General features: G+C 69.5%; 58 protein-coding genes, 1 tRNA gene and 1 other RNA gene (2 of these 60 cut by a window edge). 30 read left to right on the forward strand and 30 right to left on the reverse strand.

Annotated features, from left to right (window positions below; genetic code table 11):
• The 10 genes in view from ACR3IO_RS14520 to ACR3IO_RS14565 are tightly spaced (at most 50 nt apart) and all read right to left on the reverse strand, a layout consistent with a single transcriptional unit that may run on beyond the window.
• Window positions 1-599: the 5' portion of an EamA family transporter gene (locus ACR3IO_RS14520; protein WP_434071921.1), read on the reverse strand. The gene continues 298 nt to the left of window position 1, outside the view; only the first 599 of its 897 coding nucleotides appear in the window; it begins with the start codon at window positions 597-599; the stop codon falls past the left edge of the window.
• Window positions 596-1,315, reverse strand: coding sequence for a B3/B4 domain-containing protein (locus ACR3IO_RS14525; RefSeq protein WP_434071922.1), 720 nt, complete (start codon window positions 1,313-1,315; stop codon window positions 596-598). Before ACR3IO_RS14525 ends, ACR3IO_RS14520 begins: the two co-directional genes overlap by 4 nt.
• A complete protein-coding gene (locus tag ACR3IO_RS14530; protein ID WP_434071923.1) occupies window positions 1,308-1,913 on the reverse strand; it encodes a helix-turn-helix domain-containing protein in 606 nt (201 codons plus the stop codon). Before ACR3IO_RS14530 ends, ACR3IO_RS14525 begins: the two co-directional genes overlap by 8 nt.
• Before the next feature lie 50 nt (window positions 1,914-1,963).
• Window positions 1,964-3,067, reverse strand: a complete 1,104-nt coding sequence (locus ACR3IO_RS14535) for a HoxN/HupN/NixA family nickel/cobalt transporter (protein WP_434071924.1) — start codon at window positions 3,065-3,067, stop codon at window positions 1,964-1,966.
• Window positions 3,064-3,849, reverse strand: coding sequence for an urease accessory protein UreD (locus ACR3IO_RS14540; RefSeq protein WP_434071925.1), 786 nt, complete (start codon window positions 3,847-3,849; stop codon window positions 3,064-3,066). The genes ACR3IO_RS14535 and ACR3IO_RS14540 overlap by 4 nt, the downstream gene beginning before the upstream one ends.
• Window positions 3,846-4,640 carry an urease accessory protein UreG gene (gene ureG, locus ACR3IO_RS14545; RefSeq protein ID WP_434071926.1) on the reverse strand — a complete coding sequence of 265 codons (795 nt, stop codon included), beginning with the start codon at window positions 4,638-4,640 and terminating at the stop codon, window positions 3,846-3,848. Before ureG ends, ACR3IO_RS14540 begins: the two co-directional genes overlap by 4 nt.
• Window positions 4,633-5,298: an urease accessory protein UreF gene (locus ACR3IO_RS14550; RefSeq protein WP_434071927.1), complete on the reverse strand. Its 666-nt coding sequence runs from the start codon at window positions 5,296-5,298 to the stop codon at window positions 4,633-4,635. Before ACR3IO_RS14550 ends, ureG begins: the two co-directional genes overlap by 8 nt.
• Entirely contained in the window at window positions 5,298-6,995 is a 1,698-nt protein-coding gene (locus ACR3IO_RS14555) for an urease subunit alpha (protein WP_434071928.1), read from the reverse strand. Before ACR3IO_RS14555 ends, ACR3IO_RS14550 begins: the two co-directional genes overlap by 1 nt.
• Entirely contained in the window at window positions 6,982-7,332 is a 351-nt protein-coding gene (gene ureB / locus ACR3IO_RS14560; RefSeq protein ID WP_434071929.1) for an urease subunit beta, read from the reverse strand. The genes ACR3IO_RS14555 and ureB overlap by 14 nt, the downstream gene beginning before the upstream one ends.
• Before the next feature lie 9 nt (window positions 7,333-7,341).
• Complete coding sequence (locus tag ACR3IO_RS14565) at window positions 7,342-7,644, reverse strand: urease subunit gamma (protein WP_434071930.1); 303 nt, start codon at window positions 7,642-7,644, stop codon at window positions 7,342-7,344.
• A 518-nt stretch (window positions 7,645-8,162) separates the two neighbouring features.
• Here ACR3IO_RS14565 and urtA point away from each other — a divergent pair.
• The 8 genes from urtA (at window position 8,163) to ACR3IO_RS14605 (ending at window position 15,986) form a co-directional block, all read left to right on the forward strand.
• Window positions 8,163-9,434: an urea ABC transporter substrate-binding protein gene (gene urtA / locus ACR3IO_RS14570; protein ID WP_434071931.1), complete on the forward strand. Its 1,272-nt coding sequence runs from the start codon at window positions 8,163-8,165 to the stop codon at window positions 9,432-9,434.
• Window positions 9,435-9,527: 93 nt separating this feature from the next.
• Entirely contained in the window at window positions 9,528-10,412 is an 885-nt protein-coding gene (gene urtB / locus ACR3IO_RS14575; RefSeq protein ID WP_434071932.1) for an urea ABC transporter permease subunit UrtB, read from the forward strand.
• A gap of 23 nt (window positions 10,413-10,435) precedes the next feature.
• Entirely contained in the window at window positions 10,436-11,524 is a 1,089-nt protein-coding gene (gene urtC / locus ACR3IO_RS14580; RefSeq protein ID WP_434071933.1) for an urea ABC transporter permease subunit UrtC, read from the forward strand.
• Entirely contained in the window at window positions 11,521-12,336 is an 816-nt protein-coding gene (urtD, locus tag ACR3IO_RS14585; protein ID WP_434071934.1) for an urea ABC transporter ATP-binding protein UrtD, read from the forward strand. The genes urtC and urtD overlap by 4 nt, the downstream gene beginning before the upstream one ends.
• Before the next feature lies 1 nt (window position 12,337).
• Window positions 12,338-13,021 (forward strand): ATP-binding cassette domain-containing protein, encoded by a 684-nt coding sequence (locus tag ACR3IO_RS14590; protein WP_434071935.1) that lies wholly within the window; start codon window positions 12,338-12,340, stop codon window positions 13,019-13,021.
• On the forward strand, window positions 13,002-14,801 hold the full coding sequence (locus ACR3IO_RS14595; RefSeq protein ID WP_434071936.1) for a purine-cytosine permease family protein: 1,800 nt from the start codon (window positions 13,002-13,004) through the stop codon (window positions 14,799-14,801). Before ACR3IO_RS14590 ends, ACR3IO_RS14595 begins: the two co-directional genes overlap by 20 nt.
• Window positions 14,801-15,367 carry a TetR/AcrR family transcriptional regulator gene (locus ACR3IO_RS14600; RefSeq protein WP_434071937.1) on the forward strand — a complete coding sequence of 189 codons (567 nt, stop codon included), beginning with the start codon at window positions 14,801-14,803 and terminating at the stop codon, window positions 15,365-15,367. The genes ACR3IO_RS14595 and ACR3IO_RS14600 overlap by 1 nt, the downstream gene beginning before the upstream one ends.
• Window positions 15,368-15,392: 25 nt before the next feature.
• Complete coding sequence (locus ACR3IO_RS14605; protein WP_434071938.1) at window positions 15,393-15,986, forward strand: TetR/AcrR family transcriptional regulator; 594 nt, start codon at window positions 15,393-15,395, stop codon at window positions 15,984-15,986.
• 266 nt (window positions 15,987-16,252) lie between these two features.
• Here the strand turns inward: ACR3IO_RS14605 and ACR3IO_RS14610 are convergent, their stop codons facing one another.
• Both ACR3IO_RS14610 and ACR3IO_RS14615 read right to left on the reverse strand, forming a co-directional pair.
• Entirely contained in the window at window positions 16,253-16,507 is a 255-nt protein-coding gene (locus tag ACR3IO_RS14610) for a hypothetical protein (RefSeq protein ID WP_434071939.1), read from the reverse strand.
• 11 nt (window positions 16,508-16,518) lie between these two features.
• Window positions 16,519-17,394, reverse strand: a complete 876-nt coding sequence (locus ACR3IO_RS14615; RefSeq protein WP_434071940.1) for an ion transporter — start codon at window positions 17,392-17,394, stop codon at window positions 16,519-16,521.
• A gap of 189 nt (window positions 17,395-17,583) precedes the next feature.
• Between ACR3IO_RS14615 and ACR3IO_RS14620 the strand changes: the two genes are divergently transcribed.
• Window positions 17,584-18,081, forward strand: a complete 498-nt coding sequence (locus tag ACR3IO_RS14620; RefSeq protein ID WP_434071941.1) for a hypothetical protein — start codon at window positions 17,584-17,586, stop codon at window positions 18,079-18,081.
• Window positions 18,082-18,226: 145 nt separating this feature from the next.
• Entirely contained in the window at window positions 18,227-18,523 is a 297-nt protein-coding gene (locus ACR3IO_RS14625) for a DUF2277 domain-containing protein (RefSeq protein ID WP_434071942.1), read from the forward strand.
• Between the two features lie 29 nt (window positions 18,524-18,552).
• Here ACR3IO_RS14625 and ACR3IO_RS14630 read toward each other — a convergent pair whose 3' ends face one another.
• Together ACR3IO_RS14630 and ACR3IO_RS14635 are read right to left on the reverse strand one after the other, a co-directional pair.
• Entirely contained in the window at window positions 18,553-18,744 is a 192-nt protein-coding gene (locus tag ACR3IO_RS14630; RefSeq protein WP_434071943.1) for a hypothetical protein, read from the reverse strand.
• 108 nt (window positions 18,745-18,852) lie between these two features.
• Complete coding sequence (locus ACR3IO_RS14635) at window positions 18,853-19,785, reverse strand: alpha/beta fold hydrolase (protein ID WP_434071944.1); 933 nt, start codon at window positions 19,783-19,785, stop codon at window positions 18,853-18,855.
• Window positions 19,786-20,009: 224 nt separating this feature from the next.
• On the opposite strand from ACR3IO_RS14635, the gene ACR3IO_RS14640 reads away from it, so the two are divergent.
• Window positions 20,010-20,960: an alpha/beta hydrolase gene (locus tag ACR3IO_RS14640; RefSeq protein WP_434071945.1), complete on the forward strand. Its 951-nt coding sequence runs from the start codon at window positions 20,010-20,012 to the stop codon at window positions 20,958-20,960.
• A gap of 315 nt (window positions 20,961-21,275) precedes the next feature.
• Here the strand turns inward: ACR3IO_RS14640 and ACR3IO_RS14645 are convergent, their stop codons facing one another.
• Complete coding sequence (locus tag ACR3IO_RS14645; RefSeq protein ID WP_434071946.1) at window positions 21,276-21,728, reverse strand: GNAT family N-acetyltransferase; 453 nt, start codon at window positions 21,726-21,728, stop codon at window positions 21,276-21,278.
• A gap of 317 nt (window positions 21,729-22,045) precedes the next feature.
• Between ACR3IO_RS14645 and ACR3IO_RS14650 the strand changes: the two genes are divergently transcribed.
• The 6 genes from ACR3IO_RS14650 to ACR3IO_RS14675 all read left to right on the forward strand — a co-directional run bounded on the left by ACR3IO_RS14650 (window position 22,046) and on the right by ACR3IO_RS14675 (window position 26,639).
• A complete protein-coding gene (locus ACR3IO_RS14650) occupies window positions 22,046-22,783 on the forward strand; it encodes an alpha/beta fold hydrolase (protein ID WP_434071947.1) in 738 nt (245 codons plus the stop codon).
• A gap of 182 nt (window positions 22,784-22,965) precedes the next feature.
• Entirely contained in the window at window positions 22,966-23,847 is an 882-nt protein-coding gene (locus tag ACR3IO_RS14655) for an RNA polymerase sigma-70 factor (RefSeq protein WP_434071948.1), read from the forward strand.
• Window positions 23,834-24,199 carry a hypothetical protein gene (locus tag ACR3IO_RS14660; RefSeq protein ID WP_434071949.1) on the forward strand — a complete coding sequence of 122 codons (366 nt, stop codon included), beginning with the start codon at window positions 23,834-23,836 and terminating at the stop codon, window positions 24,197-24,199. Before ACR3IO_RS14655 ends, ACR3IO_RS14660 begins: the two co-directional genes overlap by 14 nt.
• A gap of 100 nt (window positions 24,200-24,299) precedes the next feature.
• Window positions 24,300-25,061: an SDR family oxidoreductase gene (locus ACR3IO_RS14665; RefSeq protein WP_434071950.1), complete on the forward strand. Its 762-nt coding sequence runs from the start codon at window positions 24,300-24,302 to the stop codon at window positions 25,059-25,061.
• 6 nt (window positions 25,062-25,067) lie between these two features.
• A complete protein-coding gene (locus ACR3IO_RS14670) occupies window positions 25,068-25,853 on the forward strand; it encodes an SDR family oxidoreductase (RefSeq protein ID WP_434071951.1) in 786 nt (261 codons plus the stop codon).
• A gap of 24 nt (window positions 25,854-25,877) precedes the next feature.
• A complete protein-coding gene (locus ACR3IO_RS14675; RefSeq protein ID WP_434071952.1) occupies window positions 25,878-26,639 on the forward strand; it encodes an SDR family oxidoreductase in 762 nt (253 codons plus the stop codon).
• Between the two features lie 16 nt (window positions 26,640-26,655).
• Here ACR3IO_RS14675 and ACR3IO_RS14680 read toward each other — a convergent pair whose 3' ends face one another.
• A complete protein-coding gene (locus ACR3IO_RS14680; protein WP_434071953.1) occupies window positions 26,656-27,591 on the reverse strand; it encodes a helix-turn-helix transcriptional regulator in 936 nt (311 codons plus the stop codon).
• A gap of 290 nt (window positions 27,592-27,881) precedes the next feature.
• On the opposite strand from ACR3IO_RS14680, the gene ACR3IO_RS14685 reads away from it, so the two are divergent.
• A complete protein-coding gene (locus ACR3IO_RS14685) occupies window positions 27,882-28,244 on the forward strand; it encodes an ATP-dependent DNA ligase (RefSeq protein WP_434071954.1) in 363 nt (120 codons plus the stop codon).
• 50 nt (window positions 28,245-28,294) lie between these two features.
• On the opposite strand, the gene ACR3IO_RS14690 is transcribed toward ACR3IO_RS14685, so the two are convergent.
• On the reverse strand, window positions 28,295-29,236 hold the full coding sequence (locus tag ACR3IO_RS14690; protein WP_434071955.1) for a helix-turn-helix transcriptional regulator: 942 nt from the start codon (window positions 29,234-29,236) through the stop codon (window positions 28,295-28,297).
• Between the two features lie 164 nt (window positions 29,237-29,400).
• Between ACR3IO_RS14690 and ACR3IO_RS14695 the strand changes: the two genes are divergently transcribed.
• The 3 genes from ACR3IO_RS14695 (at window position 29,401) to ACR3IO_RS14705 (ending at window position 34,207) form a co-directional block, all read left to right on the forward strand.
• Entirely contained in the window at window positions 29,401-30,546 is a 1,146-nt protein-coding gene (locus tag ACR3IO_RS14695) for an enoyl-CoA hydratase/isomerase family protein (RefSeq protein WP_434071956.1), read from the forward strand.
• A gap of 146 nt (window positions 30,547-30,692) precedes the next feature.
• Complete coding sequence (locus ACR3IO_RS14700) at window positions 30,693-31,094, forward strand: DUF1801 domain-containing protein (RefSeq protein WP_434071957.1); 402 nt, start codon at window positions 30,693-30,695, stop codon at window positions 31,092-31,094.
• A 152-nt stretch (window positions 31,095-31,246) separates the two neighbouring features.
• Window positions 31,247-34,207 (forward strand): DUF5979 domain-containing protein, encoded by a 2,961-nt coding sequence (locus tag ACR3IO_RS14705; RefSeq protein WP_434071958.1) that lies wholly within the window; start codon window positions 31,247-31,249, stop codon window positions 34,205-34,207.
• A gap of 195 nt (window positions 34,208-34,402) precedes the next feature.
• Here the strand turns inward: ACR3IO_RS14705 and ACR3IO_RS14710 are convergent, their stop codons facing one another.
• The 3 genes from ACR3IO_RS14710 to ACR3IO_RS14720 all read right to left on the reverse strand — a co-directional run bounded on the left by ACR3IO_RS14710 (window position 34,403) and on the right by ACR3IO_RS14720 (window position 37,286).
• Complete coding sequence (locus ACR3IO_RS14710; protein WP_434071959.1) at window positions 34,403-35,860, reverse strand: flotillin family protein; 1,458 nt, start codon at window positions 35,858-35,860, stop codon at window positions 34,403-34,405.
• Between the two features lie 81 nt (window positions 35,861-35,941).
• Window positions 35,942-36,430, reverse strand: coding sequence for an NfeD family protein (locus ACR3IO_RS14715; protein WP_434071960.1), 489 nt, complete (start codon window positions 36,428-36,430; stop codon window positions 35,942-35,944).
• A gap of 94 nt (window positions 36,431-36,524) precedes the next feature.
• Entirely contained in the window at window positions 36,525-37,286 is a 762-nt protein-coding gene (locus tag ACR3IO_RS14720; protein ID WP_434071961.1) for a hypothetical protein, read from the reverse strand.
• Window positions 37,287-37,370: 84 nt separating this feature from the next.
• Here ACR3IO_RS14720 and ACR3IO_RS14725 point away from each other — a divergent pair, with 84 nt between their 5' ends.
• Window positions 37,371-39,173: a bifunctional 3'-5' exonuclease/DNA polymerase gene (locus ACR3IO_RS14725; RefSeq protein WP_434071962.1), complete on the forward strand. Its 1,803-nt coding sequence runs from the start codon at window positions 37,371-37,373 to the stop codon at window positions 39,171-39,173.
• Here ACR3IO_RS14725 and ACR3IO_RS14730 read toward each other — a convergent pair.
• The gene (locus ACR3IO_RS14730; protein WP_434071963.1) at window positions 39,152-39,775 is read right to left on the reverse strand and encodes a PadR family transcriptional regulator; all 624 of its coding nucleotides are present in this window, start codon (window positions 39,773-39,775) and stop codon (window positions 39,152-39,154) included. The two genes, ACR3IO_RS14725 and ACR3IO_RS14730, sit on opposite strands and share 22 nt — an antisense overlap.
• A gap of 215 nt (window positions 39,776-39,990) precedes the next feature.
• Between ACR3IO_RS14730 and ACR3IO_RS14735 the strand changes: the two genes are divergently transcribed.
• Window positions 39,991-40,512, forward strand: a complete 522-nt coding sequence (locus tag ACR3IO_RS14735) for a DUF3145 domain-containing protein (RefSeq protein WP_434071964.1) — start codon at window positions 39,991-39,993, stop codon at window positions 40,510-40,512.
• A gap of 158 nt (window positions 40,513-40,670) precedes the next feature.
• On the opposite strand, the gene ACR3IO_RS14740 is transcribed toward ACR3IO_RS14735, so the two are convergent.
• From ACR3IO_RS14740 to aceE, 6 genes are all read right to left on the reverse strand, one after another.
• Window positions 40,671-41,906 carry a beta-ketoacyl-[acyl-carrier-protein] synthase family protein gene (locus tag ACR3IO_RS14740; protein ID WP_434071965.1) on the reverse strand — a complete coding sequence of 412 codons (1,236 nt, stop codon included), beginning with the start codon at window positions 41,904-41,906 and terminating at the stop codon, window positions 40,671-40,673.
• A gap of 79 nt (window positions 41,907-41,985) precedes the next feature.
• On the reverse strand, window positions 41,986-42,234 hold the full coding sequence (locus ACR3IO_RS14745; RefSeq protein ID WP_022894469.1) for an acyl carrier protein: 249 nt from the start codon (window positions 42,232-42,234) through the stop codon (window positions 41,986-41,988).
• Between the two features lie 66 nt (window positions 42,235-42,300).
• Window positions 42,301-43,305 carry a beta-ketoacyl-ACP synthase III gene (locus ACR3IO_RS14750; RefSeq protein WP_434071966.1) on the reverse strand — a complete coding sequence of 335 codons (1,005 nt, stop codon included), beginning with the start codon at window positions 43,303-43,305 and terminating at the stop codon, window positions 42,301-42,303.
• Between the two features lie 32 nt (window positions 43,306-43,337).
• Entirely contained in the window at window positions 43,338-44,258 is a 921-nt protein-coding gene (locus tag ACR3IO_RS14755; protein ID WP_434071967.1) for an ACP S-malonyltransferase, read from the reverse strand.
• A gap of 110 nt (window positions 44,259-44,368) precedes the next feature.
• Window positions 44,369-45,436 (reverse strand): PucR family transcriptional regulator, encoded by a 1,068-nt coding sequence (locus ACR3IO_RS14760; RefSeq protein WP_434071968.1) that lies wholly within the window; start codon window positions 45,434-45,436, stop codon window positions 44,369-44,371.
• Between the two features lie 144 nt (window positions 45,437-45,580).
• Window positions 45,581-48,307, reverse strand: coding sequence for a pyruvate dehydrogenase (acetyl-transferring), homodimeric type (gene aceE, locus ACR3IO_RS14765; RefSeq protein WP_434071969.1), 2,727 nt, complete (start codon window positions 48,305-48,307; stop codon window positions 45,581-45,583).
• Window positions 48,308-48,487: 180 nt separating this feature from the next.
• On the opposite strand from aceE, the gene ACR3IO_RS14770 reads away from it, so the two are divergent.
• From ACR3IO_RS14770 to rnpB, 5 genes are all read left to right on the forward strand, one after another.
• Window positions 48,488-48,958, forward strand: coding sequence for a peroxiredoxin (locus ACR3IO_RS14770; RefSeq protein WP_434071970.1), 471 nt, complete (start codon window positions 48,488-48,490; stop codon window positions 48,956-48,958).
• 76 nt (window positions 48,959-49,034) lie between these two features.
• Window positions 49,035-49,110 (forward strand) — tRNA-Val (locus ACR3IO_RS14775).
• A 34-nt stretch (window positions 49,111-49,144) separates the two neighbouring features.
• Window positions 49,145-49,975 (forward strand): Nif3-like dinuclear metal center hexameric protein, encoded by an 831-nt coding sequence (locus ACR3IO_RS14780; protein ID WP_434071971.1) that lies wholly within the window; start codon window positions 49,145-49,147, stop codon window positions 49,973-49,975.
• A gap of 37 nt (window positions 49,976-50,012) precedes the next feature.
• Window positions 50,013-50,750, forward strand: coding sequence for a zinc ribbon domain-containing protein (locus ACR3IO_RS14785; protein ID WP_434071972.1), 738 nt, complete (start codon window positions 50,013-50,015; stop codon window positions 50,748-50,750).
• A gap of 85 nt (window positions 50,751-50,835) precedes the next feature.
• Window positions 50,836-51,211: RNase P RNA component class A (gene rnpB, locus ACR3IO_RS14790), an RNA gene on the forward strand.
• 32 nt (window positions 51,212-51,243) lie between these two features.
• On the opposite strand, the gene ppgK is transcribed toward rnpB, so the two are convergent.
• Window positions 51,244-51,999 (reverse strand): polyphosphate--glucose phosphotransferase, encoded by a 756-nt coding sequence (gene ppgK, locus ACR3IO_RS14795; protein ID WP_434071973.1) that lies wholly within the window; start codon window positions 51,997-51,999, stop codon window positions 51,244-51,246.
• 35 nt (window positions 52,000-52,034) lie between these two features.
• Window positions 52,035-52,898, reverse strand: a complete 864-nt coding sequence (gene map, locus ACR3IO_RS14800; protein WP_434071974.1) for a type I methionyl aminopeptidase — start codon at window positions 52,896-52,898, stop codon at window positions 52,035-52,037.
• 11 nt (window positions 52,899-52,909) lie between these two features.
• Here map and ACR3IO_RS14805 point away from each other — a divergent pair, with 11 nt between their 5' ends.
• Window positions 52,910-53,095 (forward strand): SPOR domain-containing protein, encoded by a 186-nt coding sequence (locus ACR3IO_RS14805; RefSeq protein ID WP_434071975.1) that lies wholly within the window; start codon window positions 52,910-52,912, stop codon window positions 53,093-53,095.
• Window positions 53,096-53,111: 16 nt separating this feature from the next.
• Here the strand turns inward: ACR3IO_RS14805 and panB are convergent, their stop codons facing one another.
• Window positions 53,112-54,026, reverse strand: a complete 915-nt coding sequence (panB, locus tag ACR3IO_RS14810; protein ID WP_434071976.1) for a 3-methyl-2-oxobutanoate hydroxymethyltransferase — start codon at window positions 54,024-54,026, stop codon at window positions 53,112-53,114.
• A gap of 86 nt (window positions 54,027-54,112) precedes the next feature.
• Between panB and ACR3IO_RS14815 the strand changes: the two genes are divergently transcribed.
• Window positions 54,113-54,725, forward strand: the beginning of a protein-coding gene (locus ACR3IO_RS14815) for a glutamine synthetase family protein (RefSeq protein WP_434071977.1). It continues 725 nt past the right edge of the window; only the first 613 of its 1,338 coding nucleotides appear in the window; its start codon is at window positions 54,113-54,115; its stop codon lies off the right edge, out of view.

Consider the following 54,725-nt stretch of genomic DNA (forward strand, 5'->3'; position numbering starts at 1 on the left):
TCACCGCCGATCACCTGAGGTAGCCCGACGGGAAGTGTGGCCAGCGCCGCGACGGGGATCGTCAGCGAGAGCCCGCTGATTCCGGAGAACCGGTCGCCGACGTGCTGGGTGAGCACGTTGTACAGCCCCCAGCACGCACCCGCAGCCAGGGCGAACCCGACACCTGCGAGATCGATGTCTCCATGCCAGGGCTCCGTGAGCAGGACGACGCCGACGAAGGCGAGCAGCGGCCACACGAGCGCCTTGCGGTTCTTGCTCATCAGACCCGCCACGGTCAGCGGGCCGAGGAACTCGATCGCGACCGCAGTGCCCAGCGGAATGCGTTCGACGGCGGCGAGGAAGAGCGTCGTCATGAATCCGGTGACCACACCGAGGGCGAGCAGCGCCGGGAGATCTTGACGGCGAAGAGAGCGGATCGCCGGGCGGGCGATCATCCAAAGGAAGACCGCCCCGAAGCACATCCGCAGCCAGGCCGTGCCTCCTGCTCCGACCTGCTCGATCACCGGGACCGAGAGGGCGTTGGCGAGCTGCACGGCGAGCATGGCCGTCACCGCCATCGACCACGGTGGGATCCGGCGCGCGCTGCGTCCGCCGATCATGGAGCATCCACCAGCCGTCGCGAGATACGAATCTCGGAACCGAGAGCAGACAGCGGCTGTGCCAGGGCGTCTGCGGCTGCGGTCAGCTCCAGATCGGTGACCGGGGCGAGCACGTCGAGGATGAAGAATGCCGCCCGGGTCTGATCGGAGAGCCCGGTGCGGCGGCCCTGCCGCCAGTTCCAACGCCGGCACGTGACCCCGGCGTCGTCGCACCAGACGACCTCGCCGGCCTCGGGGTGCTCGATCACGGACTCGCCGTTGGCGACTGCGTCGAAGGGCTCCTCGCCGACCGCGCGCACGAGACGCGCGGGGCCTTCGTACCGGTGGAAGTCCTCGCCGCCGATCGGCACCTGGTGGAGCACCGAGATCGCGTTGTAGACATCCGTGAGCGCATTCACCCGCGGCAGGCCCTGTGCGGCACGGCGAGTGAGTGCTTCGAGGCTGTTGCGTGTGCGCTGCGGCTTCGCACCGAACGAGCGGTAGGCGTCCCTCCACGCGGCGATGTGGGGGAGGTCCTCCACGGGCGATGTATCCAGCAGCGCACGGGCGTGGGCCTCGGCTCGGTCGATCAACTCGTCGGCTGACGAGGATGCGGCGTCTGGATCGAGACCGTCGACGACGAGCAGCAGCGCACGGTAATCCGGCCGCAGCTCGAACACGGCAGATTCCACCTCGCACGCGGCGAGGAACGCCTCTGGGGACTGGAGTTCAGGCATCGTGGGTCTCTGTTCTGTGAGCGTGCCCCACCCCGGGCTCGTACACGGCGAGCGTGAACCGGGCGAGAGCGTGGCTCGCGTTGGAATACGAGTGGTCGACGTCGCCGTAGAACGTCAGCGCGTCTCCTCCTTCGAGCGTGTGGGCGTCTCCGTCGACTTCGACCGTGATCGTGCCCTGCTGGACCTGGAGCAGCTCCCGCGTGCCAGCTGCATGCGCCTCGCTCGTGTGACGCTCACCCGGTGAGAGCGTCCAATCCCACAGCTCGACCACGTTGGGCGGCTCCGTGCCGGCCACCAGCACACCGCGGCCACCGGCAGCGCCGGTCCACAGCACCGCGCCGTCTTCGCGCCGAATCACCTTCGCGACCTTCGCGGCGGGCGGCTCCACGAGCGCCGGCAGGCCGACGCCGAGCGCGTCGGAAAGCCGCAGTAGAGTGCCGACACTCGGGTTCACCGACCCTTGCTCGACATTCACGACCATTCGCCGGCTCACTCCGGCGTGCGCAGCGAGTTGATCGAGAGTCCACGCTTTGGCGCGCCGCTCGTGCTTCACCCGCGTGCCGATCGCACGCGCCAACGTCTCCGCGCTTTCATCCACGTAGTGCATCATAATGCACTAGGCGGGCATGGTCGCGGCCGACCAGGGTCTTACATCTGGCGCGCTCGCCGCCACACGATGACAGCGCCGAGCCATATGGCGATCAGGCCACCGGCGATCCCGAACCCGATCGCATTGAGGTTCACACTGGCTGCGAACTGCCACACGCCACCGTCGAGACCGAGTTCCTCACCGAGCAACGCGACAAGCTCGGTGGTTCCGACGGCGACGGCGACCACGACCGAGATCGCGGTGATGGTGAGGTTGTACCGAAGCTTGCGCGCGCCGTCGGTGAACGCCCAACCGTAGGCGTAGCGCATCACCAGACCATCGGCGGTGTCGAGGAGAGACATGCCCGCGGCGAAGAGGAGCGGTAATGCCAGCAGGGTGTACCACGCGATACCGGACGCGGTGCTGGTTGCGGCAAGGACCAGCAAACCCACCTCGGTTGCGGTGTCGAACCCGAAGCCGAAGAGGACGCCGAGTGGATACATCTGCCATGGTGCACGGATGGTGCGCATCACAGGTGTGAAGAGACGGGCCAGGGGGCCGCGTGTCGTCGCCTGCTCCTCCACCTGCGTCATCGTCATCTCACCGGAGCGCACCTGCCGATAGGTTCGCCACGTCGATGCCAACAGGACGACATTGATCGCCGCAATGACGCCCAGGAATAGGGCCGACACGGTCGTGCCGACGGTGCCGGTGACCCGGTGCAGCACGGACCCGTCGTCCTGGAGCGGACCGGCCAGGGCGCCCACGCCGAGCGCGAGCAGCAGTACGAGCACCAGCACGACGGAGGAATGACCGAGGGAGAACCAGAACCCGACCGACACGGGCTTCCTGCCGTCACTGATCAGCTTCCGCGTGGTGTTGTCGATCGCCGCGATGTGGTCGGCGTCGAACGCGTGCCGGAGACCCAGGACGTAGGCCGTCAGCCCCACCCCGACGCTGAGGACGGCGCCCGTACCCGATCCTCCGCCGCCCTGTGTCAGAAGGAGACTGAACCCCGCGACGTGGAGGGTCAGAATGACTCCGAACATACCCACGAGCGGCAGGTGTGCGCGGTGGTGAGGAGAGCGCGTTGACGGGGAGAGGGTGCTGATCTTCGAGGATGTCGGGCGCAGAGCCTCCGCGCCCATGGCATTGCGGTTCACTCGATCGCCCCGACCGAGTCGATCGCTCGAGGCGTCGACGAGGCTCCGGCCGGGATCGGCACGGCACCGGTTGCGACGGACGCGGCAGTCGACGTGGCTTGCTCGGCCCATTCCGCCCACACGCGATCCAATGGCGAATCGTGCGTGTGATGGCCCAGATGTCTTGCCACCGCGCCGGGCTGGTCGAGCAGCAACGCCCCGGGCTCGGGATCGGGGCGGAATCCGATCGCGATGACCGCATCCAGCACTCGTTCCGAGCCCAAGACCCCTGGCTCGGGGAATGACCCGTCGAGGGAGAGTTCCTCGGTGAGCACGGGTCCGTCGGGATTCGTGATCGAGAGGTGGGACGAGAGACTCCCACCCTCCTCGCCCTGCCGACCCAGCACGACGGTCTCCCGGATGACAGCGCATCCGCCCGTGTCGAGGTCGATCTGCGTGCGGCGATCGACGCGTGCGCCCGCTGCGACGACCAACGGCAGGGCACGCCAGAGGAGCGTGCCGCCTGATCCCACCCGTGCAGCAAGCGTCACCTGAGATGCCGACGTCAGGGCGCGGTAGGCGACCATGCCGCCGACGTCTTCGAGTTCGAGGGTGCAGTCGGGCCCCACGTCCACCTCGACGTCGACGAGGTCGCCGCCGAGCAGGAGCATGCCCGCTGCGGTGAGCGCGACGTGCGCGGTGCAGGAGGTGCGATCGACAAGTCGAGGAGCCAGCGCGCCGACGACCAGGTCGACCTGTGCGCGGGGATGGCCCGCCCGCACCGCGATCCGTGTCGTCGTCATTTCCGAGTGTCGGAAAGCGAGTGCTGGTGATGTGGCGTACTCGAGTGGTGCTCGTCGGCGCCCTCCTCGTCGTGACGGTGCACGAAGCCGCCGTCGGGGTGTTCTTCATCGGCGTGGAAGTGCGGTGCCATCGGCCCGGGGTCCTGAGGCACGTGCGTGCCGCGGCGATGGCTCTCGAGAACGCCGAGCACCCAGGTGCGCAGTGCGGTGACGGACGCGGCATCCGAGCGCGACAGCGCCAGGACGGCCCGGCCGTCGCGGGCCTCCGACGCATCCGCCACCATCTGCGGCACGTCGACGCCGACGTAGGGCGCGAGGTCCGTCTTGTTGACCACCAGCAGGTCGGCTCGGCCGATGCCCGGGCCGCCCTTGCGAGCCACGTCGCCGCCGCCGGCCACATCGAGCACGAAGATCTGCGCGTCGACCAGTGCCGGTGAGAACGTCGCGGTGAGGTTGTCGCCGCCGGACTCGATGAGCACGACATCGAGGGGGGCGAAGTCACGCTCGAGGTCTTCGGCGGCGAGAAGGTTCGTGGTGATGTCATCGCGAATGGCGGTGTGCGGGCACGCGCCGGTCTCGACCGCGCGGATGCGCTCCGGTTCGAGAACCCCGGCGGAGCGGAGGAATCGAGCGTCCTCGTCGGTGTAGATGTCATTCGTGATGACCCCGAGCCGGAGTTCGTCGGCGAGGGATCGGCAGACGGTCGCGATGAGCGAGGACTTGCCGGTACCCACGGGTCCGGCAACGCCCAGGCGCAGGGCGCGGGTGGGGGTGTGGGTGTTCTCAGGCACGGAAGAGCCTCCTGGTGGTCAGGGCATGGGCTTCCGCCCATGCCTCGCTTTGCGGCGCGCTCGCCGCGGGGATCTGGTGGGTGGATGTGATGTTCGACACGGCGGCGACGTGAGGCTCGATCGACGAACAGGCGTCGAGCACCATCGCGACGCCGTGCGCGGGATCGCCGGGTTCGAGCTTGAGGAGCGCGGCCACGGCGCAGGCCATGTCGTCGTAGACGGTGAGCCGCACCAGGCTCTCGGCATCGATTCCCGCGTGTGCGGCGATCGCGCCGAGCACGAGCGGCCGCGGCGGGGACTGGTCGAGGTCGTCGAGCGAGTTCCGCACTTCGGGCCAGATCTGCCCGGCAAGCCGAAATAAGCCGCGTCCGAGGTCCTTCGCAGCATCACGGATCGCGCGGCTCGGCGTTCGCGCGACCCATGCCCGCTCGATCGGTGCCATCGGGATGCAGTCGAGCGCCGCGTGCCGGGCGAGCACCGCAGTGCCGGCATCCACCAATGCCGTCGTCCGCGCTCTGGCACGCAGGAATGCGGGCACGTCCGCGACCGGCATCCCTGCCAGCAGGGCCGGCTCCACCCCTGACGACTGCGCATGGCCGCCACTGGGGAGGCGCGCATCCGCCAGCAGGAGGCTGATCGTGTGCGGTGACGGCTGCATCAGAAGAGGTTGTACAGCTGCGCGAGTGGGAGGGATGCCGCGGGCGCCGGTTCGACGTCCTCGCCGTCGATCGCGATCTCGAACGTGTCGGGACGAATGCGGATCGTGGGCAGGACGTCGTTGTTCTTCATGTCGGCCTTGCCGATATGACGCGTGGGCTCGACACCTGCCAGTCGGCGACGCAGTCCGAGCGTCTCGGCGAGGCCGGCATCGAGCGCCGCAGGCGAGACATACGTCACCGACAGGTCCGCCCCGATCGTGTCGCCGAAGGACGGTCGCATCATCACGGGCTGCGGCGTCGGGATGGAGGCGTTCGGGTCGCCGAGCGCGGCCCATGCGATTGCGCCGCCCTTGACGACGACGGCGGGCCGGACACCGAAGAACTTCGGGTCCCACACCACGAGGTCGGCAAGCCTGCCGACCTCGACCGATCCCACGTCGTAGGCGATCCCGTGCGCGATCGCCGGATTGATCGTGTATTTCGCCACGTACCGACGCGCGCGCTCATTGTCTGCCGGCATCCCGCCGTCCAACGGGCCGCGACGGTGTTTCATGACGTGCGCGACCTGCCAGGTGCGCGTGACCACCTCGCCGATCCGGCCCATGGCCTGCGCGTCCGACGAGGTCACGGACAGGGCACCGATGTCGTGAAGGATGTCCTCCGCGGCGATCGTGGTGGCACGGATGCGCGACTCGGCGAACGCGAGGTCCTCCGGCACGGCCGGGTTGAGGTGATGGCAGACCATCAGCATGTCGAGGTGCTCGGCGACCGTGTTGACCGTATGAGGCAGCGTCGGGTTCGTGGAACCCGGGATCACGTGGGGCAGCCCTGCGATCGAGAGGATGTCGGGGGCGTGCCCGCCGCCGGCGCCCTCGACGTGGAACGCGTGGATCGATCGGCCGCCCATCGCCGCGATCGTGGACTCGACGAATCCCGCCTCGTTCAGTGAATCCGAGTGCAAGGCGACCTGCAGGCCCCAATCCTCGGCCGCACGCAGTGACGCGTCGATCGCAGCGGGGGAGGAGCCCCAGTCCTCGTGCACCTTGTAGCCGGCGGCGCCTGCGAGAGCCTGCTCCTTCAGGGCGGCCATCGACACCGTGTTGCCCTTGCCGAGCAGCAGGATGTTGACCGGCAGCGGATCGAGCGCACGGTGCATGGCGGACAGATGCCAGGCACCCGGGGTGACCGTCGTCGCCTTGGACCCCTCCGATGGTCCGGTGCCGCCGCCCACGATCGTCGTGATGCCGGTGGCGAGTGCCTCGTGGATCTGCGAGGGCGAGAGCAGATGGACGTGCGAGTCGATGGCGCCCGCGGTGACGATGCGTCCCTCACCGGAGATGACATCCGTGGACGGCCCGATGATCATGTCGATGCCGTCGCTGATGTCGGGATTGCCCGCGTGCCCGATCCCGACGATGCGACCATCTCGGATGCCGATATCGGCTCGGATGATGCCCCACCAGTCCAGGATGATCGCGTTCGTGATGACCGTGTCGAGGGCGCCGTCGGCTCGCGTCGTCGTCGCCTGCGCCATGGACTCGCGGATCGACTTGCCGCCGCCGAAGACGGCCTCCTCGCCGCCGACCGTGAGGTCGCGCTCGATCTGGATCCACAGGTCGGTGTCGCCGAGCCTGACCTCGTCTCCGACCGTCGGCCCGTAGATCGCTGCGTATCGTGAACGGTCAAGCCAGACCATGGAGCACCTCCTCGCCATCGGTCTTGATCTGGATGCCGGGCACCCGGCGTGCCCCGCGCAGTGACACGGCGTCGAGCGCGCGCGATGCGCCCGGCTCGAAGCGCTGCGAGGTCCCGGAGGGGATGTCGAGCCGGAATCCGTGCGCGGCGGCCCGGTCGAACTCGAGGGCGCCGTTCACGTCGGGGAGGTGGATGTGAGAACCGATCTGGATCGGTCGGTCGCCCGTGTTCACGAACACGAGCCGAATACGCTCGGCGTCGCTGCGATCGGCATTGAGCTCGATGCGCCCCGGCTGGATTCGGTAGGCGCCAGGGCCATGCGGTGAAGGGGATGCCACGGCGACTCCTCAGTCGATCGGGTGGTGGACGGTGACGAGCTTGCGGCCATCCGGGAACGTCGCCTCGACCTGCACGTCGGGGAGCATCTCAGGTACGCCCGGCATTACCTGATCACGCCGGAGCACGGTGCGGCCCTCCTGCATCAGCTCGGCGACACCGCGACCTTCTCTGGCCCGTTCGATGACCCAGCTCGAGAGCAGAGCGACGGTCTCGGGGTGGTTGAGCAGGATGCCCCGCTCGAGCCGGTCGCGCGCGACCATCGCTGCGACCGACAGCAGGAGCTTCTCGGTTTCGGCGGGAGTGAAGTGCATGTGGGCCTCCGACGGGTGATGTCAGAAGTGTGCCATATCGAGTTCTTTCACCGGGTTCCTCGCCGGAGCCGATTTCGAGTGCTTGGTCGTGGATGCCCGGAATCGCGGCGATTTTGTCCGAGAGTTCGGCTGATGGTTAACCAGATCGGAACATTAGAGAAATGTCAGAGTAATGCCACGGTTCCATGCTGGCACTACCGCAACGGTCGGCGATCACCCTCCGCCGATCCGAACCGGCATACGAGGCCCGGCACCATCCGGCACCCAAACGCAAGGCACCACCGGCTCAGCATCCTGCAACGCGCCGAGATTCACTGATCAGCCTGTTCCGTCATCTCCTCGTCGCCCGCCCTCACGGTGTCCCGCCATTCGCCGTCCCCGAAAGGACGTCGGCGCGACCGGGTCATGCGGCGCGCAGTCCGGACGAAGGTAGCACCGCACCCGAGAACGCATCACCCGTGCATTACACAGAAACGGAGTTCCACATGAACGCGACACGAACTCGAAGGGCGCGCCGCATGCTGGCTGTCCCCGCCCTCGCGACGGCAGCCGTCCTCGTGCTCGCCGGCTGCGGGTCCCGCGCCGGTGACACCGCAGAGGCGGATTCCGGCGCCGCGGCGGCCGAGAGCTGCATCGACACGTCCGGCGACACGATCAAGCTCGGCTTCCTCAACTCCCTCACCGGGGGTATGGCGATTTCGGAGCAGACGGTCTCCAACGTGCTGCACATGGCCGCCGACGAGATCAACGCCGACGGCGGCATCCTCGGCAAGCAGATCGAATACATCCAGGAGGACGGTGCAACCGACTGGCCGACCTTCGCGGAGAAGACCGAGAAGCTGCTCACCCAGGACTGCGTCGCCGCGATCTTCGGCGGCTGGACCTCGTCCTCCCGCAAGGCGGTCAAGCCGGTCGTCGAGGAGAACAACGGCCTGTTCTTCTACCCGGTGCAATACGAGGGCCTGGAGTCGTCGCCGAACATCTACTACACCGGCGCGACCACCAACCAGCAGATCATCCCCGCGATGGACTACCTCGCCGCGCAGGGCGTGAAGACGCTGTTCCTGGCGGGTTCCGACTACGTGTTCCCGCGCACCGCGAACGCGATCATCAAGCTCTACGCCGAAGAACTCGGGATCGAGATCGTCGGCGAGGAGTACGTGCCCCTCGACAAGGACGACTGGACCACGCAGGTCTCCAAGATCGTCGCCGCGGACCCGGACTTCGTCTTCAACACGATCAACGGCTCGTCGAACGTCGGCTTCGTCAAGGCCTACTACGACGCGGGCCTCACCCCGGAGACGACCCCGATCATCTCGGTGTCGATCGCCGAGGAGGAGGCGCCGGCCATGGGTCACGAGGTCACCGGCAACTACGCGTCGTGGAACTACTTCCAGTCGATGGACACGCCGAACAACCCGGCCTTCATCGAGCGATGGAAGGCCTACCCCGGCAGCAGCGGGGTGACCTCCGACCCCATGGAGGCGGCGTACATCTCGATGTACCTCTACAAGGCGCTGGTGGAAGCGGCCGGTTCCTTCGAGGTCGACGACGTGAATGCCGCCGCCGAGGCAGGCGGGATCACGGTCGATGCGCCGGAGGGCGTCGTCACGCTCGACGGCGAGAACCACCACATCTCCAAGCCGGGCAACATCGGCAGGATCAACGCCGACAACCAGTTCGACATCGTCTGGTCGTCCGACGGCTTCATCGATCCCGACCCGTACCTCGAAGGCTACGACTGGTTCCCCGCCGACGTCCGCGATGCCCTGGTAGCCGCAGCGGGCTGATCCTCGCCGGATGCGGGGTCCCGCGTCCCGGCGGATACGGGACCCCGCATCATCACCGCTCCAGAACGACGACCGAACAGAGAGCGAACGCACGTGGATGCACTCATACCGCCGTTGTTGAACGGCACCGCGCTGGGCGCGCTGCTGCTGCTCGCAGCGCTCGGGCTCACCCTCACCTTCGGCCAGATGGGGGTGATCAACATGGCGCACGGCGAGTTCATCATGGCCGGTGCGTTCATCGCGTACCTGACCCAACTGGTGGTCATCTCCAGCAACGTCTCGATCCTGCTCGCGCTGCCGCTGGCCTTCATCGGAGCGGGACTCCTCGGCCTCCTTCTCGAGATCGGCATCATCCAGTGGATGTACCGACGACCTCTCGACACCCTCCTGGTCACGGTCGGTGTGGCTCTGATCCTGCAGCAGATCGCACTGCAGATCTTCCCCGCACAGGGCGTGCCCGTGGAGGCCCCCGACTGGCTCAGCGGGCAGATCGACGTCTTCGGCTACGCGTGGCCCCTCCGGCAGCTGTTCACCATCGTGCTCGCAGTCCTGTGCCTGATCGCGCTGGCGGCATGGCTCAAGTACTCGTCCTTCGGGCGCCGGATCAGGGCGACCGTCCAGAACCGGGACCTCGCCGAGACCAGTGGCATCCGCACCCGCAACATCGACCGCATCACGTTCTTCGTGGGTTCGGGCCTGGCAGGCGTCGCCGGAGTCGCAGCGTCCCTGATCGGCGGCACGAACTCCCAGATGGGCACGCAGTACATCATTCCCGCGTTCCTCGTCGTCGTCGCCGGCGGTGTCGGCCAGATCAAGGGCACCGTGATCGCCGCGTGGGCTCTGGGCATCGCCCTGTCGTTCTTCGCCGACTGGACCACCGGAAGCATGGCCCAGGTGCTCGCCTTCGTCCTGCTCGTCGTGTTCCTGCAGTTCCGTCCACAGGGCCTGTTCACGGTCCGCACCCGGGGGTTGACATGACCAAACTCAAGCCGTGGCTTCCAGTGATCGGCATCGCGGTGTTCGCCGTGCTGCTCCTGGTCGTCGCCCCAGCCGTGCTGTCCATGCATTGGCTCAACAACCTCGGCAAGTACTGCTGCTGGGCGATCGCCGCGGTGGGGATCGGCCTCGCCTGGGGTCGCGGAGGCATGCTGGTCCTCGGCCAAGGGGTCTTCTTCGGGCTCGGTGCCTACGCCATGGCGATGCACCTCACGCTGGAGAGCACGGCCGCCGGCAGTCTTCCCGTCTTCATGATCCTGTACGACCCGTTGGCGTCGCTTCCCGCCTTCTGGGAGCCGTTCCGCAGCGACGCGTTCACGCTGGCGGCCATCGTGCTGCTGCCGGTGATCGTGGCCGGGGTCCTCGGCTACGCCCTGTTCAAGCGCAGAATCAAAGGGGCGTACTTCGCGATCCTCTCCCAGGCACTCGCCGTGGCCCTCGCCGTCCTGATCAGTTCGACGATCCGCGAGACCGGTGGCGACACCGGGCTCAGCGACTTCAAGTACTTCTTCGGCTTCGTCTTGAACGACGATGCGAACAAGGTCATGGTCTTCATGATCGCCGCCTCGCTGCTGATCCTCTGCCTGCTCGCGGTGTGGCAGCTCAACCGCAGCCGATTCGGCGAACTGCTGATCGCCACGCGCGATGCCGAAGAGCGCGTTCGCTTCCTCGGCTACGACCCCGCCAACATCAAGCTGGTCGCCTATGTGGTCGCCGCGCTGATGGCGAGCATCGCGGGTGCACTCTTCGTCCCCATCGTCGGCATCATCACGCCGGCTGAGATCGGCGCCTCCGCCTCGATCCTGATGATCGCCGGCGTGGCGCTGGGTGGGCGTGCGTCGCTGTTCGGCCCGGCGCTCGGAGCGATGGCGATCGGATGGGGGCAGTCGAGTCTCGGATCCAGCTGGCCCGATGGGTGGGTCTACATCCTGGGACTCGTCTTCATCCTCGTGACGCTCTTCCTCCCGATGGGGCTATCCTCCCTGTTCGAGAAGGCGAAGGGCCTGCTGTGGCGTTCGCGCACACCACCGCTCGAATCGCTTGCCGAGCCCGCACCCGTGCTCGAGCGTGTCGGCGAAAGGGTGACGAAGTGACCGCCGCCGGTGGTTCGCTCGTCGTCACCGACCTGCGTGTCGAGTTCGATGGATTCGTTGCCGTCGGCGGCGTCTCCTTCGACGCCCATCCGGGCGAGGTCCGCTTCCTCATCGGCCCGAACGGGGCCGGCAAGACCACCTGCATCGACGCCATCACCGGCCTGTCCAAGGGCACCGGATCGGTCACGCTCGGCGACCAGGAGCTCCTGGCCAGGTCCACGCAGAAGATCGTGCGGCTCGGAGTGGGCCGCACCTTCCAGACCGCCAGCGTCTTCGAGCGGCTCTCAGTGCTGCAGAACCTCGACATCGCGGCGGGGCTCCACCGCTCTTCGCTCTCGCTGCTGCGGGCCCGCCGCGGCGTCGATCCGGCGATCGAGTCGGCGCTGGAGGAGATCGGCCTCATCGATGAGCGCGAGACTCCCGCCGGCATCCTGTCCCACGGCCAGAAGCAGTGGCTGGAGATCGGCATGATGCTCGTGCAGGAACCGCGTGCGCTGCTGCTCGACGAGCCCGTCGCCGGAATGAGCCAGGACGAACGGACCGCCACGGGAGAACTGCTGCAGCGCATCGCCCAGCGCCGCATCGTCCTCGTCGTCGAACACGACATGGACTTCATGCGCCGGTACGCGTCGCGTGTCACGGTCCTGCATCAGGGAAAGGTCCTGTCGGAGGGTGCCGTCGCCCAGGTGCAGGCCGACCCCAGGGTGCAGGAGGTCTACCTCGGCACCGCCGCGACCACGCCCGTCGGGCCCGTGGCGCCCGGCACGACGACGGAGGCGACGGATGCCGCAATGCAGGGAGAGGAAGACTGACATGCTCGAGCTGAACGAAATCCGGGCAGGGTACGGCCCGACGCTCGTGCTGCACGGCGTGACGTTGCCTGCCGCCAAGGTGGTCGCGGTGCTCGGCCACAACGGCGCCGGCAAGTCGACGCTGCTGCGCGTCGCGATCGGACTCATCAAGCCGCGCAGCGGACAGGTCATCTTCGATGGAGACGACGTCACGTCGCTGCCGCCCAATAAACGTGTCGCACGTGGCATGGCATACGTGCCGCAGGGCCAGCAGTCGTTCCCGCAACTCACGACGATGGAGAACCTGCAGCTCATCGCCGATGGGCGCAAGCGCGGCAAGTCGCTCATCGAGCAGCAGCTTTCGCGTTTCCCCGCCCTGGAGAAGTTCGCCACGCGCAAGGCCGGCCTGCTCTCGGGCGGTCAGCGTCAGCAACTCGCGATCGCCCGGGCGCTCATCACCGAGCCGAAGCTGCTCATCCTCGACGAGCCCACCGAGGGCATTCAGCCGACGATCGTCGCTGAGATCGAGCACACGGTGATGCAGCTCGCGAGCGAGGGCCTCTCCGTACTGCTCGTCGAGCAGCACATCGGCTTCGCGTTGGCGGCTGCGGACAAGTACCTCGTGCTCGCGAGCGGCTTCGCGGCGAGCACAGGCGAAGGCGGAGCCTCCGCGGCCGAAGGCGTGCGTGAGGCGATGGCGATCTGACGCTGCCTGCGCGCAATGCGGCTGTAACACGCGACCCGGGACAATGGCCCGACATGCGAGGCGGCGGGAGTGCGACGTGGCGAGGGCAGACAATGCGCGGGCAGCCGCCGAAGACAGCCTCGAAGACTATGCCTTCCGCTACGTTCCCCGCACGTTTCGGCGCTGGAGCGCCGGCTCCATCGGGATCACGGCCCTCGGCTCGATCGCGTTCCTCGCCGATTTCTCGATCGGGGCCAGTGTCGGGATCGAGCACGGGACGAACAACGCCGTGCTCGGCATCCTGTTCGCGTCGGTCATCATCTTCATCGTCGGCCTGCCCATTGCCTACTACGCCGCCCGATACAACCTGGACCTGGATCTGATCGCACGCGGGTCGGGCTTCGGCTACTACGGCTCATCGATCACGACGGTGATCTTCGCCGTCTTCACGTGCATCTTCTTCGCCCTGGAGGGGGCGATCATGGCGCAGGGGCTCCACATCGCGATCGCCATCCCGCTTCCGATCGGCTACTTCGTCTCCACGGTCGTGGTGATCCCGATCGTGATCTACGGGATCCGCGCTCTCGAGCGCCTGCAGTTCTGGACCACGCCGCTGTGGCTCGCCCTCGCGCTGCTGCCGCTCCTCTGGGTGATCGTGTCAGACCCCGACGCGGTGAGCGCGTTCGTCGCGTTCACGGGGGCATCGAACGGCGCCGTCAGGTTCGAAGCGATCATCGCGAGTGCCGCCGTCTGCTTCGCGCTGACGCCCCAGTTGGCCGAGCAAATCGACGTGATCCGGGCGATGCCGCCGCGCACGCGCGTGAACCGGCGGTCGTGGTGGGCCTCGCTCATGTTCGCCGGGCCCGGCTGGGTGCTCTTCAGCGGCATCAAGCAGGTGATCGGCGTCTTCCTCGCGGTCTACCTCATCACGCGCGTCGACCCGGATCTCGGTCAGCAGGCCGCCGAGCCGGTCCGACAATTCATCGCCCTCTACGAATCGATCATGCCGGAGTGGCTGGCGATCGGGTTGGCGCTCGTTCTCGTCGTGGTCGCCCAGGTGAAGATCAACGTCACGAATGCCTACTCGGGGTCGCTGGCGTGGTCGAACGTCTACACCCGACTCACCAAGACCTACCCAGGCAGATCGATCTTCATCTTCTTCAATCTCGCGATCGCGCTCGGGCTGATGTGGATGGACGTCTTCAGTCTCATCAGCTTCGTGCTCAGCCTCTACGCGAACGTCGTGATGGCGTGGCTGGTCACGATCGCCGCCGATATCGCGATCAACAAGCATGTGCTGCACCTCTCGCCGACCTACCCGGAGTTCCGTCGCGGCATGCTGCGTGATTGGAATCCGGTCGGCCTCGTCTCGGTCGGCCTCGCCTCGCTCCTGTCGCTCGCGGCGTTCGGGGGACTGTTCGGCGAAGGGCCGCGCCCGTTCTCGGTGCTGATCGCCATCGGGGTCGCCGTGATCACCACGCCGCTCATGGCGCTGGTCACTCGCGGCCGGTTCTACCTGCGACGCCAGACGGATGGCATCGCCTCGCCGATACTCGATGCCGACGGCAACCCTTCCGGGGACCGGCTTCGCTGCCATGTCACCGGGTACACGTTCGAGCGGCCGGATATGCTTGCATCGGCGGAGCGAGGGGCTCACGGTGAGACGCAGTACGTGTCGTCACTCGCGCTGACGCTCGATGCGTCGGATCAGTATGTGCTTCCTGTCGAGGCGTCGAGCGGCGAACCTTCGCCGGGGCGAACGGCCGAGGAGACCAGGCGGTCGAAGGAAAGGGGCGGATGATGCCGGATGGGGTCGATACTCCGACCGCGATCCTCGCCAAGACCGCCGCGGCGCTGCGCGAGAATCCATTCGACGACATCTCGTACGGCACCCTCGGCGAGGCGGTGGGCGTGTCGGAGAGGACGGTCTACCGTCATTTCCCGACGAGATCGCATCTCCTGGAGGGTGTCGCGGGCTGGATCGAGTTCACCGAGTTCCCGTTGCCACCGTTCATCACGGTCGCTCAATTCGAGGAGGCGTCGCACGCCCGTTTCCTGGCCTTCGATTCGTCGCCGGCGTTCGCTTTCGTGTGTGCGCGCGCGGCATCCATCTCACCGACTGGAGAACCGGAGGCCACGTTCTTCACACGCGCTCTCGTGGCGATGCTCGCGACGAATCACCCTTCGGTGAATGAACGCGATCTGCGCCGGGTGGCGTCCACGCTGCGCTACTTCGCGTCGGCGCAGTTCTGGGCGCGCATGCGGACGGGCTTCGACATGAGCGCGCCCGAGATCTCAGATGTCTTCGACCGGTCCGTCGCCCAGGTCCTGAACGTCCTTCCGGCCCTGTCACGGACATCGAGATGAACCGTTCCTCCGCTCGAGCGCGGGCATGACGATGCCCGCCACCTCCGAACCCGACGGTCGACCTGCGAGCGACGTCAACCGCACCCAGGAGGCGATCCTCGCCGCCTACGCAGAGCTGATCGAAGAGCTCGGCACCGACGACGTGTCGTTCCGGCTGATCGCCCGACGTGCGGGAGTCGGCGAGCGCACGATCTTCCGAAACTATGCAACGCGGGTCGACCTGCTGCTCGCTGCGGCCGCATGGATCGAGCGTCGGATCTTCCCGCGCGAAGACGCTCCGAGCATCTTCGACATGCCGCTCACGATCCGTGCGGCGATGGAGTCGTACGACCGTCGACCGGAACTGACGCACGTCGTGGCCGAGACCGCGATGCGGGGGATCAGCGGCGCGACGCCCAGCCCGCGGAGGGCCATGCTCGAGGAGATGATCGACGCCGAGGTGCCTTCGCTCGGGGCGCCCGAGCGCAGGGCGATCGTCGCGGCCCTGGCTCACCTCGATTCGGCGGCGACGTGGGTCACCTTCCGTCGCGAGTTCGGCATGACACGCAGCGACATCGCCGACGCCGCGGGTTGGGCGGCGGAGGCGGTGCTCGATCCGATACGCTCCCGCGTCGGCTGAGGCAGGCGAGTCCTGAGCGCGGTGACGGGCCGACGACGGCTCGATGATCCGGCGAAAACACGGAGCGAGTCGGTCTCCAGGCGGGCTGACGCTTCGAGGACCCCGACGACGACGAGGAGACGGTCGCCCGCGACGTCCAGGAGGAGGAGTCCGACGCTCGCCCCGAGATCGCGACTCCGCTCCCAGATGTCTCGCAGTACGACTCCGCGCTCCTGGGCAGAAGGGGGAGGAGGCGCAGCAGGCCGGTGGTGAGGTCGAGGCGTGGCTCAGATCGGCCTGCTCCAGGGCTGAGCCCGCGCGTCGAGGGTGACATCCGCTTCGATGACGGGAATCGTGACCTCGATCGGCTCGCAGCCGTCCGCGCTGATCGTCACGGTGACGAGCCCAGGGCGACCGGCGGCGCGGATGGCGGCCAAGGCGCGGCCTTCGAACGTCGAATGGGTCGCGCCCGTGAACGTCTCCTCGGTGATCGGGCGTCCACCGCTGAGTCCGAGCAGGGGCCTCGGTACCGCGAGCCGCACGAGGCGTGCGATCAGGATGCCGGGCGGTCCGGACCGCCGAGCAGGAGCTTGATCGACTCGAGGTTCGCCTCCGAGGAGGCGAGTAACGCGCGGATCTCATCGAGGGTGCCCCCGCTACCGGTGGGGAGTGACTCCGGGCCGCCGGCCTCGGCGCTCGTTCCGCCCTCCGGCACGGCCACGTTCGGCGTCGCGGCTGCGGAATCCGCACCCGCCTGACGTGCCCCTGCGTCCTGCTTTCGCGGGGCCAGGAAGAGGTTCGCAAGGTACCCGGTGAAGGTACCGAAGATGCCCACGCCCACGATGATGATGACGACGCCGGCGATGCGGCCCGGGTTGGTGACCGGGTAGTAGTCGCCGTAGCCGACGGTCGAGATGGTGACGATCGTGTACCACAGGGCATCGGATGCGGTCGTGATGTTCGCTCCGGGTGCGTGTTCCTCGAGGAAGAGCATGGTGAGGCTTCCGAATTGCAGCACCAGGACGCCCATGAGCAGCAGCGCATACAACGCGCTTCCGGCGCGGTCCTTGATGAGGGTGCGCCAGAGGGTGCGCGGTCCGACGTCGCGCATGAGGCGGACGACCCGGGCGATGCGGAAGAGTCGCAGGATCTTGAGTTCGGCGAACGGCAGGCTGGCCAGGAGGTCCGCCCAGCCGTAGTGCCGGAAGAAGTACGCACCGCGTTGCGGCGCCGTCGTCAGCCGATACGCGAAGTCCGCGAGGAAGATGGCGCTGAAGAGGATGTTCATGACCCGGAGCACGGTGTTCAGCGCCTCGTCATTGACCACGGTGTACATGAGGACGAGGTTGACGATCGAGAGGATCGACAGCACGCCGATGAAGATCTCGTAGCCCGTGCTCTTCAGCTCGCTCCGCGCCGCCTTCGCCATGCGAGGAGTCTCGCACGGGCCGCCCGCGCGACCCGGTCGCCACGACGCAGCGGCCGAATCGGCCTCGATTCCTCCTGATCAGCTGACGCCGCATCCGACACCGTGCGTGCATGGAAGGATATTGCCGGTGCGGAGTATGGTCGTCGCAGGCTCGGGCGCACCGGATGCCTGAGGCGAAGGGGGAGACCCATGGCCAAGAAGAAGCTCGAGAAAGCGGCGAAGAAGGCGATCGCGAACGCGCGGGAGGCCGTCGACGACGCGGCGAAGGCCGTTCGCAAGCTCGAGCGCACGTCGAAGCGACGCGTGAAGAAGCTCGATGCCGAAGTCGCCGCCCTGACCAAGGACGCGGCCAGGTCGGCGAAGCGCATCGACCGCGCGTCTCGCAAGGTCGAGCGGGCTGCGGCCATCTCGGCATCCGCTGAGGAGCTCGCCCGGGAATCCGAGGACTACGCGACAGGTCGCATCGCCGAGGCGAGGTCCGCTGAGGCCCCAGGTCCGGCGCGCGCCGACCCGAATTCGGTGGAATCCGACGTCTTCGTGGAGCCCGAGATCGACCCGCCGACCTCGCCTGGATCGGCCGTCGAGCCCTCGTTCCGCGAGCTGCGCGACGAGGCGAAGCGGCGATCGATCCCCGGGTACTCGCGGATGAACAAGGCGGCGCTGGTCGAGGCCCTCGGAGGGTCCTGACGGCGCTTCGCGTCTGGAATACCTCGCGCCCGTCGATCGGTTCCTCCTCCCGCCTCGGCGGGCACGATCGCTCGGGCGACGTACTGTCGCCCACCCGCACGCGGAGCCGTCGACGCCACGAGCGACCGCGGGTATCCTCGCTCGCATGTGCCGCAACATCCGGGTCCTTCACAACTTCGAGCCGCCGACGACCGATGACGAGGTGCGCGAGGCCGCACTGCAATTCGTGCGCAAGGTCAGCGGATCGACGCATCCGTCCCGCGCGAACACGGAGGCGTTCGACCGCGCGATCGACGAGATCGCCGAGGCCACGAGACGGCTGCTCGACGGTCTCGTGACGAACGCCCCGCCGAAGAATCGGGAGGCCGAGGCCGTCAAGGGGCGCCAGCGCCACGAGCAGCGGATGGAACGGGAGGTGCGGATCCGCACCGCTGCGGGCTAGGAGGCGAGCCACGCGAGGCTCGCCGCAGCTCACTCCACGAGCGTGACGAAGAGTTCGTACACCATGAACGCGGGCCAGAAGATGCCCTGAAAGAACGCCCCGATGAACTCCCAGAACGCATCGGCGCGCTGGAAGAAGAACACCCAGGCGCCGATGATGCCGAGCCCGTAGATCGCGCCGCCGCCGGCGAAGCATCCGGCGTTCGAACTCCTGTCGGTCATGTCGACCTCCTCTCCCGCCACACCATACGCCGGCCGTGCAGGGACCGACACCCGAGCGCGTCGGGTCAGGGAGCTGCAGCCGATCGAGACGGTACTGGTGTCCGGGAGCTACGCCGCGGGGCGCAGCGCAGCGAGCTTCGCAGCGCTGAGGATCGCGTCGGCGAAGGCGAGCGGTGCCTCCTGCGGGAGGTTGTGGCCGGCGTGCGGCACCTGGCGGTGCTCGTAGGGGCCCGTGAAGCGCGCACCCGCCGTGGCGGCGTCGCGCGCCGGGAAGTTGCCGTCGGCGAGTCCGTCGAGCGTGATGGTCGGCACGGTGATCGAGGGAAGCTGTGGCAGCTGCGCCTCGAGCCTGGAGTACTCGGGTGCGCCGGGCACGTGGAAGAGGCGATGCCGATACGAGTGGATCACCACGTCGACGAAGTCGGGGTTCTCGAACGCGGCCGCGGCGCGGTCGAGTTCGGCGTCGCTGAACTCCCAGTCGGGGGAGTTTCGGCGCCAGATCACCTCCGCGATGCCGCGCCGGTTCTCGGTCAGCCCCACCCGGCCGCGCTCGGTGAGGAAGTAGAAGAAGTACCAGAATCCCGCTTCGAGGTCTGGTCGGATCGGGTGCATCGAGGTGCTGATGTCCTGGATGAGGTATCCGTTGACGGATACGAGCGCGCTGACGCGCTCGGGCCAAAGGGCTGCGACGACGCAGGCGGCGCGGCCGCCCCAGTCGTAGCCGGCGAGGATCGCCTGTGGAATCCCGAGGGCGTCCATGAGCTCGATGACGTCGTGTCCCAGCGCGGCCTGCTGCCCGGTGCGCGGCACCGAGTTGGCGAGGAAGCGGGTCTCGCCGTGCCCGCGCAGGGAGGGCACGATCACGCGGTAACCGGCGTCGGCGAGTTCCGGTGCGACCTCGACGTAGCTGTGGATGTCGTACGGGAATCCGTGCAGCAGCAGCACGGGCGGCCCGTCCGCCGGGCCGGCTTCGAAGTACGCGACGTCGAGGTGCGCGGTATCGACGTGCCGCAGCGGTTGGAGATGAGTGATCGCGCTCATGGTCTGCTCCTGCTCATGGACCGGGGGAGTGACGGGTCGGACCAGGCTCGGACGAACCCGGTCATGAGCTTCGACCGGGCAGCAGGCGTGGCTGTGACGGTGGCAATGGCGTGGTCCTCGCTCGAGCGCGTCGGTCACACCTGGGCGTGCGGCCCGGTCGTAGTTGGCAGGGGCATCGGTCGGATGCGCCAGTTCTCACCACCGACAACGGAAGGCACACGATCATGAACGCGCACATCCTCGACCCCGAGGCGCAGGCCATCGCCGACGCCACCTCGACACCCCCGTTCCTCTACCAACTCGGCGCGGACGGCGCCCGCAAGGTCCTGGACGACCTGCAGGTCGCTCCGATCGACGAGCCCGACGTCGACGAGGAGTGGATCACCGTTCCCGCCGAGGTCGGTGACGTCCAGGTGCGGATCGTCAAGCCGGTCGGCGCGACCGGCCTCCTGCCGACGATCCTCTACATCCACGGCGGCGGCTGGGTGATCGGCAACGCCGCCACCCACGACCGTCTCGTGCGCGAGATCGCGGTCGGCGTCGATGCCGCCGTCGTGTTCGTCGAGTACGACCGATCGCCGGAGGCGAAGCATCCGGTCGCCATCGAGCAGGCCTACGCGACCGCCCAGTGGATCACCACCTCGGGTGCGGAGAAGGGGCTGGATGCGACGCGGCTCGCCGTCGCCGGCGACTCGGTCGGCGGCAACATGACCGCGGTGGTCGCGATCCTCGCGAAGGAGCGCGGCGACGTGTCGTTCGTGCACCAGTCGCTCTACTACCCGGTGACCGACGCCGCCCAGGACACCGACAGCTACCGCGAGTTCGCCGACGGCCCGTACCTGACCGCGGCCGCCATGGCGTGGTTCTGGGACAGCTACCTGCCGGATGTCGCGAAGCGGGCCGACATCACCGCCTCACCGCTTCGCGCCACGACCGAACGACTGACCGGGCTCCCCGAGACGTTCCTGATCACCGACGAGAACGACGTGCTCCGCGACGAGGGCGAAGCGTATGCGCGGCGCCTCGTGGAGGCGGGCGTGCGGACCACGAGCGTGCGGTACAACGACACGCTGCACGACTTCATGATGCTGAACCCGCTCCGCCCCTCCGCTGCGGTGACCGCAGCGGTCGAGCAGGCGGTGCACGTGCTCCGCAAGGCGCTCGGCCGCGCCTGAGGAACATCGTGACCGGGTGGACGACCGCGCCACCGCGCCACAGTGCACCACGGAGGTCGCCATCCACGCGACGTTCACCGCGTTCCCCGGACGGGAGCGCGGTGGACGTCGCGTCACCCGAAACCACCTGACCGGACCCTGGTGGATCGTTCTCATCGCCTCGCACACCTGGAAGAGCATTGCTCCGCCAGCGGCCCCGTCGGACGCTCACCCGTGAGCACGCGAAAGCTCTTGGGACTCTCCTGCGACCCGGAACCAGGACGGGAGGCAACCGAGGGAGCTCGCGTGAGCGTGCCGCCCAGGTGTCGTCGACGCCTACGCGCCATCCCGCTCAGGTGCGATCAGGTCAGCGAACTGTCGATTCTCGGCGATGAACGCCGCGACGACCGGGCACCGCACCGTGATCTGCAGGCCACGTTCGCGGATGTCGTCGAGCGCATCGGCGATGAGTTCGGGTGCGATGCCCCGTCCGCGGAACTCGGGTACGACCGTCGTGGTGAGCACGATGATCCGACCGTCCACGAGGTCGTAGCGGAAGGTGGCGACCTGACGGCCTGCCATGATCGCGGCGTAGACGTGGTCCTCGGAGGAGTGACGCACCCGGATCTCGGAATCGGTGTCGGCCGAAGGGCGGTCGACGTCGTGAACCCCGCTCGTCGCCACCTCGTCGATCAGGGCCACGGTGCCCTCATCGAGGAAGCCGGCGCCGTCGGGGTATCCGGCTGAATCGGGATACTCGATCGGCCTGATTCCCTCGCCTGCGCTCATCATGTCCTCCTCTGTCAGATACGGCTCTCGACAGGATCTCGGCGACGGGTGGGACCAGCCATGCTCTGCTTGGCGCAACCTCCGGGAAGGCCGCCTGAAACCCGGTGCTCCCGCTCTTCTCTCACGGCTCGGCCGAGCCTGTCATGAGCATTGACCGAACGCCCACCGGTGTTGTGACGGAGCGCTCGAATCCGATGCTGCTCCGAGACCCGCGCATCGACGAACTCCGCGGATGTCGTCACACCTCGTCGCCCCGCACGGTCTGAGTTGGTATCGCGTCCGCACCGGGTGGGGGTGATTCGAGAAGGGGAACAGTCATGTCAGATCCGAAGCCGACCGTCGTGTTCGTGCACGGCGCATTCGCCGAGTCCGCCAGCTGGAACGGCGTCATCGCGGCCCTCTACGCCGAGGGCATCACGTCCGTGGCGGTCGCCAACCCGCTCCGCAGCCTCGCCGGCGACGCCGCGTACGTGCGCGACGTGATCGCCTCGATCGACGGGCCCGTCGTGCTCGTCGGCCACTCGTACGGCGGACTCGTGATCAGCGAGGCCTCCGCCGGCAACGACCAGGTCGTCGGCCTCGTGTACGCCGCCGCCTTCGTGCCCGAGCCCGGCGACAGCGCCTTCTCGCTCTCGTCGAGCGAACCCGGCTCCACGCTCGGCGACGCCCTCGACGCCCACCCCATCTCGACCGGCGGGGTCGAACTCGTCATCCGCCGGCCGCTGTTCCGGAACCAGTTCGCGGCAGACGTGCCCGTGCAGGTGGCCGGCCTGATGGGCGCGACCCAGCGACCCGTGACCGAAGCCGCGCTGAAGGAGCCCGTGCAGGCGGTGACGCCCGGCTGGAAGGACCGCCCGTCCTGGCACGTGTTCGGCAGCGAGGACCGTAACATCCCGGTCGCCGTGCATCGCGCTGGCGCCGAGCGCGCGGGGTCGCGTGGCACGACCGAAGTGGCGGGCGCTTCGCACGCCATCAGCGTCTCGCAGCCCGAAGCGGTCGCGGCGACGATCCTGGACGCGGTCCGCGGGGTGACCGAGGACCGAGCGGCCGCGTAGGCGTCGGCCTCATCGCGGCGAGTGTGCGCGGGGCCGGGACCGGCCCCGCGCACGCATGCATGCTCGGCGGAGTCCGAGAATTCTCGAAGAAAGTTCTCGGAGGACGTCACGATTGCGCGTTCCATCCGGTCAGAGTTGGAAAGGACAGCCCGCGAAACTCCACCGACCGGCAGGATCTGAACATGGATGCGAACCTCGACGACGCGCTCACGGTGTTCCAAGCCGTGCGCGGAAGGCTCTTCGGCATCGCATACCGGATGCTCGGCAGCGCGAGCGAGGCGGAGGACCTCGTGCAGGAGGCGTGGCTGCGCTGGCAGGGCACCGACCGCACCGTCGTCCTGGATCCTCCTGCCTTTCTGGCGACGGCGACGACTCGTCTCGCCATCAATGCACTGCAGTCGGCTCGGGTCCAGCGTGAGACCTACATCGGGCCATGGCTGCCCGAGCCGGTCGATACCAGCGAAGATCCGACCCTCGGTGCCGAGCGCGCGGAGGCACTCGGCTTCGCCGTCCTCGTGATGCTCGAGCGCCTGACCCCGACCGAACGGGCTGCCTACGTGCTGCGCGAAGCGTTCGCCTACCCCTATGAGCAGATCTGCGAGATCGTGCAGGTCTCCGAGGCCGCGGCCCGGCAACTCGTCTCCCGTGCGCGCAAGCACCTCACCGGCGAACGTCGACGTGAGGTGCCCCGATCCGAGCAACGGCGGCTGCTCACGGCGTTCCTCGAGGCCGCCAAGACCGGCGACCTCGTCGAACTGGAGCGCCTGCTCTCCGAGGACGTCGTCTCGTACACCGATGGCGGCGGAGTCGTGCGGGCCTCGAAGTTCCCCGTGGTCGGACGCGAGCGGGTCGCGAAGTTCGTCCGCGCCTTCCACACCCACTTCTGGGAGGGCGTCGACGTCACCGAGTCCGACACGAACGGACAGGCCTCGGTGCTGCTCTCGAAGGACGGCGCGCCCTTCGCGGTGCTGACGGTGATCGCCGGCACCGAGGGCATCGATCAGGTGCTCTGGATGATGAACCCGCACAAGCTTGGTGCAGTGAGCCTCCGTGCCGCGGTATGAGCTCGCCGCCCGCCTGCGCTCAGCACTGGATCACGGCGACGAGCTCGCCATGGCGGGCGTCCTGAACGCTGACGTGTCCATGGTCACCGACTCCGGCGATGAAGCAGGAGGCGAGGTGCGCGGTCGCATCGGCGTCATCCGAGCCTTTCACGAGCTTCGGATGCGGCATCCGGATGCCTCGTTCTCGACGGTGCACGTCAATGGGCAGGCGGGCCTCGCCCTCCGACGACCGAACGGCGAGGTCGTCGGCATCCTCAGCGTCGACGGCGCGACCGCCATCACGAGACTGTGGCTCTGCACGTCGGCAGGGAAGCTCGCGAGCTGGAATCGTCGCCCGCCCGAGAGTCGCTGAACGAATTCCGTACGGCTCGTCACAGATCGGATGGCGGCCCGGTCTGAGCTTCATGATGGCAGCGGACACGCCCGCGGCCCTGACGGAAGGCACTGAAGTCATGAAGATCGTCGTCATCGGAGGCACCGGCCTCATCGGATCCAAGGTCGTCGAGCACCTCGTCGAGCACGGCCACGAGGCTGCCGCCGCGTCGCCGAACTCGGGCGTGAACACCATCACCGGCGAGGGCCTCGCCGAAGTCCTGGCGGGCGCGAACGTGGTCGTCGACGTGTCGAACTCGCCGTCGTTCGCCGACGACGACGTGCTCGCGTTCTTCACCACGTCGACCACGAACCTGCTCGAGGGCGAGCGCGCCGCGGGCGTGACGCACCACGTCGCCCTCTCCATCGTCGGCGCCGAACTCCTGCCGAGCAGCGGATACCTGCGTGCGAAGGTCGCGCAGGAGAAGCTCATCGAAGAGTCGGGCCAGCCCTACTCGATCGTGCGCGCGACGCAGTTCTTCGAGTTCGTCGGGCGCATCGCCGACGAGGCGACCGTCGACGGCACGGCCCGTCTCAGCACCGGACTCATGCAGCCCATCGCGGCAGCGGATGTCTCGGCCGCCGTGGCCCGCGTCGCAGCCGGTGAGCCGCTCAACGGGACCCTCGAGATCGGCGGGCCCGAGCGCCTCGGCCAGGACGAGTTCGTGCGCGTCGGGCTCGCCGCCAAGGGCGACTCGCGCACCGTGATCGGCGACCCCGAGGCGCCGTACTTCGGCACGAAGCTCACCGGCACCGAACTCGTGCCGCTCAGCGCCGACGCGCAGCTGTCGACCACGACGTTCGCGGACTGGCTCGCCGCCCAGTCTGCCCCGGCGAAGTAGCCCGGCATGCGCATCGCGGTCATCGGCGGCACCGGCCTGATCGGCACGCGGCTCGTGGGTCGGCTCGAGGCCGACGGCCACGACGTCGTCGTCGCGTCGCGCGCGACGGGCGTCAACTCCTACACCGGCGAGGGTCTCGCGGAGGCCCTCGCCGGCGCGGCGACGCTCATCGACGTCTCGAACTCCGACTACCTCGACGAGGCGGCCGCGAACGAGTTCTTCTACGGCTCCACGCTGAACCTGCTCACCTACGGGGCCGCAGCCGGCGTGGCGCATCACGTCGCGCTCTCGGTCGTCGGCACCGATCGGCTCGCCCGCAGCGAGGGCGGCTACTTCGCCGCGAAGGCGGCGCAGGAGCGGCTCATCCGCCAGTCGGGTCGTCCGTACTCGATCGTGCACGCGACCCAGTTCTTCGAGTTCATCGCGAACATCGCGGATGCCGGGACGAATCGGGACGTCGTCCGGCTCTCGCGTGCGCTGTTCCAGCCGATGGCGGCCGACGACGTGGCCGCCGCGGTGGCCGCGACGGCCGTCGGCTCGCCGGTGGACGGGGTGATTGAATTCGCCGGCCCCGAGCGGTTCCGGCTCGAGGAACTCGTGCGCCGACACCTGCGCGAACGCAGCGACCTGCGCGATGTGCGCGTCGACCCGCTCGCCCGCTACTTCGGCACCGATCTCGACGAGCGCGAGCTCCTGCCCGGGCCCGATGCGACGATCGCCGCGACGCGCTACGCCGACTGGCTCGCGGCAGGAGGCCGGCCGGACGTCGAGCTCGAGGGCCGGCCCGCCTAGCTCATCCCAACGGAAGGAACCATCGTGAACTCCACGGACTCAGTCGAGCCTCGCCACCTGCTCGAGGGAAAGGTCGTCCTCGTGACCGGGGCCTCGTCGGGCATCGGTCGCGAGGTCGCCCTGGCGCTATCGGGCGCGGGCGCGCGGGTCGCCATCGGCGCCCGCCGCATCGACCGGCTGGCCGCCCTCGTCGATGACGCGCCGGGCGACGTCCTGCCGCTCCAGCTCGACGTCACCGACTCGGCCTCGGTGCAGCGCGCGGTCACCGAGACCGTCGCCCACTTCGGCCGACTGGACGCACTCGTCAACAACGCCGGACTCATGCAGAGCGGGCTGATCCTCGGCGCCGACGTGCGGGAGTGGCAACGCATGATCGACACCAACCTGCTCGGCTCGATGTACGCCGTGCACGCCGCGCTGCCTCACCTCCTCGACACGAGGGGTGCGGTCGTGCAAGTGTCGTCGACCGCCGCGCGGTCGGCCTCACTCGGCAGCGGTGTCTACGCCGCCACGAAGTTCGGCATCAGCGCCTTCTCGGAGTCGCTGCGCCAGGAGGTCACACGACGAGGCGTCCGAGTGATCGTGATCCAGCCGGGCTTCGTCGACACCGAGCTCACGAGCCACATCACCGACCCGACGATGCAGGCCGCAGCAGCCGACATCGCCGCGTCGATGCGCACGCTCCGACCCGAGGACATCGCCGAGGCGATCGTCTACGCGCTCAGCCAGCCCGACCACGTCTCGGTCAACGAGATCCTCGTGCGCCCGACCGACCAGGTGCAATAGGAACGCCCACCGGGCATCAGCCTCGCCGCAGGGTCTCCGACGGGTTCTCGCCGAAGGCGCGCCGGTACGCCTCGGCGAACCGCTGCAGGTGCGCGAAGCCCCAGCGTCGTGCGACCGCGGAGACCGTCGTCTCGGGGCCTGCGGCCACGAGGTCGGCATGCACGCCGTCGAGCCGGATCCGTCGCAGCATCTGCACGGGCGGCTCACCGAGCTCGCGCGTGAACGCGAAGTGCAGGCCACGCGTCGAGATGTGCGCCGCGGCCGCGACATCCGTGACGGTGATGGGTTCGCCCGCGTGGGCGTGCATGAAGTCGACGGCACGACGCACCACTGCCGAGCCGCCGGGACGCCCATCGGCGTTCTCGAGCCAGTTGGTCGGGAACGCGTGCAGGAACGCCGTGGCGAGGTGGCGGAACGTCGCCTCCGCGAGCATCGGCTCCGCGAGGATCTCGGGCGATTCGTCGAGCGTGGTTCGGATGCCGCGCAGCACCGTGGACCAGTAGGTCGCGAGCTCGGGGGAGGACGGGGCTATTCCCGTGCGTCGAAGCCTGAGCGAGGGGTCGCCCGACGCGGCTCGGGCGATTGCCTCGACCGACGCGAGGTCGAGGACGACGACGCTCGCGTGGTGGGTCTCCCACGTCGCGGCGAGCCCCTCGGCAGGAGCGAGGAAGGACTGGCGGGGATCGATCTCGGTCCGCCCGTGCGACAGGCGGTATGCGCGTCCGCCGCTGGCGATGACCGTCAGATCGGACGAATCGGTCACCGCCGTTCCCGGTACGCTCCATGCCGAGTCGAGGATCGAGAACCGATCGGCGGTCGCGACATCCATGCGGACGAGGACCCTCGCACGGCCGACGGCCGCGTACGTGAGGGCCGGGAAGAATCCGTCGAGGGCCTGCTGGACGTCGCCGAGGTCGTGGAACGATCGGGATTCGCGCTGCAGCCCGACCACGCTCCGCTCCTCTCTCGCCCGGCGGGGCTCGCCGGGCCATCCAGCATAGGACCAGCTCGCCCGGCCCCCGAATCGGTCCGATTTCGGTACAGGACCATCCGCGACCGGACGGATCCGTCGGAACGGCGTGGGCTGGGCTCGCGGCGAAGCTACCGTTGGCCTCAGGCGGGCCGGATCGGCGCACTGGGGGGATGCGCCGCGCCGGTCCTGCGCCGCGCTTCGGATCACCCGACGATGCGCCCGCAAGATTCACAGGAGTCCCCGTGGGAATGCTGGTCTACAACGGTCGCATGACCCTCCGCATCGACGATCGCGTGCTCGCGCACCTCCAGGTCGTCGTCATCGACAAGCTCCGTCGCCTGGAGTCGTTCACGTTCACGTGGGACGATGGCGCGAACGAGTCCGTCTGCTGGATCGGGCCGTCGATTCCGCTCGAGTTCGTCTTCTCCGGCAACCGTCGACCGGTGCTCAATCGCGAATGGCTCGAACTCATGGCCATGTCCGCGAACTCGAACTCCGGCCTGATCGTGATGCCCGAGCCGGCGCCGGTGACCCGCATCGATGCGCCGGGGCGAACGCAGGATGCGCCCGAGCTGCCCCGCCCTGCGCGGCCCGGCCGAACGCGACCGCCGCGCGAGCCTGTCAGCGCCTGAGTCCGTCGGCGCCCGGGTCGGTCGGCATTCGCCGCGCGGCGCCCGACCCCTCAGCGTCTGAGCGTCTCCGACGGATACTCGCCGAACGCGCGGCGATAGGCCTGCGCGAAGCGCGACGCATGTGCGAAGCCCCACCGTCGCGCGACGGTGACGACGGTGACCGCGTGATCGGCGGCGAGCAGGTCGATCCGAGCGCCCTGGAGCCGCAACCGTCGCAGGTAGGCGGCTGGCGGCTCGCCGAGTTCGTGGACGAACGCACGGTGGAGCCCCCGTGTGGAGACGGATGCCGACGCCGCGACCTGCTCCATCGTGATGGGCTGCCCGGCGTGGGCTCGCATGAACTCGATCGCGCTGCGCGAGATCACCGACGCGGTGCCGGGCACCCGGCCTGGCTCCGGCAGATCGATCCAGCTTGTGGGGAACACGTGCAGGAAGGCCGTCGCCAGGTGGTGGAAGGCGGCCTCCGCGACGAGCGGCGAGTCGAACGCATCGGGCGCGTCGGCGACCGTGTCTCGGACTCCACGCACGACGGCCGCCCAGTACCGGGCGCGCTCCTGCGAGACGGGAGCGGTACCTCTTCTGACGAGCCTGAAGTCGTCTCGTCCACTCGCCGCCTGCGCGACGCGCTCCACGGACGTGCCGCTCAGCATCAGCACTCGGGCGTCGAGCGTGTCCCAGCGAGCGACCAGTCCCTCGTCGGGCGACAGGAACGGCTGCGTCGTGTCGATGACGTTCCGTCCGTCGCGGATGACGTATCCCTGCCCGGCGCTCGCGATCACGACGAGGTCGTCGGAGCCCGCCGTGGCCGAACCGGCGGACGCGAACCCGTAGTCGACGAGCGAGAACTGCGAGGCGGTGGTCGTCGAGATCCACGAGCGGAAGGTTCCGGGCTCCGCGCGTCCCAGCTGCAGAGACGGGAAGTAGTCGGCGAGCGCGCGTTCGGCTTCTTCGGGATCGCGCAGCGCCAAGGCGGCGCGCGACAGTCCGGTCACGTGGCCTCCTCGGTTCGCCCGGTGGGATCGGGGTGAGGACACTGTACGCGACGCCGCCCGCGTGATCGAGGTTCCACTGACTGACCACGGGTTCGGCCGCCGCTGAGGGACGCTCTCGACAGCCGTGTCGTCGAGAGCGGCGGGCGACCATTAGCGTTGATCACGTGCAATCGCCTGTCAATGCCGTCATCGACGGCCACCTCGGCCACCTGAGTCTCAATCGTCCCGAGGCGATCAACGCGATCGACCTCGAGATGATGCACGCCATGACCGACGCCCTCGACGCGTGGGCCGACGATGACGCCGTGTCGGCGATCCTCCTCGACGGGGTCGGCGACTACGGCTTCTGCGCGGGTGGCGACTTCCGCGAGATCCTGGAGCGCGCGGCCGAGGGCATGACGATCGGGTCCGTGTTCTTCCGCGACGAGTACCGTCTCATCGCGAAGCTCGCCGAGTATCCCAAGCCGATCGTGTCGATCATGCACGGCATGACGATGGGCGGCGGCATCTCTCTCGCCGGGCACGTCTCCACCCGAGTGGTGACCGACCGGGTGAAGCTCGGCCAACCCGAGACCGGCTACGGCTTCGTTCCCGACGGGGGAGCCACGTGGCGTCTCGCGCGCACCCCGGGCGAGATCGGCACCTACCTGGCCCTGAACTCCGTCGACCTGACCCCCGCCGACGCCATCGCACTCGGCTTCGCCGACGTCATGCTTCCGACAGATCAGCTGGGTGAACTCACGGCGGCACTCACGGAGGCCGACGATGAGACGGCTCCCGACGCGCTGGTTCGCCGATTCGCCGTCGATGCGGGCCCGTCGACAGTGCTCGTGCGCCGCGACTGGATCGACGCGTGCTATTCGGCCGACACGGTCCAGGAGATTCTCGAGCGACTCTGGTCGTTCTCCAACGATGAGGTGGTCGAGGGGCTGCGTGCCGCCGATTCGAGCGATCCGGATGCCGCCGCCAACGCCGCAGAGGCCGCCGACGCCTTGCTGCGGCTCTCGCCGACGGCCCTCGTGGCGACATTGAAGTCCGTGCGTGCGGCGCGCGACGGCGAGAGCCTGCGCGACGCGCTCGAGCGCGAGCTTCGGCTCGCCCGCTGGTTCACGACGCAGCCCGACCTGTTCACCGGCGTCGAGGCGCTGGTCGCGCAGAACACCAACTCGCTCCACCAGGACGCCGTGCCCGACTGGAAGCCTGCAGACCTCGCGGATGTCGACGTCACCGACATCGTCGCGGCCATGGAGACCCAGCTCCGGCACAGCGTGTTCTCCCGCGGCCTCGGCATCCCCGAAGACGAGGCCTGACGCAGACGACGTGCGCAGCGCGCCGGTCGGCGCGCCCGACAGGGAGGCTGTGCGTCCGCATCGACGAGGCCGGCATCTGGGGGCCGCAGTACGCTGAGCCATCCGCAAGATACCGGGGAGGCGCCGTGGCAGCGAAGCAACCGGCGATGTCGCCGTCCGACCTGCCGGTCGAGGTGGTGCTCGACCATGCCACCGGACCTCGGCGTGCCGAGGCCGACGAACTGCTCGCGATGCTCGGCGAGATCAGCGGCGAACGACCGGTCGTGTGGGCGGGCCGCATCATCGGTTTCGGAGAGATCGAGTACCGCTACGAGAGCGGGAACGGAGGCCGCGCTCCTCGGCTCGCGTTCGCGCCGGGGCCGACGAAGCACACCGTCTACCTCGCCGAAGGCTTCGCGGAGCGCTGGCCGGATCTCTTGCAACGTCTCGGTCGACACCGCGCGAGCAAGGTGTGCCTGTACCTCACGAGGTTGACGGGCGTGGATCGGGAGGTCCTGCGCGAGCTCCTCGAGCTGACGTACGCCGAGACGGATTCGCAGCCGCGCTGAGCAGGCCGAGCACCCTGAGCACGCGGCGAGTTCGCGAGCGATGATTGGCCTCGTGTCCCGAATGTGGTTTGCTGAGTCCGGGACATCGTCGGCAGTACTCGAGCCCGGGGTCTGCGTCGAGACGATGTGCCGGCGTGAGCCGGAGGTGATTCATGCGGGGTCGTTCGCACAGGTTGGTCGCAGCGCTCGGGGTTGCGGCGGTCGCCGGTGCCCTGACCGGGGCGATCGTGGGTGCGCCGGCTTCGGCGCAGCAGGCGGTCCCCGCCGCGGTGCCGGCCGTTCTGCAGCCGGGCATGGTCGGCGTCAACCCGTTCACCCTCGCCGGCGGCTTCACCGTCTACGCGATCGACGACGCCGTGCTCGGCAACACGGAGTTCGAGGGCAGCATCGCCGTGGGCGACCAGCTGCGCATCACGAATCCCGCGACCTACCAGTTCGCCCACGTCATCGCAGGCACGGGCGGCTACGTCCTGCCGACGATCGACGGCGACCCGACGCGCGTGCTGATCGGGTCCTACGACGAGGATCCGGCCACCAACCCGGGCCGCGCGCAGATCACCAGCCGCGGCGCCACCGAACCGGCACAGATCGGCGACCTGAAGGTCGTCGACCGGACGAGCCCGTTCGTGCCGTTCCCTCGAGCCTCGTGGCTGCGGTACGCGCTCACCGTGGGCACCGACGATCCGCCGCTCATCGATGCGCTGAACCAGGTGTACCCCGGCGACGCGGCGCCGCCCACCAGTTCCGCCGGCGACGGCAGCATCCACACGTACGAGACCGCCGCGGACACCGCCTCGGTCGTCGCGAGCTACGTCGAGGCCAACGGGCAGGCGGACGAGGACGAGATCGACCAGTGCCTCATCGACATCAACGATCCGTCGAACCTCATCGGGTACCCCGTCGAGATCGCCGAACGGGTCGGTGATCGGATCGTGCTCGGCACGCTGTCGCCCGACCAGCCGAACGTGCTCCAGTACGCCGACATCGCGGGCGCTCAGTTGCTGCAGTTCTCCGATGGAACGCCCGGGCCCTCGAACCCGCTGATCATCCACGTCGAGCCGGGGACGACTTCGATCCTGCCGCCCGCGATCGACCCCGAGGGCACGTACTCGCCGTACGTGCTCTGGGACCTCTCCCAGGTCACCGGCCCGGTCGACATCAGCACCGGCGGTCGTGGCGACGGCTCGATCTACGCCCCGAACGCGGACCTCAGCATCACGGCGCAGCCGTGGGACGGCCAGATCATGGCGAACTCGGTGCACATCGCCGGCGGCGAGCTGCACTCTTATATGTTCGCAGGCGCCCTGCCGTGCGATGCACCCGCCGACACGGGCACGTTCTCCGTGGCGAAGTCGCTATCCGGCGTCGACGCCGGCGACCTCGCACCGGGCACCACGTTCGGCGTGCGCTATCTCGCGCTCGAGCCAGACGGCACCGTGTCGTCCGGCGTCCTCGAGGTGAGCCCCGATGGCACGCCGGTGTCGCCCGAAACGGAATTCCCGTACGGAACCAGGGTCGCGCTGTTCGAGAGCCCACCCGACGACGAGGCCCTGCCGCCGGACCTCGCGTGGACCGACGTGACCTGGAGCGGCGACACGACGTTCACGATCGACGCGACGCATCCGACGGTCAGCCTGGTCGTCACCGACACGGCAGCGCCGATCCCGGCCGGGTTCAGCGTGACGAAGTCGATCACGGGCTCCGGGGCGACCGCGGTTCCCTCCGGCGAGCAGTTCACGCTCGAGTACGAGGTCGATGGCGGCCCGCCGACCGAACTGGTCGTCACGCCCGGGGAGCCCGCCGTCGTCGACGACCTCGCCGCCGGCGACGTCGTGACCATCTCCGAGGTCGCCCTGCCGGAGGTCGACGGCATCACATGGGGCACGCCGACCTGGACGATCGACGGCGAGCCGCTCACACCCGACGAGGGCGGCGACGTCACGTTCACCCTCGTCGGCGGTGAGACGATCGCCGTCGAACTGGAGAACACCGCCGATGCCGTCGGTTGGGTCTCGATCTCGAAGACGGTGATCGGCGACGGAATCGATTCGCTCCCCGAGGACATCCAGTTCCCGCTGATCTACACGATCGACGGAGGGCCGGAGCAGACCGGGGCGATCCCCGCCGACGAGGTGATCACGTTCGACGAGATGCCGGCCGGCACCGTCGTGACCGTGCGGGAGGGCGAGTTGCCCGAGATCCCCGGGGTCACGTGGGGAACGCCGGGCTGGACGGTCGACGGCGTCCCGCAGACGCCCGATTCCGACGGCAACGTGACCTTCGTGATCCAGCCCGGCACCACGGTCGCCCTCGCCCTCACGAACACCGCGAACGGATTCGGTTCGCTGTCGGTCGTGAAGAACCTGACCGGGCCGGCGTCCGACCTCGTGCCCGCCGACACGACGTACCCGATCGAGTATCGCGTGTCGACCGGACCGGTGGGCACCGCCGAGCTCACGGCCGGCGTGCCGGTGGAGGTCTCGGACCTCCCGACCGGAGTTCCCGCCTCGGTTCGGGAGGTGTCGCCGCCCCCGATCTCGGGCGTGGCGTGGGGCACCCCGACCTGGACGATCGACGGCGAGCCGGTGACGCCCGACGACGACGGGTGGGTGACGTTCGTGGCGGCGGCCGGCACGACGATCGAGCTCACGCTGGAGAACTCCGCGTCGTTCGCCCCCGGCGGCTTCACGCTGTCGAAGAGCGTGGGCGGCGACGGCGCCTCGACGGTGCCGGCCGACACGACCTACACGGTCGACTACCGCGTCGACGACGGCGCCGTGCAGACGTTGGCTGTCAAGGCAGGGGAGACGGCGACCGTCGGAGACCTCCCGGTCGGATCGACGGTCACGTTCTCCGAGGCCGAGCCGCCCGACGTGCCCGGCTCGAGTTGGACGGCGCCCGCCTGGGAGATCGACGGCGTCGCGACGGATGACCCGACCATCACGATCGGTGCCGGGGCGGTCGTCTCGGTGGTGCTGACCAACACGGCGGATGCGCCGAACGTCCTCCCCACCGCCGGGCTGGATGCCGGACTCCCCGTGGCCTTCGCCACGATCCTCATGCTGCTCGGATCGGCTGCGCTCGTGTTCGCTCGGCGACGGAGGAGCTCGTAGCTCGTACGTCGGAGGTCGGAGCCGTCGGGTGTGGCCGGAGCCCCTCGACCGAGCCCGGTCGATCCTGATAACCATCGGGCCATCGGGCCATCGGGCCACGCCGCGACGTGGCGCTGCCGAAGACCGACGGCCGTGAACGGCAACGACGAAGCGCCGGATGCGGGGCATCCGGCGCTTCGGTCGAGCTGGTGAACGCTACTTCGTGACGACGTCGCCGCCCTTGACGAGCTGGCCGCCTGCGAGGCCCGCGAGGATGGAACCGACGTCGAGCCCTGTGAGCGACTTCACGACCTCGGTGCCCTCGCCGAGCACCTGTCCGACGGTCTTCGTGACGGCGCTCGCGCCGTCGGTCGAGACGACCGTGAGGGTCTTGATGTTCGAGATGGGTTCCGCCGCGGCGCGTACGATCTCGGGCAGTCGCGAGATGATCTCCTGCGCCAGGGCGGCCTCGCCGTACTTCTTCAGCGCCATGGCCTTGGCGTCGGTGGCCGCCGCCTCGGCGAGGCCCTCGGCCTGGGTCGCTGCGGCACGGGCTTCGCCGTCGGCGCGGATGCCCGCGGCGAGCGCGACCTGCCGGTCGCGCTCGGCCTCGCCCGAGACGCGGACCGCGGTCGCGGACGCTTCGGCGTCCTGCACGGCGGCGACCTTGTTCGCCTCGGCGATCTTGGTGCGCTTGTACGCCTCGGCCTCGGTGCTCGCGTTGGCGGCGTCGCGCTTGGCGGTGGCGCGCTGCACCTCGGCGTAGGCCTCGGCCTCGGCGGGCTTGCGGATCTCGATGTCGAGGCGCTCCTGGGTCACGAGGGCCTGCTCCTGCAGGGCGTCGCGCTCCTGCACGGCAACGAGCTTGTCCTGTTCGGCGGTCGCGAGCTGGCCGGCGGCCTGCGCCTCGGCGTTGGCGCGATCGGTCTCGGCCTTGATGCCGGCCTGCTTGAGGCTGAGCGCCTTCTGGCGCTCGGCGATCTGCTCGGCCGCCTCGATGCGTGCGAACTCGCTCGCGCGGGCCGCCTCGGCCTCGCTGACCTCGGCGACCTGCCGTGCACGCGCGGCCTCGGCACGGCCGAGGTTCGCGAGGTAGTCGCTTCCGGGAGTGGAGATGTCGGAGATGTTCAGCAGGTCGACCTGCAGGCCCTGCTCCACGAGGTCGGTCTTCGTCTCGGCGACGACCCGGTCGGACAGGCTCTTGCGATCGGAGATGATCTGCTCGATCGTCATGTCGCCGACGATCGAACGGAGGGATCCCTCCAGCGATTCCTTGATGATCTCGGTGAGGAGCTCCTGCTGCGAGAGGAAGCGTTGCGCGGCGCGGCGCACGCCGTCTTCGGTGCCGCTGACCTTGAAGTTGATCGAAGCCTTGATGGCGATCTTGATGCGGTTCTTGTCGACGCCCTCGACCGTGATGCCGATCTGTCGCTGCTCGAGCGAGATCGAGAATCCCTGCTGGAGGATCGGCCAGACGAACGTGCGTCCGCCGATGACGACGCGCTGCCCCGACGACGTGTCGGGGTCGCGTCGGCCGGCACCGCGGCCGACGATGACGAGCGCCTCGTTCGGCGGCACGCGTCGGATGCGACGGGCGATGAAGACCAGCAGGGAGAGCAGGGCGATGACGATCGCGATGATCGAGATCACCTGGATCGAGGTCGTGTCCAGCAAGACGGCGCCTTTCGGGTTCGGGTGAAGCCGCCCGCCGGGTGCGGGCGTGCGATGCGGGGGAGCGAGGGAGGCGTGGGGCCGTCAGCCCGCGGTCACCTTGACGCGACTGCCGGCGTGCTCGACCACCCGGATGCGCGTGCCCTCGAGGATCGGGTCGTCGGAGTAGGCCAGTCGGCGCTCGAGCTCGCCGGGCCCGTCGAGGCTGACCTCGCCGCCCGCGGTCGAGACGTCGGACCGAGCGACGCCCGAGAGGCCGACTGCCGATGCAGGGACGCCGTCGGAGCTGTTCGTCAGGTTGCGCACGACGAGCGCCGAGAGCGCATACGCGACGAGGCCGAGCACGACGGCGATTGCGTACGCCCACACGAGGTCGAGGCCTGACGTAGCAGTGAGGGCGCCGGCCGCGCCGAAGACGACGAGGCCCACCGAGAGCGCGGTTCCCGAGATCGCTCCGTCGCCGACATCGAAGTGGTCGAGGATGTCCCCGAGCACCAACGAGATGAGCAGCAGCACGAGGCCGATGCCTCCGACGACGAGGAACGGGAGCAGCATCCACAGGCCTTTCTGCACGCGGGAGACCGTGCCGGGCACGCACGGGTCGAGTCACTCTATCGGTGGCGGGTGCGCCTCGGGAACCGTTCTCCACACCCGCCCGCGCGAGTGTTCAGGACGCCTCGGATGCCGCGATCGCGATCGCGGCCACGGCGTCGTCGCCGCGCAGGGTCCGCATGCGCTCGACCACCTCATCGACGACCGCGGACGTGAGCGATCTGCAGACGATGCTGTTCGCCCCGAGCGCCTCGAGCCCTCCGGCGCGGATGCGGATCACCTCCCAGCCGACCTCGTTGAGCGCCTCGTCCTTCTCGAGGTCGGATGCCTCCTTCAGGCCGAGGTGGGCGCGACGCGACCGACCGGGATCGTCGTACTCGACGGCGATGCGCAGTTGCGGCACGAGGATGTCGGGCCACACCTCGCGACGGCCGAAGAAGGTGCGGGCGATGTGCACGGCGTTCACCCGGTGGTGCAGCCGGATGCGCTCGGCGAGCATCATGCGCAGTCGCTGCTCGGTCATCGAGGTGGCCGTGCGAAGGCCGGGCTTCATGAAGGCGACCCCGGCTTCGAGACGTGCGGCGGGTGCGGCGGCGCCGGACCGGCACTTGGCGCAGCCCGTGCCGGTGAGCACCTGGCTCACGGTCGCGACGTAGCGGTCGTGCCCGCGCGGGCAGCGCCACTGGTACTCGGCGCCGATGCGGGTCTCGCCGGCGAGCGAGGCCCGCTGCGGCGGGGCGACCTTGCGGAGCAGTTCGTCGCGCGAGCGATGCGTCTCGTCGATGAGCATGCAGAGCGGGCACGGGCGGCGGAGGCTGAGCACGCCCTCGGTCTCGCGGGCCGCACCGTGCCCGCACTGGAAGCTCACCGAGACCATGGGCGAGCCGAAACGTTGTGCATGACCAGATCCTGCAGGAGCCCACCGACATCCGTGTCGGTGCCGGGCGGGAGAATGGGCTCCATGCAGATCGCCGTGGGCGTCGGCGACGACGGTCGCGTCGAGTTCGTCGACGTGGCGGCCCCCGATGAGCTCCTGGCCGTTGCGGTCGCCGGCGCGGCGTCCGCCCGGGAGTTCCGCCGCCTCGAGGCGGAATTCGGTCCCCGCTGGGTCTGGACCGACGTCCGGCGGTGGTATCCGTCGCTCCTCGCGAGCGGGGTGCGACTCGCGAGGTGCCACGACCTCCGACTCGCCGGAGCGGTCCTCGGGCATTCCACGTTCACCGCTGACGCCCGCGCGCGAATCGGTCGTCCCGCTCCGGCCTGGCTCCCACCCGGGCCGACCGCGGCGACGGCCGTGCTCGAGGTCGACGTCGTGCCGACGCATGAGGCATTGTTCGACCTCGACGACTTCGGCGGTGCCGGGCTCGGCGAGCAGGTCGTGGCGCCCGGGAGTCCGGGCGACGACGCTGTCGCCTCACGCACCCCGTCCGCGGCATCCGTCGCCGAGGAGTACGGCAGGCAGGTCGCGCTCGTCGCGTCGAGCACCGCGCCCGCGGCCCTGCGGCTCCTCGTCGCCGCCGAGTCCGCCGGCGCGCTGATCGGGGCCGAGATGCGGGCCGCCGGTCTGCCCTGGAGCCGCGACGTGCACGAGTCGGTGCTCGAGCGGGAGCTCGGCGCCCGTCCGGCGTCCGGCCGCAAGCCGGTGCGCATGGAGGAGGTCGCCGCGGTCGTGCGATCCGAGCTCGGTGCGGCGACGCTGAACCCCGATTCGCAGGTCGACGTGCTCCGCGCACTCCGGTCGGCGGGGGTGCCGGTGTCGTCGACGTCCAGGTGGGAGCTCAGGGAGCACGAGCATCCGGCGATCGAACCGTTGATCGCGTACAAGAGGCTCGCGCGGCTCCTGAGCGCCAACGGATGGGCGTGGCTCGACGAGTGGGTCCACGACGGGCGCTTCCGTCCCGAGTACGTGCCGGGGGGCACGGCGACGGGGCGGTGGGCGACGTCCGGGGGAGGCGCGCTGCAGCTGCCGAAGCTCGTTCGCAGCGCCGTCGTCGCCGACCCCGGGTGGACCCTCGTCGTCGCCGACGCCGCGCAGCTCGAGCCCCGCGTGCTCACGGGCATGGCCCGCGACGAGGCGATGGAGCGCGCCGGCCACGACCGCGACCTCTATCGAGGGCTCGTCGACGCCGGTGTCGTCGCGACCCGCGACGAGGCGAAGATCGCGATCCTGGGCGCGATGTACGGCGCGACCACGGGCGACAGCGGTCGGCTGGTGCCGAGGCTGTCGCGCGCGTTCCCGAAGGCGATGCACCTTGTCGACCGAGCCGCGTTCGACGGCGAGCGGGGCACGTCCGTGACGACCCTGCTCGGTCGGTCGTCGCCACTCCCGCCGGCGGAGTGGCGCGAGATCCAGGCGCGCGCGAGCCAGCCCGAGGCGACCCCGGCCGACGAGCGGCGCGCGCGGTCGTCGGCGCGAGACTGGGGGCGGTTCACGCGCAACTTCGTCGTGCAGGGCAGCGCCGCCGAGTGGGCCCTCTGCTGGATGGCCGATCTCCGGGCGAAGCTGCACGAGATCGGCGGGCGTCGTACCGACGCGATCACGCCGGCTTCGGCATCCGGGCCCGTCTTCGCAGCGGTTCCGCACCTCGTGTACTTCCTGCACGACGAGATCATCGTGCACACGCCGAAGGTCCTCGCCGACGAGGTGGCCGACGCGGTGCGTGACTCTGCCGTCACGGCTGGGCGGCTGCTGTTCGGCGGGTTCCCGGTCGGGTTCCCGCTCGACCTCGCCGTGGTCGACAGCTACGGCGCGGCCGACTCCTGAGGGCCGGCATCGGCGGATGCCCCGGCGTCGAGGCTGCGGCCCGGTCGGCGCCCGCGCCGCGGTCGGTCCATGCTCGGCTCGTATTCGAGCCCCGAAGCGTCACGAGCCGACTCCAGCCAGCTGATCGCGCCGTCAGCGCGGACGATCTCGGCCGCGGCCGCACGCGCCGCGAGCAGGTCGATCGGGCCGGCGGCGGAGTCGACCGCGTCGGCGCGGGGGTGCGCGTCGTCGCGTCGGGCCCGCCAGCGGAGGAGCTCCGCCTCGATGACGGATGCCGCATCGAATCGGGGGAGCGAGTGCGCGATGAGCACGCGGTCCACCGTCTCGTCCCACGGGTCGGCGCCGGCGGCGTCCGCGCCCTCCAGCCATGCCGTGGACGCGGCACGGCCGCCGGCGGTGAGTCGGTGCAGGGGCAACCCGTCGTCGGTGCTCCCGGCGGGTTCGATGAGGCCCTGCTTGGTCAGGCGGTCGAGGGTCGCGTACGTCTGGCCGACGTTCACCGTCCGACGCCCACCCGTGCGTTCGGCGAGTCCGCCGTGCAGGGCGAACCCGTATGCGGGTCCCATGGACAGCAGCACGAGCAGGGCATCGCGAACGGCCACGGACGACTCCTTCGATCGGCAAGGGAACTCTTCACCGAGCATAGTGTTTCGCTCCTGCATCGGCGGAACTCCCGCTCCGGTGCGGCGAACCTTGTGAGATCGGCAGTTCCGGGGGATAATCGCGGATGACGGCTCGCCGTCCACAATCGAACACACCGCCATCCGCGCGGTTCCGAGGTCGTAGGGGAAGACGCACCTCGAGAACGGAGTCGGAGATGGCAGAGATGTTGTCGCGGGCCGTGCGCCCCGCGCAGGGAGTGCTGTTCGTGCACTCGGCACCGCGCGCGCTATGCCCGCACGTCGAGTGGGCGGCTGGTCGTGCCCTCGGCACGGCCGTGAACTTCGACTGGAGCGAGCAGCCGGTCTACCGCAGCCTCATGCGCGCCGAGTTCCATTGGGAGGGCGACGCGGGCAGCGGCGCCAGGATCGCATCCGCGTTGCGCGGGTGGGAGCAGCTCCGCTACGAGGTGAGCGAGGACCCGACGCCCGGTTCCGACGGGGCGCGGTGGATGCACACGCCCGAGCTCGGCGTGTTCTTCGCGCAGACGGATGTCGCGGGCAACACCGTCGTCGGCGAGGACCGCATCCGCTATGCCATGGAGATCGCCGGCGCCGACCCGCTCGAGCTCCACCGCGAACTCCGGCTCGCCCTCGGCCAGGCCTGGGACGACGAGCTCGAGCCCTTCCGTCACGCGAGCGATTTCGCCCCGGTCGTCTGGTTGCACCAGGTGGGGTGAGCAGGGCCTCGGCCCGCGTGCTGGCGTCCCGCGCCGTCGGATGGAACCTTCCCGGTGAGCGCACGGACGAAACTCGCGGACCGTCGACGCGAAGACCCCGGTGTCGATCGACACCGGGGTCTTCGCTGCAACGGATGCCGCGGCGTCCGCCTGCCCGACTAGACCGAGCGGAACACGGCGACCGCGTTGTGGCCGCCGAAGCCGAACGAGTTCGAGATCGCGAGCTGCGCCCCGTCGCCGAGTGGCTGGGCCTCACCGGAGACGCGCAGCGGGATCGCCGGGTCCTGTTCGGTGAGGTTGATCGTCGGCGGCGCGAGGCGCTCCTGGAGCGCGAGCACGGTGAAGACCGCCTCGAGGGCGCCCGTGCCGCCCAGGAGGTGACCGGTCGACGCCTTGGTCGCCGAGACGGGGATCTCGTGCACCCGGTCGCCGAACACGCTGTGCAGCGCGGTGTACTCGGCGATGTCGCCCACGGGCGTGCTCGTCGCGTGCGCGTTGATGTGCGTGACCTCGTGGTGGTCGGCGCCGGCCTGCGCGAGCGCGTCGAGCACCGCGCGGCTCGCACCGCGACCCTCGGGGTCGTTGGCGGTGATGTGATACGAGTCGGCACTCACGGCGCCGCCGGCGAGCTCCGCGTAGATGTGCGCGCCACGTGCGAGCGCGTGCTCCTCGGTCTCGATCACGAGGCTCGCCGCGCCCTCGCCCATGACGAAGCCGTCGCGGTCGACGCTGTAGGGGCGCGATGCGTGCGACGGGTCGTCGTTGCGCTTGGACAGCGCCTGCATCGAGGAGAACGACGCGAGCGTGATCGGGTGCACCGCGGACTCCGAGCCGCCGGCGATGACGACGTCGGCGAGTCCGAGCTGCAGGTGCTCGTAGGCGTTCGCGATCGACTCGGTGCTCGACGCGCATGCCGACGCCACGGTGCGCGCGAACGCGCGGGCGTGGAAGTGCATCGAGATGGCCGCGGATGCCGCGTTCGGCATGAGCATCGGCACGGTCATGGGCAGCACGCGACGCGGACCGCGTTCGCGCAGCGTGTCCCACGCGTCGAGGAGGGTCCAGATGCCGCCGATGCCGGTGGCATAGTCGACGCCCAGCCGCTCGGGAGCGACCTCGGGGGCGCCGGCGTCGGCCCACGCCTCCATGGCGGAGATGAGCGCGAACTGGCTCGAGGGGTCGAGCCGTTTCGCGACCTGGCGCTCGAGCACCTCTTCGGGGCGCACCTTCGCCTCGGCGGCGAAGCGCACGGGCAGGTCGTACTGCTCGACCCAGTCGTGCTCGAGGGTGCGGGCGCCGGACTCGCCGGCGAGCAGGGCTTTCCAACTGTCACGGGCGGTGCCGCCGAGCGGCGAGCTCGCGCCGATGCCCGTGATCACGATCTTCTTGGTCATACGAGAAACACTCCGATGGGAGGAACGATCGAACTGATCGAGCGGGCCGGGCGATGCCGCGGCCCGCTCCACGCAGCGACTAGGCCTGGGCCTTGACGATGAAGTCGACGGCGTTGCCGACGGTCTTGAGGTTCTTGACCTCTTCGTCGGGGATCTTGACGTCGAACTTCTCTTCGGCGTTGACCACGATGGTCATCATCGAGATCGAGTCGATGTCGAGGTCGTCGGTGAACGACTTGTCCAGCTCAACCGTGTCGGTCGCGATGCCGGTCTCGTCGTTGATGAGCTCGGCCAGGCCGGCGAGTACTTCTTCGGTGGACAATGCCATGGGTTCTTCTCCTTGAGGGTGTCTCGTTTGACCGAGAGCCAGTCTAGATGGACAGAGGTCGGCGGTTCACGGCAGAACCACCACTTGGGCGCCGAACACGAGGCCGGCGCCGAAGCCGATCTGGAGGGCGAGGCCCCCGGAAAGTTCAGGGTGCTCGTCGAGCAGGCGGTGCGTCGCGAGCGGGATGGATGCCGCCGACGTGTTGCCCGTCGTGGCGATGTCGCGTGCGATCACGACCGACTCCGGCAGCTTCAGCTGCTTCGCGAACTCGTCGACGATGCGCATGTTCGCCTGGTGCGGGATGAACGCGGCGAGGTCTCCCGCCGTCACGCCCGCGGCGTCGAGGGCCTGCTTCGCGACCTTCGCCATGTCCCAGACGGCCCAGCGGAAGACGGTCTGGCCCTCCTGGCGGAGCGTCGGCCACTCGGCGACGCCGTCGCGGAACTCGGTGAGCGTGCCGTTCATGCCCACGGCGCCGGCCTTCGAGCCGTCGGAGCCCCAGATCGTGCGGGCGATGCCGGGGAAGTCGCTCGGGCCGATGACCACGGCGCCGGCGCCGTCGCCCAGGAGGAACGAGATGGAGCGGTCGGTCGGGTCGACGACATCGGAGAGCTTCTCGGCGCCGATGACGAGCGCGTAGTGCGCCACGCCCGTGCGGATGAGCGCGTCGGCCTGTGCGACGGCGTACGCATATCCCGCGCACGCCGCGTTCGTGTCGTAGGCGGCTGCGGGGTTCGCGCCGACACGGTCGGCGACGACGGCCGACATCGACGGGGTCTGCTGGACGTTCGAGATCGTCGCGACGATGACGAGGTCGATGAGCTCGGGAGCGACGCCCGACTTCTCGATGGCCTCGCGAGCGGCGTCCGTCGCCAGGTCGAGCGCCGAGACGTCGGCGCCGGCCCGAGCGCGGGTGATGATGCCGGTGCGCTGCTGGATCCACTCGTCGGAGGAGTCGATGGGACCGACGAGGTCGTCGTTCGGCACGGCGTTCTCGCCGCGGGCGGCACCGACGGCGTAGATGCGGGTGTAGGCGGGGCCGTGCGACTGCTGCAGGGTGGGCTTGGTCATGTTCGACATTCTCTCGTGGACGGCGCCGCGGGTCAGGCGGCCTGCTCGATGAGCTCGATCGCGGCGGGCAGGTCGTCGGGCGTCTTCACCGCGACGGTCGGCACGCCCTTCAGCGCACGCTTGGCGAGGCCCACGAGGGCGCCGGCGGGAGCGAGTTCGATGATGCCGGTGACGCCCGCCTCGGCGAACGAGGCCATGCAGAGGTCCCAGCGCACCGGGGAGGAGACCTGGCCGACGAGCAGGTCGACGAACGAGGTTCCGGATGCCACGGTGCTGCCGTCGCGGTTCGTCCACAGCGTCTGCGCGGGGTCGGCGGGAGCCAGCGTCGCCGCGACCGCCGCGAGGTGGTCGACCGCCGGACGCATGTAGCGCGTGTGGAACGCGCCCGCGACCTGCAAGGGGATCACGCGGGTGCCGGCCGGCGGCTCGGCCTTCAGCGTCTCGAGCGCGTCGAGCGCGCCCGCGACGACGATCTGTCCGCCGCCGTTGAAGTTCGCGGGCTCGAGGCCGAGCTCGTCGAGGCGGGCGAGCAGCGTGGCCTCGTCGCCGCCGAGCACGGCGCTCATGCCGGTCGGGGTCTGCGCCGCGGCATCCGCCATGGCCCGCCCGCGTTCGCCCACGAACCGGAGCGCGTCGGCGGCGCTCAGCACGCCGGCGCCGGCGGCGGCCGTGATCTCGCCGACGGAGTGCCCGGCGATGCCGCCGATGCGTTCGGCACGGCCGTCGGCGAGCAGCGCATCGAGCGTGAGGAGACCGGCCGCGACGATGAGCGGCTGGGCGATGGCGGTGTCGCGGATGGTGTCGGCGTCACTCTCGGTGCCGTGCAGCGCGAGGTCGACGCCGGCGGCCTCCGAGTAGTCCGCCAGCCGCTCGGCCCGCGCGGGGTCGGCGATCCAGGGGGAGAGGAATCCGGGGGTCTGCGAGCCCTGACCAGGGCAGACGACGACGATCACGTCCCTAGTCTGCCAACGACCGATGCCGGGTGTGTGTGTCGATGCGACAAGCTCTTCGCGAAAGCTTTGTGCGCGTCACACAGCATGGAGCGCTGCAGGCGGTCGGAGCGTCAGCTCGTCCGGCGGCGCGGGGGGTGCTCGTGATCGCTCATCGACCCGATGATGAGCGCCGACTGGAGGATCAGGGCCTCACGGGCACCGGTGGCATCCCAACCGATGACGTCGGAGACGCGCTTCAGGCGGTATCGCACGGTGTTGGGGTGCACGAAGAGCTCGCGCGCCGTCGCCTCGAGGGAGCGGCCGTTGTCGAGGTAGCTCCAGAGCGTCGTGAGGAGCTCGGTCGAGTGCGCCTGCAGCGGGCGGTAGATGCGGTGCACGAGCGTGGCCCTGGCCAGCGGGTCGCCGGCGAGGGCGCGCTCGGGGAGCAGGTCGTCGGCGTGCACCGGACGCGGCGCGTGTCGCCAGGAACGGGCCACGGCGAAGCCCGCGAGGGCCGCCTTGGCGCTCTTGGACGCGTCGACGAGGTTCGGCACCTCGTGTCCGAGCACAAGGTGCCCTGGGCCGAAGTGGCCCTCGAGCTGCGTCGCGAACTCCAAGAACGACATCGCCGGCGACGTGCCGACCTCGTCGCCCTGGCGTCCGAGCTGCTCCGAGCGGCCGATGACGAGCACGAGCCGGTTGCCCTGCACGCCGATGAGGACGTCGGCCTGCATGTGCCGGGCGACGCGTCGCACGTGGTCGACGTCGAGTTGCTTGGGGGCGGTGCCCACGAGCACCGCGACCTCGCCGTGCCCGTGCCATCCGAGCGCCGCGATGCGGCTCGGGAGCTCGTCGTCGTACTCGCCCGCGAGGATCGAGTCGACGACGAGCGCCTCGAGGCGCGCGTCCCACAGGCCGCGTGCCTCGGCAGCGCGCGCGTAGACGTCTGCCGCGGCGAACGCGATCTCGCGGGAGTAGAGCAGGATCGCCTCGCGCAGCGGCTCGCCGCCGTCCTTGACCCGGTCCTCCACGACCTCGACGGTCACGCGGATGAGCTGCAGCGTCTGTTGCAGGCTCACGGACCGCAGCAGCTCGCGAGGTGCGGCACCGAAGACGTCGGCGGCGATCCATGGGGTGGAACGCGGGTCCTCGAACCAGGCGATGAACGAGGAGATGCCGGCCTGGGCGACGAGGCCCACGGCCGATCTCCTACTCGGCGGCATGTCCCCGTACCAGGACAAGTTGTCCTCCAGCCGCTTCAGCGTCTGGGTCGACAGTTCACCCGCGATGGTTCGCAACCACGCGAGCGTCTCCTCCTTGGTACGGGGCTTCGCCACCTCCGGCTAGCTCTCGCCGCCGGCCGAACCGGTCGTGCCGGCGCTGACGTCGTGCAGCCGGTACTTCTCGATCGCCTGGGCGGGAATCGATCGGTCGAGCTCGCCGCGGGCGACGAGCTGCTCGAGCGCACGGACCACGATCGACGGGCCGTCGATCTTGAAGAACCGACGAGCCGCGGCACGCGTGTCCGAGAAGCCGAAGTCGTCGGCGCCGAGCGTCGCGAAGTCGCCGGGCACGTAGGCGCGGATCTGGTCGGGCACGGCGTGCATGTAGTCGGACACGCCGACGAACGGGCCGTCGGCTCCCGCGAGCTTCGACGTGAGGTACGGCACGCGCGCCTCGGCGTCGGGGTTCAGGAAGTTGTGCTCGTCGGCGGCGATGCCGTCGCGTCGCAGCTCGGCCCAGCTCGTGACCGACCAGACATCGGCCGACACGCCCCAGTCGTCGGCGAGGAGCTTCTGCGCCTCGAGGGCCCACGGCACCGCGACGCCGGACGCGAGGATCTGGGCGGCGGGGCCGTTGCCGTTGCCGGCTGCGACCTTGTGGATGCCGCGCAGGATGCCGTCGACGTCCACGCCCTCGGGCTCGGCGGGCTGCACGATCGGCTCGTTGTAGACCGTCAGGTAGTACATGACGTTCGGGTCGGCGTGCGAGCCGCCGTACATGCGCTCGAGGCCGGCGCGCATGATGTGGCCGATCTCGTATCCGTAGGCGGGGTCGTAGCTGACGACGGCCGGGTTGGTCGACGCCAGGAGCGGCGAGTGGCCGTCGGCGTGCTGCAGGCCCTCGCCCGTGAGCGTGGTGCGGCCGGCGGTCGCACCGATGATGAAGCCGCGGGCCATCTGGTCGCCTGCCGCCCACATCGCGTCGCCGGTGCGCTGGAACCCGAACATCGAGTAGAAGACGTAGACCGGGATCAGCGGCTCACCCTGCGTCGCGTACGACGTGCCGATGTTCGTGAAGGCCGCGAACGCGCCCGCCTCGTTGATGCCGACGTGCACGATCTGGCCCTGCGGGCTCTCCTTGTAGGCGAGCAGCAGTTCACGGTCGACCGAGGTGTAGTGCTGGCCGTTCGGGTTGTAGATCTTCGCGGTCGGGAAGAACGCGTCGATGCCGAACGTGCGGGCCTCGTCGGGGATGATCGGCACGATGCGGTGGCCGAAGTCCTTCGAGCGGATGAGGTCCTTCAGCAGTCGGACGAACGCCATCGTCGTGGCGATCTCCTGCGTGCCGGAGCCCTTCTTCGCGATCGCGTAGGCCGAGTCGTCGGGCAGCGAGATCTCGACGTGCTTGGCACGTCGTTCCGGCACGTATCCGCCGAGTGCGCGACGACGCTCCTGGAGGTACTGGATCGCCTCGTCGCCCTGACCGGGGTGGTAGTACGGCGGCAGGTAGGGGTTCTCCTCGAGCTGCGCGTCGGAGATCGGGATGCGCATCTCGTCGCGGAAGGTCTTGAGGTTGTCGAGCGTCATCTTCTTCATCTGGTGCGTCGCATTGCGCCCCTCGAAGGACTTGCCGAGACCGTAGCCCTTGATGGTCTTCGCGAGGATGACCGTGGGCTGGCCCTTGTGCTCGGTGGCCGCCTTGAACGCCGCGTAGATCTTGCGGTAGTCGTGTCCGCCGCGCTTGAGGCCCCAGACCTCGTCGTCGCTGAGGTGGGACACGAGCTCGAGGGCGCGCGGGTCGCGGCCGAAGAAGTTCTCGCGCACGTAGGCGCCCGACTCCGTCTTGTACGTCTGGTAGTCGCCGTCGGGCGTGACGTTCATGAGGTTGCGGAGGGCGCCGTCGTGGTCGCGGGCGAGCAGGTCGTCCCACTCGCGGCCCCAGACGACCTTGATGACGTTCCAGCCCGCACCGCGGAAGTAGCTCTCGAGCTCCTGGATGATCTTGCCGTTGCCGCGCACCGGTCCGTCGAGGCGCTGCAGGTTGCAGTTGATCACGAAGTTGAGGTTGTCGAGCCCCTCGTTCGCGGCGACCTGGAGCTGGCCGCGGCTCTCGACCTCGTCCATCTCGCCGTCGCCGAGGAACGCCCAGACCTGCTGGTCGGAGGCGTCCTTGATGCCGCGGTTGGTGAGGTAGCGGTTGAGCTGCGCCTGGTAGATGGCGTTGATCGGGCCGAGGCCCATCGACACGGTCGGGAACTGCCAGAACTCCGGCATGAGGCGCGGGTGCGGGTAGGACGAGAGTCCGTGGGGGGCTCGCGACTTCTCCTGGCGGAAGCCGTCGAGGTCGGCGTCGCTGAGACGCCCCTCGAGGAACGCGCGGGCGTACATGCCGGGGGAGGCGTGGCCCTGGAAGAAGACCTGGTCGCCGCCGCCGGGGTGGTCCTGGCCCCGGAAGAAGTGGTTGAGTCCGACCTCGTAGAGCGACGCGGCGCCCGCGTAGGTGGAGATGTGCCCGCCGACGGCGATGTCGGGCCGCTGGGCCCGGTGCACGAGGATCGCGGCGTTCCAGCGGAGCCATGCGCGGTAGCGGCGCTCGATGTCCTCGTCGCCGGGGAACTCGGGCTCGTTCTCGGGCGCGATCGTGTTCAGGTAGTCCGTCGTCGGAACCATCGGCACGCCGAGGTGGAGTTCCTTGGAACGCTTGAGCAGGCTCAGCATGATCTCGCGGCCACGCTGATGACCCTTCTGCGCGACGAGGGCGTCAAGGGACTCCGCCCACTCGGATGTCTCATCCGGGTCGGAGTCCAATGCCTCGACGGAGTAGGGGTCCTGGTCGTTGACAGTCACACTCGACCTCTCTCTTCTGCGGCTCGTGACCGCTGGGGTGTGGGGGTGCTCACGTCGAGGCGGACCGCCTCGCGGTCGCATGGCACCACGCCATCCTAGTGATTCTACGACCGTATCGCGGGGGCTAGGCTGGGCGCCGCACACCCGCGCCGAGCGCGCGCCGACCCGACAGGCGGGACGATGACGATTCTTCCTCACGGCACCCGCGCTCCGTCGTTCGAGCTGCAGGACCACCTCGGCCGCAGCGTCTCGCTCGACGGCTTCCGCGGCTCCACGCCCGTGGTCCTCGTCTTCTTCCCGCTCGCCTTCTCCCGCACCTGCCAGGGCGAGCTCTGCGCCCTCCGCGACGACCTCGCCCTCTTCGAGGACGCGGGCGTGCAGTTGCTCGGCATCTCCGTCGACTCCAAGTTCGCGCTCCGCGCCTGGGCGGAGGAGCAGGCGTACTCCTTCCCGCTCCTCGCCGACTTCTGGCCGCACGGGGAGGTCGCGCGGGCCTACGGCGCGTTCCTCGAGGATCGCGGGCACGCGGCACGCGCCACGTTCGTCATCGACGCGGGCGGCGTCATCCGGGCGAGCTTCGCGACCGCGCCGGGGGAGCCGCGGAGCATCGAGCAGTACCGCGAGGCGCTCGAGGCGCTCCCGTCCGCCTGAGGTCGTCGAGACGGGTGCCGCCGCGCCGCGGCATCCGACGCTCGCGGTAGCATTGCGGATGCGTCGCTCGCGCGACGGGCCTTTAGCTCAGTTGGTAGAGCGCCACGTTTACACCGTGGATGTCGTCGGTTCGAGCCCGGCAGGGCCCACCATGTCGTTCCCCGGGCGCGGCGGTAGGCTGGGCGCGTGCCCGCAGACCTCGCCGATGTCCTCTCCACGATCGAGCGGCTCTGGCCGGTCTCGGGCGCCGAGGCGTGGGACGCCGTCGGGCTCGTCACGGGCGATCCCGATGCCGCGGTGCGGCGCGTGCTCTTCACGGTCGACGCCGTCGGCGAGACCGTCGACGAGGCGCTCGAGTGGGGAGCCGACCTCGTGGTCGCCCACCATCCGCTGCTGCTCCGCGGCGTCACCACGGTCGCCGAGGACCGCTACAAGGGCTCGCTCATCGCGCGCCTCATCCGTGGCGACTGCGCCCTCGTCGCCGCCCACACGAACGCCGACGTCGTCGAGCGGGGCACCTCGGCGGTGCTCGCCGAGCGCCTCGGACTCGTCGACGCCCGGCCGATCGTGCCGAGCGCCGGTCCGGGTGCCGACCGCGGTCACGGCCTCGGGCGCGTCGGGCGCCTCGCGGAGCCGACCACGCTCGGCCGGCTCGCCAGGCACCTCGCCGAGATCCTGCCGGCCACGGCGACGGGAGTGCGCGTCGCCGGCGGCTTCGACGACGTCGTCGAGACCGTCGCGCTGTGCGGGGGAGCCGGTGACTCGCTGCTCGGCGACCCTGCCGTGCGTGCGGCCGACGTCTACATCACGGCCGACCTGCGCCACCACCCCGCCTCCGAGTCCCGCGAGCAGTCCCGGCTCGGCGGCGGCCCCGCGCTCATCGACGTCTCGCACTGGGCGAGCGAGTGGCTCTGGCTCGAGGCCGGCGCAGCCCAGCTCGCCGCAGCGCACCCCGATCTCGAGTTCCGCGTCAGCGACGTGCGCACCGATCCCTGGGACTTCCAGGTCGTGCAATGATGACCATTCCCACCGCGAATCCCACAAGGAGCACCACGTGAAGGCCAGCCCAGCCGATCAGCAGCAACTTCTGCGCCTCCAGGCCGTCGACACCCGCCTGCAGCAGATCGCGCACCGGCTCGGCACCCTGCCGCAGACGGCTCCGATCGCGGAGCTCGCGGCGCGCGACACGGCCGTGCGCTCGCGTCGTGCCGAGGCCCTCGGCACGTTCGAAGACGCCCGCACGGAGCTCAAGCGCATCGAGTCCGACGTCGAAGTGGTCGAGGCCCGCATCGCCCGCGACGGCGACCGCCTGCAGCACACGTCGTCCACGAAGGACGTCGCCGCCCTCGAGTCCGAGATCGTGTCGCTGAAGAAGCGGCTCTCCGACCTCGAGGACCAGGAGCTGATCGTCATGGAGCGCGTCGAGGAGGCCGAGCGCGCCGTCGCGGCCATCGACGCCGAGCGTGCCGTCATCGCCGAGGAGACCGCGACGCTCGCGGCCGCCCGCGACGAGGCATCCGCAGGGTTCGTGGTCGAGCGGGACGGCGCCGAGCGCGACCGCGCCGTCGTCGCGGGCGAGGTGCCCGCCGAACTCCTCGCGTACTTCGAGCAGCGCCGAGCCCGCGGCGCGGGCATCGGCGCCGCGCTCCTGCGCCAGCGTACGTGCGGCGGGTGCACGATCACCCTCACGGGATCCGACCTCGACGTCGTGCGCCGCGCCGCGCCCGATGAGGTGCTCCTCTGCCCCGAGTGCGACCGCATCCTGGTGCGCACGGAGGAATCCGGCATCTGAGGCCGTCGACCTCGCGATCGGGCTCGCTCCGCGGTGTCGTCGCGCCGGAGCCGCTCGGGTTCGCACTGTAGGCTGCAGGGGTGAGCGGGTCGGCAAGACGACCGCGTCATCCGAGCGATCGGATGCCGAGGAACGTCCGGGCTCCGCAGGGCAGGACGGTGGGTAACACCCACCCGGGGCAACCCGCGAGACAGTGCCACAGAAAGCAGACCGCCCCGAGCGCGAGTTCGGGGTAAGGGTGAAACGGTGGGGTAAGAGCCCACCAGCGGCCGCGGTGACGCGGTCGGCTCGGTAAACCTCGTCCGGAGCAAGGTCAGACAGGGAACGATGGGGCTGCCCGTCCCGTTCCCGGGTAGGCCGCTGGAGGGGCACGGCAACGTGTCTCCGAGAGAGATGGTCGTCCAGCCGGTGTCGCGCAAGCGCCCGGTGAACAGAACCCGGCGTATCAGCCGGCCCGCTCACACCTCGGGCGCGCGACTCCCGTCGCCGCGGGTCAGCCCAGTGCGAGCGCCGCGGCGCCGATGATGCCCGCGTTGTTGCGGTGCACGGCCGGCACGATCGGCGTCTTCAGGTCGAGGCGCGGCAGGAACTGCTCCTGGTGCTTCGAGACGCCGCCGCCGACCACGAAGAGGTCGGGCGAGAAGATGAACTCGACGTGCGAGTAGTACCGCTGCAGGCGCTCCGACCACTGCTCCCAGCTGAGGTCCTCGCGTTCCATCGCTGAGTACGCGGCGCGATGCTCCGCGTCGTCGTCGTCGAGCTCGAGGTGGCCGAGCTCCGTGTTCGGGATGAGCACGCCGTCGTAGAGGAACGCGGATCCGATGCCCGTGCCGAGGGTCGTGAGGATCACGAGCCCGTCGACGCCGGCCGCGGCGCCGAAGCGCATCTCGGCGACGCCGGCGGCATCCGCGTCGTTGATGAAGTGGATGTCGCGACCGAGCGCCTGCTCGAAGAGCTCCTCGGCGGCGAGCCCGATCCACTTCTTCGAGACGTTCGCGGCGGAGAGCGTGCGCCCGTGCTTCACGATCGCGGGGAAGCAGACGCCGAGCTCGAGCCCATCGATGTCGCCGTCGGCGCCGATCGTCTCGAGGAGATCGGCCGTCGCGGCCACGATGTCGTCGGGCTTGCCGCCCTCGGGAGTCAGGACCTTGCGGCGGCCGGTGACCAGTGCGCCGGTCTCGAGATCGACGATCGCCCCCTTGATGCCCGTTCCGCCGATGTCGATCCCGATCGCGTGCTTGGTCGCCATGCCGCCACACTATCGCGGCCCCCTCGGAGGAGGTGTCAGGGAAGGGTCAGGATCTCCGCGCCGCGCTCGGTGACGACGAGCGTGTGCTCGAACTGCGCCGTGAGCGACCGGTCGCGCGTGACGACGGTCCAGTCATCGGCCCAGACGTCCCATTCGATCGAGCCGAGCGTGAGCATGGGCTCGATCGTGAAGATCATGCCGGGTTCGATGACGGTGTCGAACTGGGGCGCGTCGTAGTGCGGGATCACGAGCCCTGTGTGGAACGCGCGACCCACGCCGTGTCCCGTGTAGTCGCGCACGACGCCGTAGCCGAATCGCTTCGCGTACGCCTCGATCGCCCGGCCGATCACGTTGACCTGCCGGCCCGGCGCGACGGCGCGGATGCCGCGTGCGAGCGCCTCGCGCGTCCGATCGACGAGCAGCGTCGCCTCCTCGCTCGCCTCGCCGACGAGGAACGTGTGGTTCAGGTCGCCGTGGTGGCCGTCGAGGTAGGCGGTCACGTCGATGTTCACGAGGTCGCCGTCCTCGAGCACCGTGTCGTCGGGGATGCCGTGGCAGATGACCTCGTTGACCGACGTGCACGAGGACTTCGGGTAGCCCCGATAGCCGAGGGTCGACGGGTAGGCGCCGTGACCCACGACGAACTCGTGGGCGATGCGGTCGAGCTCGTCGGTCGTGACACCCGGACGGATCGCGGATGCCGCGGCCTCGATCGCCCCCGCTGCGATGCGCCCGGCGGCCCGGACGCGCTCGACCTCCTCGGGCGTGTACCGGTCGCCGGCCGTGTTCGGTGCGGGCATCGCGCGCCCGACGTACTCGGGGCGGGGGATCGAGGCCGGAACCGGTCGCATCGGCGACAGGCGTCCGGGGATCAGGTGGCCAGCGGCATCCTTCGGCATAGGATCAGCCTATGTCGGAGGATATCGAGCACCGGTACTGGTACAACCTCAAGACGGGCGCCGTCGAGCAGGGCTTCCAATCGCAGTCGGTCGATCGGGTCGGGCCGTTCGACACGGCCGAGGAGGCCGCGCGGGCGCTCGAGATCCTGCGCGCCAACAGCGCGAAGTGGTCTGAGGAGGACGCCGCCGAAGACTGAGTCGGTGGCGGTCCGGTCACTCGTAGCTGTGATCGGGCCCCGGGTACGTGCCGTCGGCGACATCGCCGCGCCACTCGGTCGCGGCGCGGCCGAGGATGCCGGCAAGGTCGGCGTACTGCTTGACGAACTTCGGCACCCGGCCGGTGGTGAGGCCGGCCCAGTCGGTCCAGACGAGCAGTTGGCCGTCGGTGTGCGCCCCGGCCCCGACGCTGATGGTCGGGATCTCGAGGAATTCGGTCACCTGTCGTGCGGCATCCGCCGGCACCATCTCGAGGACGACGGCGAACGCCCCGGCTTCCTGGACCGCCCGGGCATCGGCGAGGAGCTGCTCGACGCCCTCGCCACGGCCCTGGATGATGTGTCCGCCGAGGCCGTGCTCGCTCTGCGGGGTGTAGCCGATGTGCGCCATGACCGGGATGCCGGCCTGCACGATGCGGCGGATCTGCTCCGAGCTGCGTTCGCCGCCCTCGAGCTTGACCGAGTGGGCGCCGGTCTCCTTCATGAAGCGGATCGCCGTGTGCAGGGCCTCCTCGGCGCCGACCTCGTACGAGCCGAACGGCATGTCGGCGACCACGAACGCGCGCTTGACGGCGCCGGCGACCGCGCGGGTGATCGGGATGAGCTCGTCGACCGTCACCGGGAGCGTCGTCTCGTAGCCGAACACGTTGTTGCCCGACGAGTCGCCGACCAGCAGGAAGTCGATGCCCGCCTCGTCGAAGATGCGGGCCGTCAGCTGGTCGTAGCTCGTGAGGCCGGTGATCTTGATGCCGTCGCGCTTGGCGTTCTGGAAGTGCCGCGTGCGCACGCGCTTGGGGCCGCCGGTGGCCGGCGCCCCGCCGTACGGCGTGGCCTCCACGACCTGGTCGCCGCCCGGCGAGGATGCGACGGACGTCGAGTCGGCGGCGGATGAGGTCTCGGGCTGCTCTGGCATGCCGCAAGTCTTCCACACGGCTTCGGCGACGCGTCGGCCCGAGCCCCTGGGAACCGCTACCCTGAGAGTTGCGAGAGAGGGTGTGGATGGATAAGCAGCGCGACTTCGTTCTTCGCACGATCGAGGAGCGGGGAGTCAAGTTCGTCAGGCTCTGGTTCACCGACGTCGTCGGCACCCTGAAGTCGGTGGCGATCGCCCCGGCCGAGGTCGAGGGGGCCTTCACCGAGGGCATCGGCTTCGACGGTTCGGCCATCGAGGGGCTCAGCCGCACCTACGAGTCCGACCTCCTGGCGTACCCCGACCCCACCACGTTCCAGACGCTGCCGTGGCGGGGCGACATCGACCCGACCGCGCGCATGTTCTGCGACATCACCACGCCCGACGGCGAGCCGGCCGTCGCCGACCCGCGCAACGTGCTCAAGCGCACGCTCGCCCGCGCGGCCGACCGGGGCTTCACGTTCTACACGCACCCCGAGATCGAGTTCTACCTGCTCAAGTCGGCGAAGCTCGGGCCGGAGGGCCCGCAGCCGGTCGACTCGGCCGGATACTTCGACAACGTGCCCGGCGGTACGGCCCACGACTTCCGCCGACGCTCCGTACGCATGCTCGAAGATCTCGGCATCTCGGTCGAGTTCAGCCACCACGAGGCGGGCCCCGGCCAGAACGAGATCGACCTCCGCTACGCGGACGCGCTCACCA

The organism is Agromyces sp. Marseille-Q5079, assembly GCF_051016555.1.
Taxonomy (GTDB): Bacteria; Actinomycetota; Actinomycetes; order Actinomycetales; family Microbacteriaceae; genus Agromyces.

What these genes read in the sequence shown, in the direction of transcription:
- ACR3IO_RS14725 (WP_434071962.1), top strand. Translation starts at nt 37,371, where the DNA reads ATGCAGATCGCCGTGGGCGTCGGCGACGACGGTCGCGTCGAGTTCGTC.
- ACR3IO_RS14625 (WP_434071942.1), top strand. Translation starts at nt 18,227, where the DNA reads ATGTGCCGCAACATCCGGGTCCTTCACAACTTCGAGCCGCCGACGACC.
- ACR3IO_RS14670 (WP_434071951.1), top strand. Translation starts at nt 25,068, where the DNA reads ATGCGCATCGCGGTCATCGGCGGCACCGGCCTGATCGGCACGCGGCTC.
- map (WP_434071974.1), bottom strand. Translation starts at nt 52,898, where the DNA reads ATGCCGAAGGATGCCGCTGGCCACCTGATCCCCGGACGCCTGTCGCCG.
- panB (WP_434071976.1), bottom strand. Translation starts at nt 54,026, where the DNA reads ATGCCAGAGCAGCCCGAGACCTCATCCGCCGCCGACTCGACGTCCGTC.
- ACR3IO_RS14550 (WP_434071927.1), bottom strand. Translation starts at nt 5,298, where the DNA reads ATGCAGCCGTCACCGCACACGATCAGCCTCCTGCTGGCGGATGCGCGC.
- ACR3IO_RS14615 (WP_434071940.1), bottom strand. Translation starts at nt 17,394, where the DNA reads ATGGCGAAGGCGGCGCGGAGCGAGCTGAAGAGCACGGGCTACGAGATC.
- ACR3IO_RS14565 (WP_434071930.1), bottom strand. Translation starts at nt 7,644, where the DNA reads ATGCACTTCACTCCCGCCGAAACCGAGAAGCTCCTGCTGTCGGTCGCA.
- ACR3IO_RS14770 (WP_434071970.1), top strand. Translation starts at nt 48,488, where the DNA reads ATGACGATTCTTCCTCACGGCACCCGCGCTCCGTCGTTCGAGCTGCAG.
- ACR3IO_RS14665 (WP_434071950.1), top strand. Translation starts at nt 24,300, where the DNA reads ATGAAGATCGTCGTCATCGGAGGCACCGGCCTCATCGGATCCAAGGTC.
- ACR3IO_RS14720 (WP_434071961.1), bottom strand. Translation starts at nt 37,286, where the DNA reads ATGGTCTCGGTGAGCTTCCAGTGCGGGCACGGTGCGGCCCGCGAGACC.
- ACR3IO_RS14605 (WP_434071938.1), top strand. Translation starts at nt 15,393, where the DNA reads ATGACGATGCCCGCCACCTCCGAACCCGACGGTCGACCTGCGAGCGAC.
- ACR3IO_RS14640 (WP_434071945.1), top strand. Translation starts at nt 20,010, where the DNA reads ATGAACGCGCACATCCTCGACCCCGAGGCGCAGGCCATCGCCGACGCC.
- ACR3IO_RS14655 (WP_434071948.1), top strand. Translation starts at nt 22,966, where the DNA reads ATGGATGCGAACCTCGACGACGCGCTCACGGTGTTCCAAGCCGTGCGC.
- ACR3IO_RS14555 (WP_434071928.1), bottom strand. Translation starts at nt 6,995, where the DNA reads ATGGTCTGGCTTGACCGTTCACGATACGCAGCGATCTACGGGCCGACG.
- ACR3IO_RS14525 (WP_434071922.1), bottom strand. Translation starts at nt 1,315, where the DNA reads ATGCCTGAACTCCAGTCCCCAGAGGCGTTCCTCGCCGCGTGCGAGGTG.
- ACR3IO_RS14600 (WP_434071937.1), top strand. Translation starts at nt 14,801, where the DNA reads ATGCCGGATGGGGTCGATACTCCGACCGCGATCCTCGCCAAGACCGCC.
- ACR3IO_RS14805 (WP_434071975.1), top strand. Translation starts at nt 52,910, where the DNA reads ATGTCGGAGGATATCGAGCACCGGTACTGGTACAACCTCAAGACGGGC.
- ACR3IO_RS14750 (WP_434071966.1), bottom strand. Translation starts at nt 43,305, where the DNA reads ATGACCAAGCCCACCCTGCAGCAGTCGCACGGCCCCGCCTACACCCGC.
- ACR3IO_RS14745 (WP_022894469.1), bottom strand. Translation starts at nt 42,234, where the DNA reads ATGGCATTGTCCACCGAAGAAGTACTCGCCGGCCTGGCCGAGCTCATC.
- ACR3IO_RS14705 (WP_434071958.1), top strand. Translation starts at nt 31,247, where the DNA reads ATGCGGGGTCGTTCGCACAGGTTGGTCGCAGCGCTCGGGGTTGCGGCG.
- ACR3IO_RS14650 (WP_434071947.1), top strand. Translation starts at nt 22,046, where the DNA reads ATGTCAGATCCGAAGCCGACCGTCGTGTTCGTGCACGGCGCATTCGCC.
- ACR3IO_RS14635 (WP_434071944.1), bottom strand. Translation starts at nt 19,785, where the DNA reads ATGAGCGCGATCACTCATCTCCAACCGCTGCGGCACGTCGATACCGCG.
- ACR3IO_RS14540 (WP_434071925.1), bottom strand. Translation starts at nt 3,849, where the DNA reads ATGACGACGACACGGATCGCGGTGCGGGCGGGCCATCCCCGCGCACAG.
- ACR3IO_RS14740 (WP_434071965.1), bottom strand. Translation starts at nt 41,906, where the DNA reads ATGACCAAGAAGATCGTGATCACGGGCATCGGCGCGAGCTCGCCGCTC.
- ACR3IO_RS14630 (WP_434071943.1), bottom strand. Translation starts at nt 18,744, where the DNA reads ATGACCGACAGGAGTTCGAACGCCGGATGCTTCGCCGGCGGCGGCGCG.
- ACR3IO_RS14700 (WP_434071957.1), top strand. Translation starts at nt 30,693, where the DNA reads ATGTCGCCGTCCGACCTGCCGGTCGAGGTGGTGCTCGACCATGCCACC.
- ppgK (WP_434071973.1), bottom strand. Translation starts at nt 51,999, where the DNA reads ATGGCGACCAAGCACGCGATCGGGATCGACATCGGCGGAACGGGCATC.
- ACR3IO_RS14590 (WP_434071935.1), top strand. Translation starts at nt 12,338, where the DNA reads ATGCTCGAGCTGAACGAAATCCGGGCAGGGTACGGCCCGACGCTCGTG.
- ACR3IO_RS14645 (WP_434071946.1), bottom strand. Translation starts at nt 21,728, where the DNA reads ATGAGCGCAGGCGAGGGAATCAGGCCGATCGAGTATCCCGATTCAGCC.
- urtA (WP_434071931.1), top strand. Translation starts at nt 8,163, where the DNA reads ATGCTGGCTGTCCCCGCCCTCGCGACGGCAGCCGTCCTCGTGCTCGCC.
- ACR3IO_RS14620 (WP_434071941.1), top strand. Translation starts at nt 17,584, where the DNA reads ATGGCCAAGAAGAAGCTCGAGAAAGCGGCGAAGAAGGCGATCGCGAAC.
- ACR3IO_RS14735 (WP_434071964.1), top strand. Translation starts at nt 39,991, where the DNA reads ATGGCAGAGATGTTGTCGCGGGCCGTGCGCCCCGCGCAGGGAGTGCTG.
- ACR3IO_RS14685 (WP_434071954.1), top strand. Translation starts at nt 27,882, where the DNA reads ATGACCCTCCGCATCGACGATCGCGTGCTCGCGCACCTCCAGGTCGTC.